This window comes from Pseudoduganella sp. SL102 (assembly GCF_027856995.1).
Taxonomy (GTDB): domain Bacteria; phylum Pseudomonadota; class Gammaproteobacteria; order Burkholderiales; family Burkholderiaceae_D; genus Rugamonas; species Rugamonas albidiflava.
Map to the genome: position 1 here is coordinate 5,798,109 of NZ_CP115554.1, position 55,658 is coordinate 5,853,766.

Sequence of the window (55,658 nt, forward strand, 5' to 3'; positions counted from 1 at the left end):
TACCCTGCTGCTGTCAGGCCTGCTGCTGTCCGCGTTCGCCCCGATGACCCGCGCCGAAACGGCCGGCGACGATCCCGCGGCCGTGATGGAGATCGACACCATCGTCAAGGCTTTCCAGGCCGCGATCATCGCCAGGGACCGCGCCGCGCTGGAAGCGATGTTCCTCCCCGCCGACAACAGCTGGCTGACCGTGGCCAGCGAGCGCATCAAGCTGAAGCCGGGCCAGCCGCGCGTCAGGCCGTCCACCTACCGCCAGTTCGCCGAATTCGTCGGCGCCAGCAAGCTGCCCATCGAGGAGCGCTTCCACAACGTGCGCATCCACAGCAATGGCAGCATCGGCACCGTCTACTTCGATTTCGAATTCGCCGAGGATGGCAAGGTCACCAACCGGGGCGCCGAATCCTGGCACATGGTGAAGACGGAAAGCGGCTGGAAAATCAGTTCGATGGTATTTTCGCTCGGCTGAAGTCCCGCCACTGCGGCTACAATCGCCCGATGTCCCTCCGTTCGTTCGACACGGCCAGCCTGGCCGATCCGCCCTTCCACCACGCGCTGCTGGCGGCGCTGCCGATCACCGTGTGCATCGCGATCATGGGGCTGCCGGACGTCGGCCATGAACGGCCGCTGATCTTCCGCACGCTGTACCTGTGCACCTACCTGGCATGGATCGCGCCCACCGCCTGGCTGCAGCGCGCGCTGTGGCGGCGCGGCCTGCCCTGGTGGGGTACCGCGCTGGCGCTGCTGGCGGCGACCTACGCGATGTCGGTGGCGAACAGCCTGCTGGGTCAGACGGTCGCCGTCCGCCTCGGGCTGCGTGCCACGCATGACTGGGCCATGCTGTTCGCTGGCCTGGATGGCTGCTGGCTGCCGCTGATCGCATTCTGCGCCAGCCATGCGGTGGTGGCCTATAACAGCGCGCTGCGTGACGAACGCACGCGTTCGGCCGAGGCCCTGCTGCTGGCGCGCGATGCCGAACTGCGCGCCCTGCGCTACCAGCTGCAGCCGCACTTCCTGTTCAATACACTCAACGGCGTGTCCGCGCTGGTGGCCACGGGCCGCGACCGGGATGCCAACCGGATGATCGCGCAGCTGGCGGACCTGCTGCGTGCCACGCTGGCCACCGAGCACGCGCACGAGCACGCGCTGGCCGACGAGCTGGCGCTGACCGAGAACTACCTGGAGATCGAGAAGGCGCGGCTGGGCGAACGGCTGCGCATCGCCATCGAGGTCGGCCCCGGCCTGCTCGATGCGCAGGTGCCCTGCCTGCTGCTGCAGCCGCTGGCCGAGAACGCCGTGCGGCATGGCATCGCTCCCGATCCCGCTGGTGGCGCACTGGGGCTGACGATCGCGGCCAACGGTGGCACGCTGCACATCCACGTGGTCAACGACGCCCGGATGGTCGGCGACAATGGCGCCTCCCTGGGCGTGGGCATGCGCAACGTGGCCGAACGGCTGCGCAAGCTGTATGGCGGCGCCTACCGCTTCACGGCCCGCCACGTGGCCGGCGGCCGCTTCGAGGTGTCGATCGAACTGCCGCTGCGGCGCGAATCCGTCGCGGGCGCATCGTGGGAGCGTGCATCATGGGTGCGTACATCAGGGGTGAGCAAGTCAGGGGTACGTGCGACAGGGGAGCGTACATCAGGGGAGCGTGCGGCATGATGCGCGCGCTCGTCGTCGATGACGAACCGCTGGCGCGCGCCGGCGTGCTGGCCCGGCTGCGGCAATGCCCGGATATCGACGTCGTCGCCGAATATGGCGACGGTCCCGCCGCGCTGGCCGGCATCCGCGATGCCCGGCCCGACCTGGTGTTCCTCGATGTCGAGATGCCCGGCTTGAACGGCCTCGGCGTGCTGGCCGCGCTGCCGGCGGCCGAGCGCCCGCTGGCCGTCCTGCTGACGGCGCACGAGCAGTTCGCCGTGCAGGCCTTCGCGCTGGACGTCGTCGACTACCTGCTGAAACCCGTGGAAGACGAGCGCTTCGCCGACGCGGTGGCGCGGGCGCGGCAGGCCTGGCGCTTCCGGTGCGGCGCCCCCGAAGCACCGGGGCCGCAAGCCGGCTACCTGTCGCGCTTCACGGTGCGCTACGGCAGCCGCCTGGTGTTCGTCGACGTGGAGGACGTGGAATGGATCGACGCGGCGGGCGATTACGCCACGCTGCACGCGGGCGGCCGCGAGTACCTGGTGCGCACGGCACTGCACCGGCTGGTGGAGTCGCTCGACCCGGCCGCGTTCGCCCGCGTGCACCGCTCCGCCATCGTGCGGCTGGACCGCGTGGCCGAACTGCGCACACTGGGCAACCGCGACGCCATGCTGCGGCTGCGCGACGGCACGCCACTGCGCGCCAGCCGTACCTATATCGACGCGCTGCTGGCGGCGCTGGAGCGGCAGCGCAGCACCATGGATCGCGGCTGACCGGAACACCGGCGGAAAGGCACCGGAAGCCATCCCAGCACATCGAAGCGGATATCAGGTCTTCCTTGTCGCTTATGCAGCTTGCATCTATATTGAACCTGACATCCGCACGGCGGTTGTCGGGCCAGGCACTTCGCGCGTACGGGCTTGAAGAGTGCCGCCTTCCATCTTCTCGGGCACGCGTCACCAATGCGTTCGACGACAGCTTAACGAAAGGATGCTCATGAATCTCCCGCCGCTCCACTCCTTCGTGTGCCGGGCCACGGTCGCAGCGGTTGTTTCACTTGCGATGTTCGCACCCTCGACTGCCGTGGCCGAGTATGTCCTCACTACCACGGCAACAGGCAATGGCAATTTCAGCCTGTGGGGACAGTTTTACGGCCCAAGCGGGCTGGACGGGCCTGAGGGATCAGGAACGTTCACAGCGAACATGACGACCCGCTTCGATATTGACAACTGGTGGTCAACGGATACCCACGTCGGCTTCGACGCCGGCAATGCCGCATTCACATTGGAGCTGACGGTAAATGGCGCAACGTACTCCACGAGTACATCCTATGCCGATGTCCGGGTGTATTTCCTGCATGGTGGCACAGCAAACGTCGATTCCTTGCTGTATGAAATCTCATATACCCCACCGACCGGCTATGGCGACTATGCCGATATCCATCAGAGAGCGTACCTGATGCCCGAACTGCTCCCTGTTACCGAGGTGACAGATGCATTACAGTTCGGGCGCAATGACTTCCATTCCACCGTATTCGTGGCCGACGTAACAGCATTCCATGATGACATGCCGCAGCCGGTCTCTGTAGGGAGTGCGATCGGCACCGTCGACGCGTTTACCTTTGCCTTGGCGGTGCCTGAGCCGCACACCTATACGCTGACGCTTCTAGGCTGTGTCGTCGCCGCCGCCGGGGCGGCTATGCGCAAACAGCGGCCTAGCAAGCGGAGACTTACAGATACTGCCCGCATATGAAAAACGGCCCGCGAGGGCCGTTTTCGTGAGGCGAAAGCCGCTTAGTTCTTCGACTTGTCGACCATCTTGTTGGCGGCGATCCACGGCATCATCGCGCGCAGTTTCGCACCCACTTCTTCGATCTGGTGCTCGGCCGTCAGGCGGCGGCGCGAGATCAGCGTCGGGGCGCCGGCCTTGTTTTCCAGGATGAAGGACTTGGCGTATTCGCCGGTCTGGATGTCCTTCAGGCACTGGCGCATGGCTTCCTTGGTCTCGGCGGTGACGACGCGCGGGCCGGTCACGTATTCGCCGTATTCGGCGTTGTTCGAGATCGAGTAGTTCATGTTGGCGATGCCGCCTTCGTAGATCAGGTCGACGATCAGCTTCAGTTCGTGCAGGCACTCGAAGTACGCCATTTCCGGCGCGTAGCCCGCTTCCACCAGCGTTTCGAAGCCGGCCTTGATCAGTTCGACGGTACCGCCGCACAGCACGGCCTGTTCGCCGAACAGGTCGGTCTCGGTCTCTTCGCGGAAGTTGGTTTCGATGATGCCGGCCTTGCCGCCACCGTTGGCCGAGGCGTACGACAGGGCGATGTCACGGGCGGTGCCGGACTTGTCCTGGTACACGGCGATCAGGTGCGGCACGCCGCCACCCTGCTTGTACGTGTTGCGCACGGTGTGGCCCGGGGCCTTCGGTGCGACCATGATCACGTCCAGGTCTTCACGCGGCACGACCTGGCCGTAGTGCACGTTGAAGCCGTGTGCGAAGGCCAGCACCGCGCCCTGCTTGATGTTCGGTGCCACGTTTTCGTTGTAGACCTGGGCGATGTTCTCGTCCGGCAGCAGGATCATGACGACGTCGGCCGCCTTCACCGCGTCGTTGACTTCGGCAACCTTGATGCCGGCCGCTTCGACCTTCTGCCACGACGCGCCACCCTTGCGCAGGCCGACGGTGACGTTCACGCCGGATTCGGTCAGGTTCTGTGCGTGCGCGTGACCCTGCGAGCCGTAGCCGATGATGGCAACGTTTTTACCCTTGATCAGGGAGAGGTCGGCGTCTTTGTCGTAGAAAACTTTCATGGTCATTCCTAAGTATTTTGTGTGAATCGTATTAATCAGTTTTAACCCGGTCGCTTTGACCCGGTCGCTTCAACCCGGTATCAGTACCGCGTGCAGCGTGTTCAGAGCTTCAGGATGCGTTCGCCGCGGCCGATGCCGGAGCCGCCCGTGCGGACGGTTTCCAGGATCGAGGTGCGGTCGATCGCATCGATGAACGCGTCGAGCTTGCTCTTGGCGCCGGTCAGTTCGATCGTGTAGGTCTTCTCGGTCACGTCGATGATGCGGCCGCGGAAGATGTCGGCGGTGCGCTTCATTTCCTCGCGCTCCTTGCCCACCGCCCGCACCTTGATCAGCATGAGCTCGCGCTCGATGTGCTGGCCTTCGGTCAGGTCGACCACCTTCACCACTTCGATCAGGCGGTTCAGGTGCTTGGTGATCTGCTCGATGATGTCATCCGAGCCGCTGGTGACGATGGTCATCCGCGACAGCGTGGAATCCTCGGTCGGCGCCACGGTCAGCGTCTCGATGTTGTAGCCGCGCGCGGAGAACAGGCCGACGACGCGGGACAGCGCGCCCGCCTCGTTTTCCAGCAAAACAGAAATGATGTGTCGCATATCAGAGGTCCTCCGAACCGAGCAGCATTTCGGACAGGCCCTTGCCCGTCTGGACCATCGGCCACACGTTTTCGCTCTGGTCGGTGATGAAGTTCATGAACACCAGGCGGTCCTTCATGCCGAACGCTTCGCGCAGCGCGCCCTCGACGTCGCCCGCCTTCTCGATGCGCATGCCCACGTGGCCATAGGCCTCGGCCAGCTTTTCAAAGTCCGGCAGCGAATCCATGTACGACTCGGAATAGCGCGAACCGTAGTCGAGCTGCTGCCACTGGCGCACCATGCCCAGGAAGCGGTTGTTCAGCATGATGATCTTCGGCGTCAGGTGATACTGCTTGCACGTGGCGAGCTCCTGGATGTTCATCTGGATCGAGCCTTCGCCGGTGATGCAGGCCACCGTGGCATCCGGATTCGCCATCTGCACGCCCATCGCGTACGGCAGGCCGACGCCCATCGTGCCCAGGCCACCGGAATTGATCCAGCGGCGCGGCTTGTCGAACTTGTAGTATTGCGCGGCCCACATCTGGTGCTGGCCGACGTCCGACGTGATGAACGCGTCGCCACGGGTGATCTCGTAGAGTTTCTCGACGACCGATTGCGGCTTGATGATGGTGTCCGAGGTCGGATACTTCAGGCACTGGCGGTTGCGCCATTCGGTGATCTGGCCCCACCATTTCGACAGCTGGGCCGGATTCGGCTTGTGGTCGGCGGCGTCGAGCTGGGCCAGGAATTCGATCAGCACGTCCTTGACGTTGCCGACGATCGGAATGTCCACCTTGACGCGCTTGGAAATCGACGACGGATCGATGTCCACGTGGATGATCTTGCGCGGGTTCGAGGCGAAGTGCTTCGGGTTGCCGATCACGCGGTCGTCGAAGCGGGCGCCGATGGCGATCAGCACGTCGCAGTTCTGCATCGCCATGTTGGCTTCATACGTGCCGTGCATGCCGGGCATGCCGACCCACTGGTCGCTCGAGGAGCGCGAGCCGCCCAGGCCCATCAGCGTGTTCGTGACGGGGAAGCCGAGGCGTTCGACGAGTTTGTTCAGTTCATTGTGCGCATTGGCCAGGATCACGCCGCCGCCCGTGTAGATCATCGGACGTTCGGCCGCCAGCAGCAGCTGCACCGCCTTGCGGATCTGGCCCGAGTGGCCCTTGTCGACCGGCCGGTACGAGCGCATCTCGATCTCCTTCGGATAGGAGAACACATGCTTGTGCATCGAGATATCCTTCGGGATGTCGACCAGCACGGGGCCGGGACGGCCGGTGCGGGCGATATAGAAGGCTTTCTTGACCGTTTCGGCCAGGTCCTTCACATCCTTGACGAGGAAGTTGTGCTTGACGACGGGGCGCGTGATGCCGACCGTGTCGCATTCCTGGAATGCATCCTGGCCGATCGCATGGCTCGGCACCTGGCCGGAAATGACGACCATCGGCACGGAATCCATGTATGCGGTCGACAGGCCGGTCACCGCATTGGTGACGCCAGGGCCGGACGTGACGAGGGCGACGCCGACTTTCTGCGAGCTGCGCGAATACGCGTCCGCCGCATGGATGGCGGCCTGCTCATGGCGAACCAGGATATGCTGGAATTTGTCCTGCTTGAAGATGGCGTCGTAGATATAGAGGACTGCTCCTCCGGGATAGCCGAAGACGTGTTCGACGCCCTCTTCGGCCAGGCAGCGCACGAGTATCTCGGCGCCAGTGATGGCTACTTCGGTGTTCATGAAACATTCCTTTCAAGGTCCATAGGAGATTGAACGGATGCTCTTGCCTGTCGAAGTTAGCCTATCGCCACAGCTCCCTCGAGCGTACTTGCATTTGCGGTCACGCCGGCTGTTCCCCCAACCGTAGTGGGGTGCGAGACGGACGCTGTAACGCAATTATTTCCGCTGGAGTTTCTGCAGCTGTTCGGCCGACCTCTCGCGCTTTTGGCACGGGCTGGAGCAAACTGCTGACATATGAAAGCGGACCGGGCACGGCGGCCTTTTGTGCAGCGGCGCGCGATCTGGGAGCCTCGTGGTGTGCGAAGCATTCCATACGTTACTGCGTTGCACCATCAATGGTCAAGGAATATTATGATTTTTTCGACCTTGTGCGCCGGTTCGGTGCATGAAAAATGGACAAGCGTGGTGAAAAGCGCCAAAAAAATGCGGAAATACGTGAATTTTGCTAGGATGCACAGTCTCGGGAACCGCTGATGTATTCATGGCGGCGATCTTAGCCCTGAGAAAACGCGCCCAGCGGCGCCACAAATGCCCCGCCATACCGGCGGCCGTACCCCCCGGTATGACGGGACATTTGCGTCTTGCTGGACACGTTTTTCAAGACTAATCTCATCCACCAGCAATAAATCAGCGCTTTCCTAGAAGACCTCAACGGCACGCCCCCCCCTCCTGATGGCAACAGATAAAGAACTTTCAGACTTTCTGGAAAACGTCGAACGACGTGCCTTCAAGCAGGCGGTCTATGCGGTACGCAAGGATGAGGCGGCACTGGACATCGTCCAGGACGCGATGATCAAGCTGGCGGAAAAATACGGCGACAAGCCGGCCGCCGAACTGCCGCTGCTGTTCCAGCGGATCCTGCAAACCACCATCCTCGATTACTTCCGCCGCGAAAAGGTGCGAAATACCTGGGTCAGCTTGTTTTCCGGACTGGGAAATTCCCAGGAGGAACATGAGGATTTTGATATACTGGAATCCTACGAGGCCGAACAGGGCACCCAGGCCGCCGAGTCGAGCGCCGACCAGGTCGAACGCATGCAGGTCCTGCAACTCATTGAAGATGAAGTGCAAAAGCTCCCGACGCGTCAACGGGAAGCATTCCTCATGCGTTACTGGCAGGATATGGATGTAGCAGAGACGGCCGCAGCGATGGGATGTTCCGAAGGGAGCGTGAAAACACATTGCTCAAGAGCAAATCACACTCTCGCCGAAGCACTCAAAGCCAAGGGAATCACACTATGAATACCGAAGAAATCAATTTCGCTTACCGCGTGCGCCATGCGCTCAACGAGAAGCTGGACGATTTGCCGGCCTCGACTACCGACCGCCTTGCCGCCGCCCGCCAGGCCGCCCTGGCCCGCAAGAAGCCGCACGTGGAGGTGCGCGTGACCCGTACCGCGACGGTGGCTGCCACCGCTGGCGGCAATGGCTTCTTCTCGGCGCCGTTCGGCTGGATCAGCCGCTTCTCCGTGGTATTGCCGTTGCTGCTCGTGATGGGCGGCATGGTCGGTGTCTACCAGTACGAGCAGCAGCAATCGATCGCCGAACTGGCGGAACTCGATGCGGCCCTGCTGTCGGACGAATTGCCGCTGTCGGCTTACCTGGATAACGGTTTCAACGCCTATCTTGAAACCCGCGGGCGCTAGGGATGGCGCGTAGGATGGCGCAAAAAAACGGGCGTGCATGGCTGTTGGGCGGTGTCGCGGCGCTGGTCGTTGCGATCGCCGCAGGCTTTGCCGTCCTGCGCCATGGCGGTCCGGCGTCGGCGCCATCGCCCACCGCGTCCGCCTCGACGCTGCTGTCCCCCTCCGTCAACGAATTGCGCTGGCAGGATCTCACGCCCGCACAGCAGGAGGCGCTCGCCCCGCTGAAATCCGGCTGGGACGACCTGGGCCCCGTGCGCAAGCAGAAGTGGCTCGAGATCGCCGGCCGCTACGCGTCGATGAAACCCACCGAGAAGAAACGCATGCTCGAACGCATGCGTGCCTGGACCGAAATGTCCCCCGAGGAACGCAAGGCCGTGCGCGAGAACTATGCGCGCGCCCAGCGCGCCGTCGGCGGCAAGAAAGCGGCCCAGTGGGAAGAGTACCTGCAGCTGTCGGACGAGGAAAAGCGCAAGCTGGCCAAGGCCGGCACCGCGAAAAAGCAGCAGGTCGCCAAGCCGCCCACGCCGGCGCAAAGCCTGGCCAAGACGCCGCAACCGGTCAAGCCGCATGTGCCGGCGGTTCCGCCGCCAGCGGTGGCCACGATGCCGCCGCCCGCTCCCGTGCCACTGCCGCCGCCACTACCCCAGCCGGCGCAGGAACTCGTGTATCCGCTGGAAGGCGCGGCCACGCCAGCCGTGATGCTGCAGCAAAATCCGCCCGCACCGGCGCCCGCACCGGCAATGCCGGCGCCACCGGCCGCCACCCCTCCGGTGCCGGCAACCGCGCCTGCACCTGCGCACACCGCTTCCCCGGCGGCCCAGAATGCCACCAGATAACGCGACAGTCTCGATGCCATCGATCCGGCGCCGCCTGGTCTCGATGGTCTACGAGCTGCTGCTCGCGTTTGCCGCATTGTTCCTGCCATTCCTCGTATTCGAGTTCGCCGTGGACGCCAGCCATGCCGCCGCCGTCGAGCATGGCCGCCAGGCCCTCGCGTTCTTCGTGCTCGGCGCGTATTTCATCCATCAATGGAGCCGCAACGGCCAGACGCTGGCGATGCAGACGTGGCGCCTGCGCGTCACGCAGGCCGACGGCACGGCGCTGCCGCCGAGGCGCGCCGCGCTGCGCTACCTGCTGGCCTGGATGTGGGTGCTGCCGGCGCTCGTTGCCAGCTGGGCATTCGGTCTCGAACACTGGCATGCGCTGGGCGCCATCGCGATCGGCATCGCCCTGTGGTCGCTGACGGCTTTCCTCGACCGCGACCGCCAGTTCCTGCACGACCGCATCGCCGGCACGCGGCTGGTGCAGCTGCCCAAGCCGGCGAAGAAGAAGGCTCCCGCGCAGGCAGCCTGACCTTGCCGGCGGCTTGACCTTGCAGGCGGCCACTGCCGCCCTCACCTGCGCCGGATGATCCCGGACGACGATTCCCCCACCGAACCGCTGTGCCCCTTGTGTCCGCTATGCGGCCGCCCGCTCGGCACGGTCAACATCGACCGGCACCACCTCGTGCCGAAGACGTTCAAGGGCCGCGCGCAATTCCCCATCCACAAGATCTGCCACCGGAAAATCCATTCGGTATTTACGGAGAAGGAATTGTTCCGCACGTATCACACGTGGGACAAGCTGCGCGAAAACGAGGACATCCGCACCTTCATCGACTGGGTCGCGCGCAAGCCGCCCGAGTTCTATACGACCACGGCGACGGCGAACAGCAAGAAGCGGAAATGAGCAGGACCGATGGGTTCGCTTGAATAAACCGGTGACAGGCTCCGATTATGAGCATAATCGGAGCCTGTCACCGGTTTTATCGGAGCCTGTCACCGGTTTTAAGGCCGCGACGGTCAGAACCGCTCGTAGCCCAGCAGGTAGCGCCATTGCCCGACGGGCAGGCTGCCCATCGAAAGGCGGCCGATGCGCAGGCGCCGGATGGCGGTGGGGGTGAGCCCGACGGCGCCGCACATCCGCTCGACCTGGCTGGGCTTCGGGCCCTTGACGGCGAAACGCAGCCGCCGTTCGTTCTGCCAGCTGACCTTGGTGGCGCCCTGGTTCAGTTGCGCCAGCCCGTTTTCCACGATGGTGCCGTCGACATCGACGATCAGTTCCTGCTCCACTGAACCCGGCTCATCCACCAGCTTGCGGATGACGCGGTAATCCTGCGTGAACACGAACAGGCCGCTGGCCGACGGGTCCAGCGGCAGCACCGGCGTCAGGTTGTGCAGGTGCCGCTTCAGGAAGCGCTCCTTTGCCGCGTGCTCGCTGCGGGCTTCCGGCACCAGGCAGCGCAGCGCATCGGCGCCGGCCGGCTTGTTCAGCAGGATCGTCACCGGCACGATGTCGAGCAGCGTCGCATCCGCCGCCAGCGCCACCGATTGCGCGGGAGCGACGCGGGTGCCCGGCTCTTCCACCACCACGCCATCGACCAGCACGAAGCCGCCTTCGATGTACAGCTCGGCCTCGCGCCGCGAGCAGCCCTTTTCGTCCATCACCCGCTTGGACAAGCGGATCGTCTCGTCACTCATTGGGAACCTCATTGGCAACCTCATGGGCGGCCTCGGCGCCGGTATAGAAACGCTGGCCCATCTCCTGCAGCCCGACGGTATCGAGCACTTCCTTCAGGCGGTCGGCGGGACGCTTGCGCGGCAGGTTCTTGTAGGTGGCGATGATCAGCTCGTTCTTCATCGAATGTTCCCAGCCCACCAGTTCCGTCACGTTGACCTGGTAGCCGTGCGCTTCCAGCTGCAGGCAGCGCAGCACGTTGGTGATCTGGCTGCCGAACTCGCGGGTATGGATCGGGTGGCGCCAGATTTCCGTCAATGCGCTCTTGCCGAGCGACTGTCCCTTGTTCTTCTTCAGCACCGAAGCGACTTCCGCCTGGCAGCACGGCACGAGCACGATGTGCCGGGCGCGTTTCTTCAGCGCGAAGTCGATCGCGTCATCCGTTGCCGTATTGCAGGCATGCAGCGCGGTGACGATGTCGACCGTCGGCGGCAGTTCGGACGAGGTCGTCGATTCGGCCACCGACAGCGGCAGGAACGACATGCCCGGGAAATCGAACTTCGCGGCCAGTTCGCGCGAGCGCTGCACCAGTTCGTCGCGCGTCTCGATGCCGTAGATACGGGAATGGCGATGCGCTTCTTCCTGCAGGCCCTTGAAGAACAGGTCGTAGAGGATGAAGCCGAGGTAGGACTTGCCGGCGCCGTGGTCGACCAGCGACACGGCGCCCTTGTCCTTCACCACGTCGTTCAGCAGCGGCTCGATGAACTGGTACAGGTGGTACACCTGTTTCAGCTTGCGCCGGCTGTCCTGGTTCAGCTTGCCGTCGCGGGTGAGGATATGCAGTTCCTGCAGCAGCGCGACGGACTGGCCCGGCTTGACCTCGGGGATATCCGTCACGACGCTCGGCAAAGGCGCGGCTGCGGCGCCCTTTGCGGCCTTATTGCGCTTCATCGATCCACGCCTGCTGGATCGCTTCCAGGATCTTCTCGCCGCCGCGCTTGTGGTCGTCGTCGAAACCTTCCAGCGTCACCACCCAGTTGTGCAGGTCGGTGAAGCGGATCTGCGTCGGGTCCAGGTGCGGATACTTGTCATACAGCGCTTCCGCGATCGCCGTGATGTCCGTCCATTTCATCTCAGTGCGAGCCTTCGCTGGCGTGGTTGATGGTGTATTTCGGGATTTCGATGACCAGGTCCTCGTCGGCCACGATCGACTGGCACGACAGGCGCGACTGCGCTTCCAGGCCCCAGGCCTTGTCGAGCAGGTCTTCTTCCGTTTCGGTGGCTTCGTTGAGCGAATCGAAACCCTCGCGCACGATCACGTGGCAGGTGGTGCAGGCGCACGATTTCTCGCAGGCGTGCTCGATGTGGATGTCGTTGTCCAGCAGGACATCGCAGACGGATTTGCCCGCTTCCGTCTCGATGACGGCACCTTCGGGGCACAGCTTGGCGTGGGGCAGGATGACGATTTGTGGCACTTGCTACCTCTGTAATGATTGTGGTGTACGCGATCTGCTTATGCGGTCGGGTTACGCGACCTGGTCGAGCGATTTGCCCGCCAGCGCGCTGCGCACGCTGCGGTCCATCCGGCGCGAAGCGAATTCCTCGGTGCCGTGCGCCAGTTCCTCGACGGCGGCTTTCACGGCCAGGTGGTCCACCGCGCCGGCCACCGACTGCGCCAGGGTCTCGCGGGTCTTTTGCATCAGCGCATCGACCACGGCATGCTCCTCGTCCGACAGCAATGCGGCGTCTTCATCGAGCGCCGACTGGGTGGCCAGCAGGATGCGCTCGGCTTCGACCTGTTCCTCGCGCAGCGCGCGCGCTTTCATGTCGCTTTCGGCGGACGTGTACGACTCCTGCAGCATGCGCGCGACATCGTCGTCGCCCAGGCCATACGACGGCTTCACCGTGATCGACGCCTCGACGTTGGAACGCAGCTCGCGCGCCGAGACCGACAGCAGGCCATCGGCATCGACCTGGTAGGTGATGCGGATGCGCGCTGCGCCGGCCGCCATCGGCGGAATGCCACGCAGCTCGAAGCGCGCCAGCGATCGGCAATCGGACACCAGTTCGCGCTCGCCCTGCAGCACGTGCACCGCCAGCGCCGTCTGGCCGTCCTTGAACGTCGTGAATTCCTGTGCGCGGGCGCTGGGAATCGTCGAGTTGCGCGGAATGATCTTCTCCACCAGGCCGCCCATCGTCTCGATGCCCAGCGACAGCGGAATCACGTCCAGCAGTAGCCAGTCGTCGCCGGCGGCGCGGTTACCGGCCAGCAGGTTGGCCTGGATCGCCGCGCCCAGCGCCACCACCTTGTCCGGATCGATGTTCGCGTGCGGGATCGTGTGGAAGAACTCGCCCACGGCGCGCTGCACGTGCGGCATGCGCGTAGCGCCGCCCACCATCACCACGCCGTCGATATCGTCGGCATCCACGTTGGCGTCGCGCAGCGCCTTCTTGACGGCGTTGATGGTCTTGGCCACCAGGTGCTTGGTGATCTCGTTGAACGTTTCGGCAGTGATGATCTGGTGCACGTTCTCACCGGACGACAGGCTGGCATCGACCAGCACCTCGTTCTTGGTCGACAGCAGTTCCTTGGCTTCGCGCGCCTTCACCATCAGCACGGCGGTGTCTTTCTCGTTCAGCGGCGCCAGCTTTTCCTGCGCGTGGATCCAGCAGAACAGGCGGTGGTCGAAATCGTCGCCGCCCAGCGCGGAATCGCCGCCGGTGGCCAGCACTTCGAACACGCCTTTCGACAGTTTCAGGATCGAGATGTCGAAGGTGCCGCCGCCCAGGTCATACACGGCGAACAGGCCTTCGGAACCATTGTCGAGGCCATACGCGATCGCCGCGGCGGTCGGCTCCGACAGCAGGCGCAGCACGTTCAGGCCGGCCAGCTGGGCCGCATCCTTGGTGGCCTGGCGCTGCGCGTCGTCGAAGTATGCCGGCACCGTGATCACGGCGCCGACCAGGTCGTCGCCCAGCGCATCCTCGGCGCGCTGGCGCAGCGTGGCCAGGATCTGTGCCGAGGTCTCGACCGGGCTTTTCACGCCGGCGACGGTTTTCAGCTGCACCATGCCGGGGGCGTCGACGAAGTCGTAGGGCAGGTTCTCGGCGTAGGCGATGTCCTTCAGGCCGCGGCCCATGAAGCGCTTGACGGAAACGACCGTGTTCTTCGGGTCGGTGGTCTGCGCGGCCAGCGCCTTGTAGCCGATGGTGGCATGGCCATTCGGCAGGTAGCGCACCGCGGACGGCAGCAGCGGGCGGCCATCCTCGTCGTTCAGCACCTCGGGAATGGACGAGCGCACGGTGGCGACCAGCGAGTTCGTCGTACCCAGGTCGATGCCGACCGCCAGGCGGTGCTGGTGCGGGGCGGTGGACATGCCGGGTTCGGAAATTTGCAGAAGAGCCATGTGAAACCTGTTGTTGTTGTGCGCTGGTTGTATGCTGCGTGCCGCCGGGGACTACGCCGCGGCGCTTGAGGAATGTCCGCTAGGCGTCCAGCGCGTCGAAGGCAAAGCCGACTTCTTCGCCGAATTTTTCCAGGAACATCAGCGCGCGCACGCCTTGCGCGGCGGCGTGGTAATCGCCCGCGTCCAGCTGCGCCTCGATGTCCTTCAACTGGTCCTTGCGGGCGGTGCGCAGCTGGCCGTCGAGCTGGTCCAGCAGCTCCGCGTTGCGCGCCGCGCGCGCCTCGGCCAGTTCCTCGCGCCATTCCATCTGCTGCATCAGGAACGCCATCGGCATCGCCGTGTTCGATTCGGTCTGCAGGTCCACGCCGTGCAGCTCGCACAGGTACTGCGCGCGGCGCTGCGGATTCTTCAGCGTTTGATAGGCTTCGTTGGCGCGGGTGGCCCACTGCATCGCGACACGCTTTTCAGCATCCGTGGCGTTCACGAACTTGTCGGGGTGGACGCGGGCCTGGACTTCGCGGTAGGCGGCGTCCAGCGCGCCGGCATCGATGGCGAACTGCCGCGGCAGGTGGAATAACTCGAAGTGGTTCTGCACGGTGATGGGTTCCGCAATACGGTCAGACGCGGAAGCTCTCGCCGCAACCGCAGGCGTCTTTTTCGTTCGGGTTGTTGAACTTGAAGCCCTCGTTGAGGCCTTCGCGCGCGAAGTCGAGTTCCGTGCCATCGATGTACGGCATGCTTTTCGGATCGACGAAGACCTTCACGCCGTGCGATTCGAACACCGAGTCTTCCGGCGCCGCTTCGTCGACGTATTCCAGCTTGTACGCCAGCCCCGAGCAGCCCGTGGTACGCACGCCGAAGCGCAGGCCGACGCCCTTGCCGCGCCGTTCGATGTAGCGGGAAATGTGCTTTGCTGCTTTTTCGGTCAGGGTGACTGCCATGCGAATTCCTCCTTCATCGGGGCCCGCCACGCGGGCCCCGTCGTACCGTATTGCTGATTAAGCGGAATGCTTTGCCTTGTAATCGCTGACGGCTGCCTTGATGGCATCCTCCGCCAGGATCGAGCAGTGGATCTTCACCGGCGGCAGCGCCAGCTCTTCGGCGATCTGCGTGTTCTTGATGGCCAGCGCTTCGTCCAGCGTCTTGCCCTTGACCCATTCGGTCACCAGCGAGCTCGAAGCGATCGCCGAGCCGCAGCCATAGGTCTTGAACTTCGCGTCTTCGATCAGGCCATTGGCGCCGACCTTGATCTGCAGTTTCATCACGTCGCCGCAGGCCGGCGCGCCGACCATGCCGGTGCCGACGGTGTCATCGCCCTTTTCAAAGGCGCCCACGTTGCGCGGGTTTTCGTAGTGATCGAGTACTTGTTCCGAGTAAGCCATTTTGATGCTCCTTATGTCCCGGCATCACGCCGGTTCGAAAATTTGTGTTCCTTCAACGTCTCGGGGCCTCGAGAAACCGTAATGAGCGACGTCCTATCTGGTTGAGGCGCGGAGTCGTACTTTATGTACGGCCGGTCCGCCGAAGCGGAGCACCGCAGACCAGCATAGGGCGTTGCGCAATAGGTTTATCGAGGTCCCATCAGTGCGCAGCCCACTGGATCGAGCTGATGTCGATACCTTCCTTGAACATGTCCCACAGCGGCGACAGTTCGCGCAGCTTGCCCACTTTCGACTTCATCAGTTCGATGGCGAAGTCGATATCCTGCTCGGTCGTGAAGCGGCCGATCGTGAAGCGGATCGAGCTGTGCGCCAGTTCGTCGCTGCGGCCCAGGGCGCGCAGCACGTAGGACGGTTCCAGGCTGGCCGACGTGCAGGCCGAACCGGACGATACGGCCAGGTCCTTGACGGCCATGATCAGCGACTCGCCTTCCACGTAGTTGAACGACACGTTCAGGTTGTGCGGCACGCGGTGATCCATGTCGCCGTTGATGTAGACCTCTTCGATCTGTTGCAGGCCAGTGGCCAGGCGGTCGCGCAGCGCCTTGATGCGGGCGATCTCGTCGTCCATCTCGACCTTGGCCAGGCGGAAGGCTTCGCCCATGCCGACGATCTGGTGCACCGGCAGCGTGCCCGAACGCAGGCCGCGCTCGTGGCCGCCGCCGTGCATCTGCGCTTCCAGGCGCACGCGCGGCTTGCGGCACACGTACAGCGCGCCGATGCCTTTCGGGCCGTAGGTCTTGTGCGCGGTGAACGTCATCAGGTCCACTTTCAGCGCCTGCACGTCGATGGCCAGCTTGCCGGTCGCCTGCGCGGCGTCGCAGTGGAAGATGATGCCCTTGCCGCGGCAGAAGGCGGCGATCTCGCCGACCGGCTGGATCACGCCGATCTCGTTGTTGACCAGCATGACGGAGACCAGGATCGTATCCGGACGCACGGCCGCGGCCAGCTGCTCGACGGTGATCAGGCCGTTGTCCTGCGGGTCCAGGTAAGTGGCTTCGAAGCCCTGGCGTTCCAGCTCGCGCACGGTATCCAGCACGGCCTTGTGCTCGGTCTTCACCGTGATGATGTGCTTGCCCTTGGTCTTGTAGAACTGCGCCGCGCCCTTGATCGCCAGGTTGTTGCTTTCAGTCGCGCCGGAAGTCCAGATGATTTCACGCGGATCGGCATTGATCAGCGCCGCCACGTGGCCGCGTGCCTCTTCCACGGCCGCTTCGGCCGTCCAGCCATACATGTGGCTGCGCGAGGCCGGATTGCCGAACTGCTCGCGCAGGTAGGGAATCATCTTGTCCGCCACCCGGGGGTCGATCGGCGTGGTGGCCGAATAGTCCATGTAGATCGGGAAGTGCGGCGCGGTCTTGAAGTCGACCGGGGCAACCTTGGGGACGTTTTTTTCAGGGGCGTTCATCTTTTCACTCCAGTGCTGTGCGGCGTATGTGGGTATTCTGGGACAACCGGATGCCTACTTTGCCAGGGCGGCGTGTTCATTGCGGTGCACGACCACCACGTTCTGTTCGGCGTTCTTCTGCTTTTGCTGGTCGACCAGGTCTTGCAGCGAGACCGAGTCGAGGTAATCGACCATTTTTTCGTTCAGCGTGGTCCACAGTTCGTGGGTCATGCAGCGGGCGCCGCTGGCGTGGTCCGCGCCATGGCAATTTTCCTTGCCGCCGCACTGGGTCGCGTCCAGCGGTTCATCGACGGCGATGATGATGTCGGCCACCGTCACCTTGTCGGCACGGCGGGCCAGGCTGTAGCCGCCGCCCGGACCGCGGATGGATTCCACGATCTCGTGCCGGCGCAGCTTGCCGAACAACTGTTCCAGGTAGGACAGCGATATGGCTTGCCGCTGGCTGATGCCAGAAAGCGTGACGGGACCCTTGCCCTGGCGCATTGCCAGGTCGATCATTGCCGTCACGGCAAAGCGGCCTTTGGTAGTCAGACGCATACGACCTCGAATAAATGCCGCCGGGAACAGCGCAACCCGGCACGTTGCCAACTCGGTGTTCAATGACTCAGCGTTAATCAAGGTGGCGAAAAAACCCGGCGCAAAACGCGGAGCCTTCTGAGCATTGAATTCTGAGTATTGAACTAAGGTAAAATCTCGTGCTTCTTCTAACAGATTCATCCGCAAACACCCTGCGGCGCCGCAAACAAAACCTGATTAGTTGAACGATTTAGTCAAGTATAACAGCTTCGCCGAATCCTTGCCCGGGGCGGCACCGTTTTCGATGCAAGCCGCCAGGCGCCCCCGGCCCTGGCCGCCCTGCCCGCCCGGGAAGTTAGCTGCGGTGCAACAAACGCATCGGTTCGAACAGCGCGTGCATGTCCCGGTTAGTGATGAACGACAGGTTGTATGGGTGCTCGGCCACCGCCTGCGGCATCGCGCGCACGGCCGGCAGCTTGTTCAACTGTTCAGCGATCTTTCCCCATAACACCAGCCTGGGTTGCTCCGCCCGTGCCGCGAGCGCATCGATCACGGTCGCAAAGAACGGCAGCCAGGCCCTGGCATCCTTGACCGGCGCCACGTGCGGACGAAATACCAGCGACGCGTTCAGCAGCAGGAAGCCATGGCCCATCAGCCGCTGCTGCAGTTCGGCCAGCGTGCCGATCGCCGCGCCGCTCCGGGCGCGCGTGGCACACGCGGCCAGTGCGGCACCAGCCGTATCCGCCTCGTGCAGCTGCCCATCCGCCACCAGCAGCATCTTCATGAAATTGCGCAGCGACGTGGCCCGGTTGACCCGCTTCGACAGGCCGCCACCGGCTTCGTCCGACCACAGGCTGCCCACGGCGCCATCCATGAAGCCGATGCCGGTCGCGCTTTCCGCACGGGGATACGGCCCCTCCCCCACCAGCACATAGCGCACCTGCTCCAGCGGCAGGGCAAAGGCGGCGAACAGGCGCAGTTCGGTGGGCAGGTAGCTATCTTCGGCGAGGGCCGGCAGGTAGGCGGGATCCGCGGCGGCGATGGCTTCCAGGCCCTTGGTCAATACCGGATGCCAGGAGGGGCCGGCCCTGTCGAGGGCGGCGAGGAAATGCGGGGGGATGGTCATGCGCGGAAGGAGGCAAAAGGCGGGATTTTACCGTACTGCCAGCCCTGGATCGTGGGAAGTATTTCCCGGAAACTGTTGCCCGGAAAATGGGGTACGTCCCCATTTTACAGGCAACATTCCTGGCAACCTTTGTACCGTGGCCGCTAGCGCCCCAGCAAGTCGTGCGCATCCAGGATGGCGAAGGCGATTTCCGGGCGGGCTTCGAGGCAGCGCCGGATGGCGGCGGGTACCGCTTGCCGGGTCTTGCGGCACAGCCCTGGCCGTGGCGCCAGTTCGATGGCGAAGCCGCGCACGGTGCGCACTTCGTTCGGCCCGGGCGCGATCGTCAACGTCACGCCCAGCTGTTCTTGCAGGCGCTGGCCAACCCGCACGAGCTCGGCGTAGCTGCCGATCGCCTCGATCCGCTCGACCAGCCGCTTTTCCTCCTCGCGGGTCAGCCGCAGCACGCGCGCATCCGCCTGCGGATCGGCTTCCAGCAGCTCGCGCCTGCAGTCACAGGCGCCGGGCGGGCACTCCTTGCGGATCGGAAATGGGAAGGTCATGGCGGGAAGGGAATGACCATAAAAGTATGGAGCGCACGATAGGGACTGTCAAATGAAGGACTGTCCAATGCGCCGCTGTCCTAGGCTAGACCTCCACACCAAACGCCAGGTTACTCGCTTGCCTTATGTTGTCATGAACAAAAACTGAACTGCCGGAAATGCCTATCGTGCGCGACTGGCATGGCGGGATGCCGTAAAGTGGACAATTATCAATATTGCAGATTCTTTTGCAAACTTCACGCGGAGAGCGGCTTGAGGGACCACGAGCAGTCGGCGCACCCCGTTGTGCCTGCCCACCTGGGCTTCCTTGCCGCCCCCGGCGCGATGGCGGGCCTGATCGCCGCCCATGACTGGTCGGCCACGCCGCTGGGCAGCCTGGAGGCATGGCCGCAGAGCCTGCGCACCACCGTGAGCCTGATGCTGAACTCGAGCCATCCGATCTGGATCGGCTGGGGTCCCGAAGCGACTTTCCTGTACAACGACGCCTACGTGGACGTGCTCAGCCGTGCCAAGCATCCGTGGGCGCTGGGCCTGCCGGCGGCGCAGGTGTGGGCGGAGATCTGGGATTTCTGCGGACCGCTGGCCGACAAGGTGTTCCGCCAGGCCGAGGCCACCTTCGTCGCCAATGTGCAGCTGTACATGAACCGCGGCGATTACCTGGAAGAGACGTGGTATTCGTTTTCGTACAGCCCGATCGTCGATGAGTCGGGCGGCGTGGGCGGCCTGTTCTGCCCTTCCACGGATGTCACCGCCAGCAACCTGAACACGCGCCGGCTGGCCACGCTGTCGGCGCTGGCCGCCGCGGCCGGCGAGGACAACGTGGCGCGCGCCTGTGCGACGGCGATGGCGACCATCGGCCGCAATCCGCTCGACATGCCGTTCGCCCTGCTCTACCTCGTGGATGAGGAAACCGGTGCCGCGCAGCTCCAGCAGGCCGCCCACCTGCCAGCGTCCGGCCACGCGGCGCCCGCCGCCATCGGTCCCGGCGATGCCGGCACGCCCTGGCCCATTGCCGAGGCGTGCGCCACCGGCAGCCCCGTGGTGGTGCCGGCCGGTGCCGTGGCGGGACTGCCGGCCGGCGTCGCCGGGCAGCCCGTCACGCAAGCGATCGTGCTGCCGCTGGCCATTCCGGGACGCACGGCGGCCGCCGGCGTGCTGATTGCCGGCGTGAACCCGGCACGGCCGCTCGATGCCGAGTACCGCACGTTCTACGGCCTGGTGGCCGGCCAGGTCGCCGCGGCGCTGCAGAATGCCACGGCGGCCGAGGAACAGCGCCGGCGTGCCGATGCGCTGGCCGAACTGGACCGCGCCAAGACCGCGTTTTTCTCCAATGTGAGCCACGAATTCCGCACGCCGCTGACGCTGATGCTGGGGCCCGTGGAAGATGCGCTGGGCGACGAGACAGCGCCCTTGCCGGCGGCGCAGCGCCACCGGCTGGAACTGGCGCGCGACAATGCGCTGCGCCTGCAGAAGCTTGTCAACACGCTGCTCGATTTCTCGCGCGTGCAGGCCGGCCGCATGCAGGCGGCGTATGCCGAGGTGGATTTGGCGGCGCTGACGTGCGACCTGGCCAGCGGCTTCCGCTCGATCGTCGAAAGCGCCGGCCTGGCACTGGACGTGCACTGCGAGCCGCTGCCGGCGCCGGCCTGGGTGGATACGCAGATGTACGAAAAGATCGTGCTGAACCTGCTGTCGAACGCCTTCAAGTTCACCTTCGAGGGCCGCATCGCGGTCGCGCTGCGGCAGGAAAGCGGCCGCGCCGTGCTGACCGTTCGGGACACCGGCGTGGGCATCGCGGCGCACCACCCGGACAAGATCTTCGAGCGCTTCCAGCGTGTCGAAGGGGCGCGTTCGCGTTCGCACGAGGGCTCCGGCATCGGCATGGCACTGGTGCGCGACCTGGTGGACCTGCATCACGGCGCGATCACCGTCGCCAGCGAGCCCGGCAGCGGCACCTGCTTCACCGTGACGCTGCCGCTGGGCCGCGCGCACCTGCCGGACGACCGCCTGGCGGGGCGCGCCGACGGCACCGCGTCTTCCGCCACGCTGGCAGCGTACTACGACGGAAGCGCGGCGCTGGCTGCCGCGCCAGGACGCGGACAACGACGAGGAGGCGGAGGAAGATCGCACGCTGCTGGCGCATGGCGCCCACGTGCTGGTGGCGGACGACAACGCCGACATGCGCGGCTACCTGGAGCGCCTGCTGCGCCAGCGCTGGCGCGTGACGGCGGTGGAGAACGGCCGCGCCGCGCTGGAGGCGGCCCGGCGCGAACGGCCCGACCTGGTCGTTTCCGACGTGATGATGCCGGAGCTCGATGGCTTCGGCCTGATCGCCGCCCTGCACGGGGACGACGCGCTGCACGACGTGCCGGTATTGCTGCTGTCGGCGCGCGCCGGCGAGGAAGCGCGCATCGAAGGCTTGAATGCCGGCGCCGACGACTACCTCGTCAAGCCATTCTCGGCGCGCGAACTGCTCACGCGCATCGAATCCCAGCTGATCCGCTACCGCATCCGCCAGGTCGAGCGCGCGCATGCCGAGCGGATGGCCGAGGTGTTCATGCAGGCGCCGGCGGCGATCGCGATCCTGCGCGGCACCACACTGGTGTACGAACTGGTGAACGAGCGCTACGCGGACCTGATCGGCCGGCGCGACGTGCAGGGCACGCCGTTCCGGCAGGCGCTGGCGGAAGTACCGGACCAGGCGCTGTTCGATGAACTGGAGCACGTGCTGGCCAGCGGCGAGCCGGCGGTGGGCCAGGCCCGCCGCGTGTGGCTGCAGCGCCAGCCCGGCGCCGAACCGGAAGAATGCTTTTTCGACTACGTGCACCAGCCGATCCGCAACACGGCCGGGCAAGTGGACCGCGTGGCCATCGTGGCGTTCGACGTGACAGCGCTGGTGCGCGCGCGCAGCGATGCCGAGGTGGCGAACCGCGCCAAGGACGAGTTCCTGGCGATGCTGGGCCATGAGTTGCGCAACCCGCTGTCGCCGATCCTGGTGGCGCTGGAACTGATGCGGCTGAAAGGCATCGGCTCGCTCGACAGGGAACACGCGGTGATCGAGCGGCAGGCGCGCCACCTCGTGCGCCTGGTGGACGACCTGCTCGACGTGGCCCGCATTGCCCAGGGCAAGTTCGAACTGCGGCGCGAGCGGGTCGAGCTGGCGGCGCTGGTGACGCAGGCGGTGGAAACGGTGAGTCCATTGCTGGAAGAGCGGCGGCACCGGCTTCGCCTCGACGTGCCGCCGGCCGGCATGGTGGTGGACGCCGACGCGATGCGCTTCGTGCAAGTGTTGTCGAACCTGCTGACGAATGCCGCCAAGTACACCAGCGATGGCGGCGACATCGCCCTGGAGGCGCGCCGCGCGGGCAACGAGGCGGTGATCCGCGTGACCGACAACGGCATCGGCATCTCGCGCGAAATGCTGCCGCAGCTGTTCGACAAGTTCGTGCAGGAGCGCCAGGCGCTGGACCGCTCGCGCGGCGGCCTGGGGCTGGGCCTGGCGATCGTGAAGAGCATCGTCATGCTGCATGGCGGCACCGTCACCGCCAGCAGTGCCGGTGCCGGCCGGGGCAGCGTGTTCGAGGTGCGCATGCCGCTGGCCGATGCCGTCATCGACCTGCCCGCGCCGCTGCCGGTGCCAGGCATGGCCGCCATCGCGGCGCCGGCGGCGGAGCAGCTGGCGGCCGGACGCAGCCGGATCATGCTGGTGGACGACAACCCCAACGTGCTGGACGGACTGCGCGCCGTGCTCGAGCTGCGCGGGCACGAAGTGTACGCGGTATCCGATCCCGCCACCGCCTTGCGGCTGGCCGACAGCCTGGCGCCCGACCTGGCCATCCTCGATATCGGCTTGCCCGGCATGGATGGCTACGAGCTGGCGGCCGAGTTGCGGAGCCGGCCGCACCTGCGCGACACGCGGCTGATCGCGCTCACGGCGTATGGCCAGCAGGCCGATCACCGGCGCGCCGTCGCGGCCGGATTTACCGCGCACCTGGCCAAGCCGGTCAGCCCGCGCGAGCTGCAGGCGCTGGTAGAGCAAGAGGCCCGGGTGTCGTAGACCGGCCGTCGCGTGTCTGCAACGGTACAGGCATAGTTTCCACATGGAACTTAAATCGGGAGCCGGCGTGTTACACTTTTCTTGAGGTAGCGGCTTGCGCCGGTGCCGATGCTAGACCGCGGCCTGCCCGCCCCCGTTCGTAGCCGCTGACTGCCATCCGATGCATTGCAAGCTGTCCTTCGGCCCGCGCCGCGCGCCGCCTCTCCAGTTGCCTTTCCCGCTCTCCCGGCTGGTGGCCGGCTGCTGGCTGGCGCTGGCATTGGCGCTGGCCCTGTTCCCCGCGCAGGCGGCCGGTGCGGAACGCCGGGTGCTGGTGCTGTACTCGCTGGGCCCGGATGCCATGTCGAACTGGCAACGGCTGCTGCACGACGGGATGGTCGACGAACTGGCCAGGCGCGGCACGGCCGCGATGCCCGTGATCCATGAAGAACGCCTGGATGCGAACCGCGTCGGTGCCGTGGCCGCCACGGCCGGCATGGCGCCGCACTTGCGCAGCAAGTACGCCAGGGTGCGCTTCGACGTGGTGGTGGCCGAGGGGCAGGTCGCCGCCCTGTTCCTGGGCGCGCATCCGGAGCTCTTCCCGGGTGCGGCGCGCTTCTATGTCAACTATGGCCATACCGGCTGGCAGCCGGCGGACGGCACGCCGGTCGCGGTGCACCCCGACTTCGACCGCGCGGTCGGCATCGTCACGCGCACGGCGCCGCAGGTACGCCGCCTGGTCGTGGTCGGCGACAGCAGCGCGCGCGTGCAGCGCTGGATCGCCGCGATCCGGGGCGCGGCGGCGCGCCATCGGGGCCGGCTGGCGTTCGAGTACTGGACCGACAAGGATTTCGACCAGGTGGCGCGCAAGCTTGCCACGCTGGACCGGGACAGCGCCCTGCTGCTGCTGGCCGCGGGGCTGAACGACAAGGGTGGAAAACTCGATCCGCACGAGCTGGCGCACCGCATTGCCGCCGCCAGCCCGGTACCGGTCTATACGCACCTGGATTCGCTGGTACTGCCCGGCATGGTGGGCGGCTATGTCGTCAGCGGCGAAGGCATCGGGCGGGTGATCGGCCGCATCCTGCTGGGCGGGCGCACCGACGACATTCCCCTGCAGCGCTACGTGTTCGATGCACCCACGGTCGAGCGCTACGGCCTGCGCGACCTGCCGCCGGACGCCAAGCTGCTGAACCGGCCGGACAGCGTGTGGGAACGGTATCGCTGGCAGATCGTTTCCGGCCTCACGCTGATCGTCTTGCAGGGCGTGCTGATTTCCGCGCTGGTGGTGGCGCTGCGCGAGCGCCGCCGCACGCTGGCCGCGCTGAACGACGAGCGCGACCACCTGGAAGAGCGCGTGCAGCGGCGCACGCTGGAACTGCGCACGGCGAACAGCATGCTGGAGCAACTGGCCACCACCGATCCGCTGACCGGCATCGCCAATCGCCGCAAGATGACGGAGCAGATCGAAGCCGAACTGGAACGGGGCCGGCGCTTCGGCCACCCGGTGTCGGTGCTGATGGTGGACATCGACTTCTTCAAGCGCATCAACGATACCTTCGGCCACGACACGGGCGACCGGGCCATCGTGGCGGTGGCGACACTGCTGGACGCGGCGCTTCGGACGATCGATACCGCGGCCCGCTTCGGCGGCGAGGAATTCGTGGTGCTGATGCCGGAGACGGAGGAAGCGGTGGCCGCCGTGGCCGCGGAACGCCTGCGGGCCGCCGTGGCCGCGCTTCGCATCGACGCCGACGATGGCGGCGAAGTGACGCTGACGATCAGCATCGGCGTCGCCTCGGCGGTCACCGGCGACACGCCGTCGACGCTGCTGATGCGCGCCGACCAGGCGCTGTACCGCGCCAAGCAGGAAGGCCGCGACCGCGTGGTGCGGTTCTAGGCATCCGCCCGGCAGAGGGGGGCTCGGCCCCGCATTGGGCCTTTCACCGCCACGAGTCCCGGGATCATTCCGCGTCGGGCTGCTGAGACGGGTGCGCTGCCTGGAAGGCGGGGATGCCGGCGCACGCCGCGTCGATCGCGGCGATCGTCGGGAACGGCGCCAGGTCGACGCCGACGCGCCTGGCGTTGAAGACCTGCGGCACCAGGCAGCAGTCGGCGATCGTCGGCATGTCGCCGTGGCAGAAGCGGCCCGTGGCGGGGCTGTTCGCCAGTTGCGCTTCCAGCACGCGCATGCCCTCGCCCAGCCAGTGGCGGTACCAGGCGTTCTTGTCGTCTTCCGACAGGCCCAGCGTGCCTTTCAGGTGGCGCAGCACGCGCAGGTTGGTCAGCGGGTGCGTATCGCTGGCAATCGTCTGCGCCAGCGCGCGCACGCGGGCACGCCCCAGCGCATCTTGCGGCAGCAGCGGCATGACCGGATGCACTTCTTCCAGGTATTCGATGATCGCCAGGGATTGCGCCAGCGTGGCGCCGTCCGTTTCCAGCGCAGGGATCAGCTCGCTGGGATTCACGGCCCGGTAGGCGGCGCCATGCTGCTCGCCGCCGTCCTTCAGCAGGTGGACCGGTACCGCATCGTAGGCGACGCCCTTCAGGTTCAGCGCGATGCGCACGCGGTAGGCGGCGGAGCTGCGGAAGTAGGTGTACAGCTTCATGGTGGGGTCTCCGTATTATTCAGCCGACATATTAGCCGCTCCCGCGGGCAACCGGCCATGGCCGGCACGCCGGGCGGACCGGCCGCCTATAATTGCCCGGTCCACGTTTCCACACTGCCTCCATGTCGCACAACACCATCGAGATCAACCGCGCGATGGACCGGTTCGACGGCCACCATAGCGTGTGGCTGTTCGGCTACGGTTCGCTGATCTGGAAAGCCGATTTTCCCTACCTCGAACGCCGCCCGGCCTGCATCGCCGGCTGGGTGCGCCGTTTCTGGCAAGGGTCGCACGACCACCGCGGCACGCTGGAAGCACCCGGCCGTGTCGTCACGCTGGTGCCACAGGAAGGCGCGCTCTGCTACGGCATGGCTTACCTGGTGACGCCGGAAGAATTCGCGCACCTCGACCACCGGGAAAAGAACGGCTACCTGCGGCTGCCGATCGATATCCGCTTCGACGGCGGCGGCAGCGAGGAAGGCCTGGTCTACATTGCCCGGCACGACAATGCCGCTTACCTGGGCGAGGCGCCGGAACTGGCGATCGCGCGGCAGATCGCCGGCGCGCGTGGGCCCAGCGGACCGAACGTGGAATACCTGGTGCACCTGGCGCACGCGCTCCGGGAGATGGGGCACGTGGACGAGCATGTGTTCGCGATCGAGCGGCACCTGGCCACGCTGGCCAAACAACAGACCAAATAACGGACCGATAACGGACCGATACGGCGCCGCGACCGCGGCAACCGGCTCAGAACAGGCTCATCTGCCCCACCGCCTCCGCCCGCTTCGCCTTCGCCCCCACCGGCGGCACCACCAGCGGGCGCCTGAATTGCGTGCAATCGAGCTGCCTGAACCGGCTGCCCCGCCCGGCCATGCCGCAGCGCTGGATGGCTTTTTCCACCCGTTGCCGGATCAGGTCCGCCCACAGGCCCTGGCCGCCCATCCGCGTGGCGAACGAGGCATCGTAATCCTTGCCGCCGTGGATTTCACGCACGCGGTTCATCACGCGCTGGGCACGGTCCGGGAAATGCGCTTCCAGCCATTGCTGGAACAGCGGGTTGACTTCCCATGGCAGCCGCAGCACCACGTAGCTGGCCTGGATGGCGCCGGCATCGAAGGCGGCCTCGATCACTTTTTCGATTTCCGGTTCCGTCACGAACGGGATGATCGGCGCCACCGACACGCCGACCGGTATGCCCGCTTCGGTCAGCGTGCGGATGGCCCGCAGCCGGCGCTCCGGCGCCGCGGCGCGCGGTTCCAGCGTGCGCGCGATCTTCGGGTCCAGCGTGGTCAGCGTGATCGACGCGGCGGCCAGGCGCTTTTCCGCCATCGGTGCGAGGATATCGATATCGCGCTCGATCAGGGCCGATTTCGTGATCAGCCCGACGGGATGGCGGCATTCCTGCAACACCTCGAGCACGCGCCGCGTGAGTTTCAGCTCGCGCTCGATGGGCTGGTACGCATCGGTATTCACGCCCAGGGCGATCGGCTCCACCGCATAGCCGGGCTTCGACAGCTCGCTGCGCAGCAGATCGGCCGCGTTGACCTTTGCATACAGCTTGCTTTCGAAATCGAGCCCGGGAGACAGGCCCAGGTAGCTGTGCGATGGGCGCGCAAAGCAATAGATACAGCCGTGCTCGCAACCGCGGTACGGGTTCAGCGAGACACCGAACGGGATGTCCGGCGACTGGTTGCGCGACAGGATCGACTTCGCCGTTTCGTCGGTGACCTGGGTGCGCCAGACGCGGGGCTCTTCTTCCTCGCGCAGCCAGCCGTCGTCGAAGGTTTCGCGCACATCCACTTCGTAGCGCCCCTGCACGTTGGCCACGGCGCCGCGGCCCTTCAGCGCGCGCAGCGAACGGGGCATCAGCATGACCTGCTCGGCTTGTGGATCGACGTTGCGGGCAAAGTCGCTGCCAGCGAAATCGTTGCCTGTGAAATCATTGCCAGCGAAATCGTTGCCTGCGTTGTTGAGGTGGTTCGTGGTGAAGTTGTCTCGGTGCATGATCGCTCCAGCGTCTCACTATGACTGTATGTATATACAGTATTCTAGGCCGTTCTTCAAGGGCATGCAACCGCCGCACGCACTTGGCAGTTCGCCAACTGGTATGATTCGCAATTGCCCGTCCGGAGCCAACCCGGACCCACCACACACGAGCAATATGACTACCAAAAATCCGTCCTTCCTGGCCAGGATCCCGCTTGCCTTCAGCGCTTTCTTCAAGACGCTGGGCGACGCCGAATTCGCCGGCCGTTACCAGAATGACCAGATCGGCCCGGTGGCTGCCCCTCCTGCACCGGCGCCTGCACCTGCGCCAGCCCCGGGACCCGCGCCAGCCCCCGCGCCGGTAGCGCCGCCGCTGCGCGAAGCGACTCCGGATGCCGCGCTGCAACTGCTGTCGCTGCTGCAGCGCGAGGCACGCCTGATCGACTTCACGCAGGAAAACCTGGCCGGCTATTCGGATGCCGATATCGGCGCGGCGGCCCGCGTGGTCCACGAAGGCTGCAGCAAGGTACTCAAGGAACACTTCACGATCGAACCGGCGCGCGCCGAAGCCGAAGGCAGCCGCGTGACGCTGGAAGAAGGCTTCGATGCCGCCGCCGTGCGCCTGACCGGCAACGTCGTCGGCAAGCCGCCCTTCAAGGGCACGCTGAGCCACCGCGGCTGGCGCGCCACGGCCGTGCGCCTGCCGAAACTGGCCGAAGCGCATGACGCGAAAATCCTGGCACCGGCGGAGGTGGAACTGTGAGCGACGAAAACATTACGCCGCCAAGCAACACGCCACCAAGCAACACGCCCCGTTATGCGATCGGTATCGACCTGGGCACCACGCACAGCGCGCTGTCGTACGTCGACCTGGCCGGCAGCGATGGCGAGAAGACCCGGCAGTCGGTGCTGGGCGTGCCCCAGCTGACGGCGCCCGGCACGGTCGAGGACCTGCCGCTGCTGCCCTCGTTCCTGTACCTGCCGCACCCCGATGAACTGCCGCCCGGCGAGCTCGCGCTTCCGTGGAGCGCCGAAGGGGAAACCTCGGTGGCCGGCGAAATGGCGCGCAGCCGCGGCGCCACCACGCCGATCCGCCTGGTGTCCAGCGCGAAGAGCTGGCTGTGCCACCCCGGCGTGGACCGCCGCGCCGCCATCCTGCCGAACGACGCGCCGGAAGAAGTGACGCGCGTCTCGCCGCTGACGGCGTCCACCCGCTACCTGGCCCACCTGCGCCAGGCGTGGAATGCCGCGCATCCCGAAGCACCGTTCGGCGAACAGGCCGTGACGGTGACGATCCCCGCCTCGTTCGACCCGGCCGCCCGCGAACTGACCGCCGAGGCGGCCCGGGCCGCCGGCTACCAGGCCGTGACCCTGCTGGAAGAACCGCAGGCCGCGCTGTACAGCTGGATCCAGGGCAGCGAAGGCCGCTGGCGCAAGGAAGTGAAGCCCGGCGACATCATCCTCGTCGTCGACGTGGGTGGCGGCACCAGCGACTTCTCGCTGATCGCCATCACCGAGCGCGACGGCGTGCTGGAACCGCACCGCGTGGCCGTGGGCGACCATATCCTGCTGGGCGGCGATAACATGGACCTGGCGCTGGCGCACCTGGTGGCCCGCAAGCTGGCGGCCAACGGCACGCAGCTCGACCCGTGGCAACTGCGCGCGCTGACCTATGGCTGCCGCGCCGCCAAGGAAAACCTGCTGGCCGACGCCAGCGCGGAGAGCTGGCCGATCGTGGTGCCGAGCCGCGGCTCGAAGCTGATCGGCGGTTCGATCCGCACCGAACTGACGCGCGACGAAGTCACCACCTTCATCACCGACGGCTTCTTCCCGAAAGTGGAAGCGGCCGCCCGCCCCGCCGTGCGCACCCGCGCCGGCCTGACGCAACTGGGCCTGCCGTATGCGCAGGATGCCGCGGTCACGCGCCACCTGGCCGCCTTCCTGGGCCGCCAGAAGGGTGCCACGGCCGACGTGCCGGGCTTTGCAGAGCGCCAGAATCCGGACCATTCCTTCCTGCACCCGAGCGCCGTGCTGTTCAACGGCGGCGTCTTCAAATCCGAACTGCTGGCCCGGCGCGTGATGGAAACCATCAACGACTGGCTGTACATGGAAGGCGCCGAACCGGCACGCATGCTGGGCGGCGCGGACCTGGACCTGGCCGTGGCGCGCGGCGCGGCGTACTACAGCTATGTGCGGCGCGGCGCCGGCGTGCGCATCCGCGGCGGCACGGCCCGGTCGTACTACGTGGCGGTGGAATCGTCGATGCCGGCCATTCCCGGCATGGAGCCGCCGATCCAGGCCCTGTGCGTGGCGCCGTTCGGCATGGAAGAAGGCAGCGAGCTGGAATTGCCTGGGCAGGAATTCGGCCTCGTGGTGGGCGAGCCCGTGCAGTTCCGGTTCTTCGGTTCTTCCACCCGCCGGCAGGACCAGATCGGCACCGTGCTGGACTTCTGGGGTCCTGACGAGCTGGTCGAGCTGAACGAGATCCAGGCCGAACTGTCGCCGGAAGGCCGCCAGCCGGGCGACGTGGTGCAGGTGCGCCTGCATGCGCACGCCACGGAAGCGGGCACGCTGGAACTGCTGGCGGTGGCCAATGACGGCCAGCGCTGGAAGGTGGAATTCGACGTGCGCGGCACCGCCGACGGGCAATGACGCCCTACCTGGTCAGCATCGACCTCGGCACCACCAACACGGTGCTGGCCTACGCGGCACCCGGCGCCGCCGAGGTACAACTGCTGGACATCGACCAGCTGACGGCGCCGGGCGAAGTGCACCGCGCGCTGCTGCTGCCGTCGAACCGCTACCACCCCGCAGAGGGCGAACTGGGGCCGAAGGAACTGCAGCTGCCTTGGCTGCAGCAGGACGTGGCCGGTGTCGAGCGGTTCGTCGTCGGGCGGCTGGCCCGTACGCTCGGTGCCCAGGTGACGGGGCGCTACGTGGCCAGCGCGAAAAGCTGGCTGTCGCATCCCGGGGTCGACCGCACGGCGCCGATCCTGCCGTGGGGTGCGCCCGAGGGCGTGCCCAAGGTCTCCCCGGTGACCGCCAGCGCCAGCTACCTGGCGCACCTGCGCGGTGCCTGGAATGCCCGTTTCCCCGACCATCCCCTGGAAGACCAGCGCATCGTGCTGACGGTGCCCGCGTCGTTCGACGAGGGCGCCCGCGCGCTGACGCTGGAAGCGGCCAGGCTGGCCGGCCTGCAGGGCGTGCGGCTGCTGGAAGAACCGCAGGCCGCCCTGTACGACTGGCTGTACCGCCACCGCGCCACGCTGGCTGCGGAACTGGCCGACACGCGGCTGGCGCTGGTGGCCGACGTGGGCGGCGGCACCACCGACTTTTCGCTGGTCCAGGTACGGATGGCGAACAACGAACCCGTGCTGGAGCGGATCGGCGTCGGCAACCACCTGATCCTGGGTGGCGACAACATGGACCTGGCCCTGGCGCACCTGGCCGAATCGCGCCTGGCCGCGCCGGACAGCCAGCAAAAGCTGTCCGCGGGGCGGCTGGCGCAGTTGACGGAGCGCTGCCGCGCCGCCAAGGAGCAGCTGCTGTCGGCGGGCGGGCCCGAACAGGCCAACGTCACGCTGCTCGGCAGCGGTTCCCGGCTGATCGGCGGCAGCCGGTCGGTGGCGCTGACCCGCGGCGACGTGGCGCAGGTCGTCGTCGAAGGCTTTTTCCCGCTGAACCAGGAGCAGGCCGATGCGCGCCGCTCGCGCGGCGGCATCGTCGAATTCGGCCTGCCCTACGCCAGCGATGCGGCCGTCACGCGCCATCTCGCCAGCTTCCTGCGCCAGCATGCCCAGGCGGCGCGGGCCGCGCTGGGCATCGCCGACGACACCACGTTCCCGGTGCCGGACACGCTGCTGCTGAACGGCGGCGTGTTCCGTGCCGGCGTGCTGGCGCAGCGGCTGGCGGACACGCTGACCGGCTGGCGCGGCCAGCAGCAGCTGGGGCCGGTCAAGGTGCTGCACAACGATAATCCGGACGTGGCCGTGGCCCGCGGCGGTGTCGCCTATTCGCTGTCGCGGCAAGGCATGGCGCCGTCGATCGCCGGCGGCTCCGCGCGGGCCTACTACCTGCTGCTCGATACCGACAAGGCGCCGGGCGTGAAGCGGCGCGCCGTCTGCATCCTGCCGCGCGGCGCGCAGCCGGGCAGCGAGGTGACGCTGGCCGACCGCACGTTCGGCCTGCGCGTGGGGCGGCCGGTGCGCTTCCACCTGGTCTCCACCGTGGCCGACCTGCGCCACGGCGCCGGCGACCTGGCCGACCTGGATCCGGCCGACTACGTGGCGCTGCCGGCCATTTCCACCGTGCTGAAGACCGACGACACGAAAGTGCCGCGGGAAGTCCCAGTGCGGCTCGCGGCCGCCCTGTCCGAGGTCGGCACGCTGGAAGTGCATTGCGTGGAAGCGGCCAGCGGCCGCCGCTGGCTGCTGGAGTTCCAGCTGCGCGGCGAGGAAGAGACAGCCGAACCGCAAGCGGAGGCGCCACCGCCCCGCTTTGCCGACGCGGTGGAGAAGATCGACCGCATCTTCGGTTCGCGCGTGCTGCACGTGGAAAGCAAGGAAGTGCGCCAGTTGCGCGGCCAGCTGGAACAGTTGCTGGGCAGCCGCGAACGCTGGCCGACAGCGCTGCTGCGGCACCTGTTCGATGCGCTGATGGCGCGCGCGAAAGGCCGCCGCCGCTCGCCCGAACATGAGCGCGTGTGGCTCAACCTGGCCGGCTGGTGCCTGCGCCCCGGCTTCGGCGCGCCGCTCGACGACTGGCGCATCGGCCAGCTGTGGGCCCTGTTCGACAGCGGCGCCCAGTACTTCAAGGATGGCCAGGTGCGCGCCGAATGGTGGACGCTGTGGCGCCGCGTGGCAGGCGGCCTGTCGACCGAGATGCAGCTGCGGCTGCTGGACGACTTCGCGTTCAACCTGCAGGCCAGCGCGGCGGAACGGGGTCGCCGCCCCGCCACGCTGGTCGACGGGGGCGAGGAAGACATGCTGCGGCTGGGCGCCTCGCTGGAGCGCATTCCGGCCGCCTACAAGGCCGAGATCGGAGACTGGATGGTGGGCACGATCGGCAAGCTGCCGGTCGCCGGCCCGAAGTTCGATGCCAAGGCGGCCGCCAGCTTTACCCGCTACCTGTGGGCGCTGGGCCGGGTCGGCGCGCGCAAGCCCTTCCATGGCAGCGCGCACGAAGTGGCGCCGGTGGCATCGGTGGAAGCATGGCTGGGCGAGATCCTGAAGCTGGACTGGAAGAAGATCGAGCCGGCCGGCTTCGCCGCCGCACACCTGGCGCGCATGACCGGCGACCGGTCGCGCGACATCGCCCCGGCCATGCGCGACGAAGTGCTGCGCCGGCTGACGGCCGTGGGCGCGCCGCCGACGTGGAGCACGATGGTGCGCGAAGTGGTGGAACTGGACCAGGCCACCGAGCAGCGCATGCTCGGCGACGCCCTGCCGCCGGGATTGAAGCTGATCAGCTGATCGGTTGATCGGTTGATCGGCCAGGCCGGTGCGCGGCGGCCAGTGCCTGCTGCTGGCCGACGAAGCCGTCGAACGCGTCGAGCAAGGGCGCAAAGCGGCTGTCATCCCCTTCGAGCCTGGCCAGCGCGTATGCCGCGGCCTCCAGTGTCGACAGCTGGCCGGGCGCATGCGCCTTGCGGATCAGGTAGTGCGAGGCCGGTACGTCGCGCAGCGCCAGCCGTGGCAGCGCCTGCAATGCCGGATTCAGGTACAGCATCTTGCGGCTCTTGCGCCACGTGGCATCGAGCACGACCAGCAGCACCTGTTCAGGCGCCGCGCCGCCGAACGGCGGCGGTGGCGCAATGCCGAGCGAGCGGTCGCCGGGCGTCTCCGGGTACAGCAGCACCGGCTGGCGCGGTCCCGCCAGCAAGCCCTCCATGTCTTCGAAGGTTTCGCCGATGGCGAGCGTGCTGCCGGGCAGGCACAGGTGCAGCAGGCGCGCGCTGTTCTTGGCATTGGCCGTTTCCATCGGATGCTGCAGGACCAGCAGCGCCGCGCGGCTCTCGATCGGGCGGATCCAATGGCAGATGCAGGCGCTGGCGGCGCGCAGGCAGGTGGGGCATTGCGCCCGTCTTGTCGTCATGCGCGCATTGTAGCCGGGCCCCCTTGCTTCAGGCGGACAGGGCGATGCGCTCCCCGTGGCCGCGATGATCCTCGCGGCGGCGCAGCGGCTCGGCCGAATCGAGCCGGAACACCGCCACCGCATCGGCCAACCGGTTCGCCTGCGCCTGCATGGTCGCTGCCGCAGCCGCCGCCTGTTCGACCAGCGCGGCGTTCTGCTGCGTCACCTGGTCCATCTGGGTGATGGCCGTGTTGACCTGCTCGATGCCATCCTGCTGCTGCGCGCTGGCATCGGCGATCTGGGTCATGATTTGCGTGACCTTGGCGATCGCGGCCTCGATGTCGCTCATGGTGTGGCCGGCGCGATCGACCAGCGCGCTGCCGGCCTGCACCTTCTGCACCGAGTCGCCGATCAGTTCCTTGATTTCCCTGGCCGCCGCGGCGGAACGTCCCGCCAGCGCGCGGACTTCGGATGCCACGACGGCGAAGCCCCTGCCCTGCTCCCCCGCCCGCGCCGCCTCGACGGCCGCGTTCAGGGCCAGGATGTTGGTCTGGAACGCGATGCCGTCGATGACGGCGATGATGTCGACGATGCGGCCCGACGAGGCATTGATGTCGTCCATCGTGCGCACGACATCGGCCACCACGCTGCCGCCCTGGCCGGCGATGGCGGCGGCGCCATCGGCCAGCGTGCGGGCTTCGCGCGCATTCTCGGCGTTCGAGCGCACGGCCGACGTGAGTTGTTCCATCGTGGCGGCGGTCTGCTGCAGCGCGCTGGCCTGCTGCTCGGTGCGCGACGACAGGTCGAGGTTGCCGGCCGCGATCTCGGCGGCGGCGGTGGCGATGGTCTCGGTGCCGTTGCGCACCTGGCTGACGATGGCCAGCAGGCTGCCATTCATTTTTTTCAGCGCGCGCATCAGCTGGCCCGTCTCGTCGGCCCGCGAGTCGTCGATGGCGCTGGTGAGATCGCCGGAAGAGACATTTTCCGCCACTTGCACGGCTTGCCGCAGCGGCGCGGTGATGGCGTGCGTGAGGCGCCAGGCCACCACCACGCCCGCCACGGTGGCGCCGAGGCCCAGCGCCAGCAGCAGGTTGCGCCCGGCGGCGTAGTTGGCCTGGATGGCGGCGGCTGTGACGTCGAGCGCGGCCTGCTGGGTTCTCAGCAGGCTGGCCAGGGCGCCCAGGTAGGCCCCGAGTGTCGTGTTCAAGTCAGTGGCATACAGGCGCTGGGCGGTGGCCATGTCGCCGGCGGCCTTGGCGGCCAGCATGGTCTTGCGCGTATCCGTGTATTGCTTGCGCGCGGCCATCACGGCCGCGTGGCCGCGGCGCGAGTCTTCATCGGCCAGCGTGCGCCCCAGCAGGTCCTGGATTTCGGTGGCCCGTTTCGACGACGCCGCCATCGTGGCCTCGATGGCCTTCTGCGTGGTCACGTCCGGCGCGAAGAAGGCGGCGATGGTGCGCGCCGCGTTGACCTCGATGACGGTGTTCCACTCGGTCATCAGCCGTTCATTGTGGACCCGCTGGGAGACCAGTTCCTCGGTCAGCCGGCTGGCGCCCTGCATGCGCAGCACGCCGGTGACCGTCATCGCGGCCAGCAGCGCCAGCACGAGCGCGAAGCCAAGCGCCAGGCGCGTGCCGATACCAAAATTCCCCATATTGCCTCCCTGCATGATCTTTGCAAGCCAGTCTGCCGATAACGCAGGGAGAATGCAAGCGGAACGCGGCGGCGGCGATCAATTCCCCGCCGCCGAAGCCGTGCCCAGCAACTCGTCCAGCTGTGCCATCTGGCCGGGATCCTTGACCACGGTGCGCAGCCATTGATGCAATGGCATCGCCGCCCAGGCCGCGGCCTTGTCGGCCAGATACATGGCGACCAGGTTCTTCTCGATCTGTTCCGGGCTGCCTTCCAGGGTCAGGTCGTCGCGGCTGGCGGTCTTCAGCACCCAGTCGGTGCTTTGCAGCTCCTTCGCCGACACATCGCGGATCGCACCGGCGACGTATTTTTCCCAGGCCTCGCGGGTAAACGTTCCGGCAATCGCATGGCTGCCCTGCACCAGCGCCGCATCGTGCTCGCCGACGATGCGGCCCACCGTCATGGCTGGAAAACGTGTCGCAGCGCGGGCGCGGATCTCGGCATACACGCGGTCGCGCGCCGGCATGCCGCGCACCACGCGCCGCAGGTTCTCGCGCGCACTGTCCACCAATGCCAGCTTCTGCTCGATCCGCGGCCACGCCGGGTCGCCCAGCTGCGCCAGGTGGAACGTCAGCAGCCGCTCGGCACTGCGGATCATCTGCTCGCGCGGCATGGCGCCACGGTTGGCTTCCAGCCAGCCGCGCCAGAACCGCGTCAGCTGGTCGTTCAGGTGGCCCGGCTCGGCGAGCGCCGGGTCGGCCAGCATCAGGTAGGTCTTCAGCGCGTTATAGCCATCTTCCACGCTGGTTGGCGAGGCATCGGCATACGCGCGCGCGGGCGCCTGCACCGGTGGCTGCGCGGGCTGTTGCAGCGTTGCCGCCGGCGCGGCCAGCTGGCCGGCATTGGCGTTCATCTCGTACAGCAGCGCCTCGAGGTTGCCGGCCACCGGTTTCACCATCACCTCGCGCACGCCGCCGAAGAACTGCTCGCGCAGCTTGAGTTCGAGCAGCTCGCCCTGGTAGAGGCCCAGCGACAGCGCCCACGGGCGCTCCCGGCGATACTGTTCGAGCTGCTCGATGCGCCGCTGCAGCACGTCCAGCGCTTCGAGGCGCGCCTGCAGGTCGAGGCGGCCATCCTGCAGGCGCACCACCTTGTCGAGATCGCCCTGCACGGTGGCCAGCAATTGCCGGTTGCCGAGGTAGGACCAGCTCCATCCCGCCAGCGACACGCCGAGCGCCACCGCCACCGCGATGAAGGCACCGTACTTGAACTGGATCTTGCTGCGGCTGGCGTACTGGGACACCAGGTTGCGGTCTTCGAAGATGACCTTGCGGAACAGGTCGAGCAGGAAGTAGCCGGTCTGGCGCATGTCGTGGACCGGGCCTGGCTGCGCCGTTGCCGCCCGGCGCGACAGGGCGAAGCGTTGCATCACGTGGCGCGACTGCGCGCATTCGGGCAGGCCTTCCTGCTGGGCGCTGGTGAAGTAGAAGCCGCGGAACACCGGCTTGAACTGGAATGCGTTTTCCTCGAACAGCGTGGCGAGGAAGGCGCGCAGCGGCACCCGCAGCGACGCGAACTCGAACGGGAATGTGAAGATGCCGGATGGCAGGCTGTCGCGCCGCTGCAGCGACATGTTGGCGATGCAGGTCTCCTTCAAGCCTTCATGCAGCTCGTCGAACGCGCCGTCGAAGAAGGCCAGGATTTCCTGCGTGCCGGCGCGGCGCTGGTAAGGCATGGTGGCGCCCCACGGCCGTTCGCGCTCGGCCCGCTCGAACGGCGCGAAGAAGTCGGCGAATCCCGCGATCAGGTCGGCCTTGGTGAATACCACGTAGACGGGTGCGAACACTTCGAGCCGCTCGATCAGGTCCTGCACGCGCTTGCGCAGGTTGCGGGCCAGCCGGATGCCGGCATCGGCGTCGGCGCCGCGCAGCTCGGCGATGCTGACGGCGACCAGGATGCCGTTGATGGGCGCCCGCGCACGGTACTTCTTCAGCAGGTCGAGAAAGCCGTGCCACTCGCCGCGGTGCTCGTCGTCGACCGAATAGCGGCCCGCGGTATCGAGCACGATGCCTTCGGTGGTGAAGAACCAGTCGCAGTTGCGGGTACCGCCCACGCCCTGCACCACCGTGTTCTCGGCGATCGGGAACTGCAGGCCGGAGTTGACGATGGCGCTGCTCTTGCCGGCCGCCGGATTGCCGATGATCATGTACCACGGCAATTCGTACAGCGCGCGGCTGCCGGTCTTGATGCCCAGCTTGGATCCGCGGATCGTGTCGATCGCCTTCAGCAAGCCGCTGCGGAGCACATCGACATCGTCCTCGACAGCGGCGGCGGGCGGTGCGGAGCTTTCCTCGATCGCCCGCTCCAGCCGGGCTGCGCTGCGCGCGGCCAGCACACGCCGCAGCCAGCGCACCAGCAGCCAGCAGAGCACCGTGGCGCAGGTGGCCGCGATCACCCAGATCAGCGCGAGCTCCAGCAGTTCGGCGCCGAGAAAATACAGGCCCGCCGTCGCGGCCAGTCCAAGGATTGCAAAGTGACGGGAGTCCGTCACGAACAGCCAGATTCGTCGCATCATGTGGCACCCGTTTGTTTCGTCGGATGATGGTGCCACTATCCACGGGGAAATTTGTTGACCAATCGCAACTTCAACGGCGGCGTGTGCGCAATTCCACGTGGCCGAAATCCATCATCTTCCAGCGCCCGCCCCATGTCAGCCCGGCCGCTTCCGCCACCTGCCCGTACAGCGCGTAACCGCGCATCGCCCACGGATCCTTTTCCGTGATCACCACCTTGCCGTTGCGCAGGAAGGCACAGTCGCCGGCCAGGCCGAACTGATGCCAGCTCTGGAACGCACGCGCGCTGGTGACGTGCCCGCCGGCGTCGGCCAGCCGGTTCTGCCGCTCGGGGCTGCGATAACCCTCCAGCAGCACCATGTCATAGCCGTACTGGTCGCGCATCACCTTGAACACCAGCAGCAGCCGCTGCGTGAAATCCGGGTCCAGCAAATCCCAATTGCGGTTCGCGCTGGCCAGTTGCGGGCGCACCAGCGTCACTTCGGCGGTGGTGAAGGCGGCCGGCGGCAATGGCGCCGGAGCGATCAGCCGTTCACCGCGCAGCAGCTCGGCCACCTGCCCGTTGACGGCGTGGTCCGGTGCCGCGACACCGGGCAGTTCCGCGCGCCCGGCCAGCAGCAGCGCGGCCAGCGGAGGCAGCAGCACGAGGGCGGCGCAACCGGAGGCCAGCAGAGGATAGCGACGCAGCAGCCGCACCCCGCGGGCAAGTGCCGCCCGCGCGCCTTCTCCGGCCGAGCACACGCCTCGCGCTCCCTGGACAGCCATCTGCCGCCATGCGCGGTCGGCATCGCGGCCGAGCCGCCCCACAACGGCGCCAGCCCCCTCCCGGCCTGCCGGGAACAGCATCAGCCAGCCGGCCACGCAGGCGCCCACGAACAGCATTAACATGAAAATAGGAAACATAGTGCGCTCCGTCAACACCCTAAAAAAGTGCCGGCGCGAAACTGTCTGTCGACCGGACGCCCATCGTATGACACGGACCGGCCAGCGCAAGACCGTCCACATCAAGCTTTGGAGAAGCAACTTGGATTCATCAAAATCCGGCAGGGGCATACTGGCCAGCCTCGAACGCAAGGCCGCGGCACCGCTGCGGCGCCCCGCCATTGCCACGCCTTCGGCAGGACGTGGCGTTGCCCTGGTCGTCGGTAGCGGTGTGGTGACCGGTGCCCTGCTGATGTGGTGGCTGTCCAGCGGCCCCTCGCCGCTGATCGTGCATGAAGCGCTGCCGCCCTTCGTGCAGGTTGCCCCGATGCTGCCTCGGCCCGTCCCGGCGGAGGCGATCGAGGCTGCCGCCATAGTCGACGAAGCACCGGCGCCGGCGTTGTCCCCACCGGCCGCCGTCCTGGCACCTGAACGCATCCCGGCGGTCGCGACGGGTCACGGCCAGGCGGTGATGGTGCCGCCGCCGTCGGCGCTGAAACCGACGGCGAAACACGCCGTGGCTGCACGCGAGAAGGCCCGCCGCACGCTGCACGCGGTCGCCGATACCGACGTGGAGTTGCTGTCGGCCCTGGTCGCCCATGCCAACGAGGTCGACGTCGTCGAAGCGCGCGTTGACGACCATACGGAAGACCTGCTGCAGCGTTGCCGGCGTGTCGGTGGCGAAGAAGGCCGCCTGTGCGGCATGCGCATCTGCGCCACCCGCGCCGGCGATACGGCCTGCCACGTCGAATAGAACTTCCCCTGGAACGTACGCGCACGCACATCCCGCCGCGAGGCGCCGTGGCATGCTTTCGCCCTCGTATTCACACAGGAGAACACGATGACGCAACAACTCAATGGCAAGAAAGTGGCGGTACTGATGACGGATGGCGTGGAACAGGTCGAATACACCGAACCTCGCAAATTCCTCGAGCAACATGGCGCGCTAGTCACGCTGGTCTCGCCGAAGGGACAGGGAGAACAGATCCAGGGCTTCGATCACCTCGACCCCGCGGAGAAATTCGAAGTGGAACGCGATGTGCGCGATGTCCGCCCCGCCGATTTCGATGCGCTGGTGCTGCCGGGCGGCGTGGCCAATCCGGACCAGCTGCGCCTGTCGACGGAAGCCATCACCTTCATCCGCGAATTCGGCCGCGAGAACAAGCCGATCGCCGCCATCTGCCACGGCCCGTGGACGCTGATCGATGCCGACCTCGTCAAGGGCAAGCGTGTGACCAGCTGGCCGACGCTGCAGCGCGACTTGCAGAACGCCGGCGCGCAGTGGACCGATGAGCAGGTGGTCGTGGACGGCAAACTGGTCACCAGCCGCAAGCCGGATGATATCCCCGCGTTCAACGAGGCGATCCTGAAGCAGCTGGCCGCCTGACGCCGCATCGCCGGAAATGCAAAAAGCCCGGCATCGCTGCTGGGCTTTTTCAATCCACCGCTCAAAGTGATGCGTCTGGCGGTATCGAATCAACAGGACTCGGCTGCAACTCTACACGTGCCGCGTGTCAAACAATCCTCCCATTCAGCTCGATATGATCGGCGACATCCAGGAGGAGACACAATGCGCGCTTACATGATTTCCCTGTCATTCTCGGTCCTTCTAGCGTCGAGCATCGATGCCGCGGCGCAGAAAAATGCTGCCGCGATCTACACAAATCTCTCCGGCAGCGCTTGTAGCAAGGCCATCGACGATGTGGCAACCGGCGCCCATACATTGGACTGCCCTGGAATTGCAGGCTATCGTCTGCAGGTCCTGCTGGACGATGAGCGCAGTTCCATCAATGTCGTGACACCGGACAAGCGAGTACTTCCGCTCGATTACTGGGAAGTGGTCACGCGAGGGTTTTCAACACTGGGCAAAAAGGCTGAGTGGCGCATCGCCAAGACGGGGGGACGGGTCGCGCCCATTGCCATCATTGTTCCCGTTGACACCTTTGAGCAAGGCAATCCGGAGCAGCCGAAACGCGTACCGATGCTGGTCATTGCCAGGATCTCCCATAACACCGCTTGCGTTACAGGAGCCATGAACGCAAATGTTCGGGACGCAAGCGTGAAGGCACGGCTAATTGCCGACGACGAGTACCTGCCATGCCTGCTTCGCGAGTCGAATCCGCACGCAGCGATCCAGCCGTAAACGCAAAAAGCCCAGCATCGCTGCTGGGCTTTTCTGTATTCTGGCTCCCCGACCTGGACTCGAACCAGGGACCTGCGGATTAACAGTCCGTCGCTCTACCGACTGAGCTATCAGGGAAAAGAGGCCGTATTATAGCGGCCGCTTTGACCGCTGGCAAGAAGAAACAATTCTTCCGCCAACGGTATCAAACAACGTCTGTTAGAACAGGCCCTTGAGCTGAACACCCCACTGGCGCGGCTCGTTGACGAAGCCGGTCAGGTTGTTGAAGTCGATCGCGCCCGTGATGCGGCGCTGGTCGGTGATGTTGCGGCCGAACGCGGCCACTTCATACTTGCCGCCCTGCCAGTTGTAGCCGACGCGCAGGCCGCCTTCCGTCAGCGGCGCGCCGGTGAACTCCTTCGCCTCGTACAGGAAGAAGTTGACCTTGCTGCGGTACGACCAGTCGGTCAGCACGAACAGGTTGCCTTCGGCCAGCGGCCAGTTGTAGCGGGCCGACAGGTTGACGATCCACTTCGGCGCCTGCGGCAGCGCGTTGCCGTCGATGACGACGCGGCCGGCGGCGTTGAGCGGGTCCAGCACCGTGCACTGGGCGCACTTGTTGACCGACAGCGAAGGATCCTGGATCTTCGTGTAGTTGTAGCTGGTCGATGCCGACACCTTGAAGTCCGGCGTGACGAAGCCTTCGATCTCCGCTTCGATACCGCGGCCCTTGGTCTTCTCGGCGTTGATCAGCGCGGTCACGTTGGAATTGCCGCCCACCACCGTCAGCTGCTGGTCCTTCACGTCGTAGTCGAAGATCGACAGCGAGGCGCGGGCGCGGCGGTTCAGCAGGTCGGCCTTGATGCCGGCTTCATACGAGGTGATGGTTTCCGCATCGGCGATCGTGGCCGGGCCGGAAGCCGACGGCGCGCCGATCGACGGAGCGCGGAAGCCCGTTGCCACGCGGGCATAGGCCGACACGTCCGGGTTGATCGCATACGTTGCCGACAGGTCCCAGTTGGTCTTGTGGCGTTCCGCGTTGATCGTGGCAGGACCCTGCAGCGTCGTGCCGGTCGCTTCAATGGTGCGGAAGTCCTTCTTGTCGTTGGTGTAGCGCAGGCCGCCGCGCACGGTCAGCGCATCGGTCACCGCGTAGTTCACGGAACCGAATGCCGCCCATGCCTTGTTGCGCTGGTTGCTGATGACGCGGCTGGTGCGCGCGCCGGCGGTGTTGAAGTTGTCGCTGCCGCCAGTGGCATCTTCGTCGAAGTAGTACACGCCGGCCTGCCAGCTCATCGGGCCTGCCTTCTTCGATTCGATACGGAATTCCTGCGTGTACTGCTTCAGGTCCGGCAGCACGGAAGCCGTCTCCACCTGGAACGGCACCACGCCCGGGCCGTAGACCGGATTGCCGCCGTCGATGTCGCCGCGGCTGTTGTACTCGGTGATCGACTCGTAGCCGGTCACGGAGTACAGCTTCACCGCGCCCAGGTCCCACGACAGGCGCACGTTGCCGCCGCGCGTCGTCAGGTTCTGGTAGTTCTGGCCGTTGGTGAAGACCGCGCCTTCATCGTAGTTGTCGACCAGCTGGTTGCTGCCCTTCTTGATGATGTTGGCCTGGAACAGGCGCGAGTTGCCCGTGGTGGTACGCTGGTGCACGTTGAACAGCGCGTTGAACGTGCCGTTCGGCTGGTACAGCACCTGCACGCGTTCGGCGTGCTCGTTGTAGCCGTCCAGCGACTCGCGGCCGTCGGTGAATTCGTTGCGGATGTAGTCGTCGCGGTGCTGGCGCAGCGTCGATACGCGCAGTGCCCACTCGTTCGACAGCGGAATGTTGGCCGCGCCTTCGACGTTGGTGGTGCCGTGCGACGCCACGGAGAAGTTGTAGTAGCCTTCCACGCCTTTCAGGCTCGGCTTGGCCGATTCGAACTTCACCACGCCGGCCGGGGTATTGCGGCCGAACAGCGTGCCCTGCGGGCCGCGCAGCACTTCGATGTTGGCCAGGTCGAACATCGGATAACCCTTCAGGATCGGGTTTTCCTGCACCACGTCGTCATAGATCAGCGACACGGGCTGCGAGGCGAAGATCGAGAAGTCGGCATTGCCGTAGCCGCGGATGTAGAAGCGCGGGAACACGCGGCCGGTCGACGATTCCACGTTCAGGCTGGGCGTCTTGCCGGCCAGCACGCGCACGTCCTGGCCGCCGGACAGGATCACGTCCAGCTTCTCGTGCTGCAGCATCGACACCGACACCGGCACTTCCTTGATGTTCTCGGCGCGGCGCTGTGCCGTCACCGTCACGGTTTCCAGCTGGCCGCTGGCGACCGGCTGCTGCGCGGCTTGCTGGGTGCTTGGTTCGGTATTTGCCTGGGTGGCGTCCTGGGCCATGGCGGCCATTGGCAGCGCGGCCGTCAGCGCGAGGAGACGCTTGTGCATCTTGGACAGTTTCATGATGTGCCTTCCTGGGTTAAGAATAATGCTGCAAGGGTGGTCAACGCTGTCTCCGGATTTTTAACGTCCTCGTGCGGATGCCCAACGGCGCGGCTCCGTCTCTGTGGTTGCACTGCCAACTACCTGTTCTTTCGTCATCGCCGCGGATAACAAAAAGCCGCGTCGAAACGCGGCTTTTGCAATTCTGGCTCCCCGACCTGGACTCGAACCAGGGACCTGCGGATTAACAGTCCGTCGCTCTACCGACTGAGCTATCAGGGAAAGGAGGCCGCATTATAGCGGCGCCCGGCAAAGTCGACAACACCATTTTTTAGCGCCCCGTCGTGACGCGAAGCAAAGACAGGCCGGGCGGTCAGCCACACGCCGCCGCATCGCGGTTTCACCGCCCGCAAAACCGGTTTCGTCGCATCCCGGTGGAGGGCTCGCCGGGTGGCCGGCAGCATGCTGCCATTACCCCACCGGAGAACCCCATGAAATTGCCTTTGTTCGCGCTGCTGCTGGCGGCCAGCCTTGCCGCAGCAGGCGCCCCTGCCCATGCTTCCTCCCCGTTCGCGCAGGCACGCGACCAGTTCCTCGCTGCCACCCGTGGCGACACGGCCGCGCGCGACGCCGCCATCGAAGCGTTCGCGAAGCTGGCCGAGAGCCAGCCCGAACATCCCGTCTATCTCGCCTACCACGGCGCCGCGCTCACGCTGAAAGGCCGGGATGCCAGCAAGCCGTGGGAAAAGATGCGGTTCGCCGAACAGGGCGCGGACCGCATCGAGAAAGCCCTTGCCCGCCTCGGCCCGCAGCACGACGCGGCGATCGCCGGCGGCAGCCCGGAAAGCATCGAAACACGCGCCGTCGCCGCCAACAGCCTGCTGGCCCTGCCCGCCATCATGCACCGCGGCGGCCCCGGCAAGCGTGCGCTGCAGGCGGCGCTCGACTCGCCGCTGCTCGATGGCGCGCACGCCGCCACGCGGGCCAGCGTCTTCGGCGCGGCCGCGCGGCTGGCCGCGAAGGAAGGCCGTGCCGCCGACGAGGCGCAATGGCAGCGCAGGATCGTCGCCCTGCCCGCCAACGCGGCAGGCATCGCGGCCATGCGCGAGCGCGCGGCGGCCCGCCTGAAGGAGCTCGGGCAATGAGGCCGGCACTGCTGTCGCTGGCGGATGTGCGCCGCACCTACCGGCTCGGGTCCAGCGCCGTACATGCGCTGCGCGGCGTCGACCTGCACTTGCAGCCCGGAGAGATCGTCGCCGTCACCGGCCCGTCCGGCAGCGGCAAGAGCACGCTGCTGAACGTGTGCGGCTTGCTGGACCGGGCCGACCAGGGCCAGGTGCTGTTCGATGGCACCGCGCTGCATGGCGGCGACGACGCCGGCCGCACGCGGCTGCGCCGCCAGGCGATCGGCTTCGTGTTCCAGAGCTTTCACCTGGTGCCGGTAATGAATGCGTACGACAACGTCGACTATCCGCTGGCGCTGCTGGGTGTGCCCGCTGCCGAACGCCGCGAGCGTGTTGGCGAAGCACTGGAACGGGTGGGCCTGGCCGGCTTCGGCCGGCACTTGCCGGACCAGCTGTCGGGTGGCCAGCGCCAGCGCGTGGCGATTGCCCGGGCGATCGTCAAGCGCCCGCGCCTGGTGATCGCCGACGAACCGACCGCCAGCCTGGACGCGACCACCGCCGGCCAGGTCACCGCGCTGCTGCGCCAGCTCGCGCACGAACAGGGCACCGCCTTCCTGGTGGCCACGCACGACGACCGCGTGCTGCCCCATTGCGACCGCGCGCTGGCGCTGGACGATGGCGTACTGGCAGGAGAACGCCATGCGCATTGATGTCACCTGGCTGGCCATGGCATTGAAGAACACGCTGCGCAACCGGCGCCGCTCGCTGGTCACGGTGGCGATCGCCGCCACCGGCACGGCGGCGGCGCTGCTGGGCGCCGGCTTCGCGCAATACACCTACCATTCGCTGGCCGAATCGGCCGCGCGCGACACGGGCCACGTGATCGTGGCCGCGCCGGGCGGCTTCGACGGCATCGACGACACGCCGCTGCAGCATGGCCTGCAGGGCGGCCCGGCGCTGGCGCGGCAACTGCTGGCGCGCAGCGGCGTGCGGCGCGTGCTGCCACGGCTGCAGTTTTCCGGACTGCTGAGCAATGGCGAGAAAAGCGAAGTATTCGTCGGCACCGGCGTCGATCCGGCGCAGGAATTCGCCGTGCGCGGACCGTTCATCAAGGTCATCGCCGGCGACTTGCTGGAACCGGATGCGGCGCGGCCCGGCATCGTGCTGGGCAAGATGCTGGCGCGCAGCCTGGGCGCCGCGCCCGGTAACGTGCTGACCCTGCTGTCGACCACCACCGGCGGCAGCCTGAACGCGGTCGACGTGACGGTGACGGGTGTCGTCAGCAGCGGCTTCGCGGAGCTGGACAAGCGGATGGCGCTGGTCGACCTGGCTACCGCGCAAGGCCTGCTGGCCACGGATCGCGTGAGCACCCTGGGCGTCTACCTCGAAGCGCTGGACGACAGCGCCGCCACGGCGGCGGCCCTGCGCGGCACGTTCGGCAAGCGGTACGAAGTGCGCGACTGGCGCGACCTGGCGCAGGTGTACGCCAGCGTGCGCGGGCTGTACGACCGCATCTTCGGCTTCCTCGGCGTGATCCTGCTCGTGATCGTGCTGGGCGCGGTGGCCAACACGCTGGCGATGGCGGTGGTCGAGCGCACCCGGGAGATCGGCGCGCTGCGCGCCATGGGCACCACGCCGCGCGAGGTGATGCGCCTGTTCACGGTGGAAGGCATGGCACTGGGCGCCACGGGCGCCGCGCTGGGCATGCTGGGCGCGGCAGGCATCGGCGTGGTCCTGCTGGCCGCGGGCATACAGATGCCGCCGCCGCCCGGCCGCACCGGCGGCTATCCGCTGGACATCGTCATCACGCCGGCGATGTACGCCGCCGCCGGCATCGCCGTTACCGTGCTGGCCGGCATCGCCGCGCTGGCCGTCAGCCGCAAGGCCGCCCATCGTTCCGTCGTGGAGGCGCTCGCCCATGTTTAAGACAATACTCCTCATGCTGTCGCTGTCCCTCGGCACTTCCGCCAAGGCCGCCGACGTGGCAGCCATCCTGAAACAGGCCGATGCCTTCCGCCTGCCGGAAGGCTCGGCCCAGCTGGACACCCTGGTGCAGACCACGAAGGATGGCCAGCCCGACCGCGAGAAGCGCTACCAGGTGCTGGTGCGCGGCGATGGCAAGGCGCTGATCCTGTTCCGCTCGCCGGGCGAGACTGGCCACAAGGTGCTGGTGTCGGGCGACGATTTCTGGATGCTGCTGCCCGGCAGTGCCCGGCCGATCCGCATCACGCCGCTGCAGAAACTGCTGGGCGACGCGGCCACCGGCGATATCGCGACGCTGACCTGGTCCGGCGACTACAGCGGCAGCGTGGCGCGCGAGGTCGACGTCGATGGCGTACCCTGCCTGGAACTGGACCTGGCGGCGCGGCGCCCCGCGCTGAGCTACCAGCGCGTGGTGCTGCGCGTGGCGAAGCACGATTCCCGCCCCGTGCATGCGGACCTGTACGCGGCATCGAACCGCAAGCTGAAGCAGGCCCGCTTCGAATTCGGCACGCGCAATGGCCGTACCGTCGTCATCCGGATGACGCTGCAGGATGAAGTGCAGACCGGCCGCACCACGGTGGTGACGACGCTGTCGTCCACGCCGCGCAAGTTCGCCGACGCGCTGTTCAATCCGATGACGCTGAGCCGCGGCGACGTGGCGCCATGAGGCGGACGGGCTCAATGCGCGTGCCCGCGGCGGTGCTGGCGGCAGCGCTGGCCCTGCCCTGCGCCGCCGAGAACGTCGTGTCCGGCCAGGCACGCGCACAGGCCGAGACCTGGCACAGCCCCTCCCCCGAACGGGATGGCACGCAGCCGCGCCAGGCCATCGACATGCGCTGGCAGGTGGCCGCACCGGTGGGCGCGCAGCTGCATGGCAGCGCAGGCCTGCGCCACGATGCAGCGGGAACCGGCGTGCGCCTGTTCGAACTGGCACTGGAGCGGCCGCTTGCCGGCGGTTACGCGACGGCCGGCAAGAAGGTGATGAGCTGGGATGTCGGCTATGCGTTTCGCCCGCTCGACGTGGTGCAGCAGGAAGACCGCCGCGCGCTGTACCCCGGCACGCTGGAAGGCGTGCCGCTGCTGGCCTGGGAAGCGTTCGACGCCGAGCGCGCCGTGACCGTGGTGTGGTCCAATCCCGGCCACGGCAAGGCCGGCCAGCCCCGCGACGATGGCGCGCTGGCCGTGCGCCTGTACCGCCAGCGCGGCGCGCGCGATGAATACGCGGTGCTGCGCGCCTCGGCACGCAACGGCATCGAGGCCGGCGCCTCGTTTTCCCAGGTCGTCAACGATGGCCTCGAGCTCCACGGCGCGCTGCTGGCCCAGCAGCGCCACGACGAATGGGACGGCATGCGCTGGCAGCCCCGCAGCGGTGGCGGCAAGGCGCTGGCCGGCTTCACGTGGACTACCGAGGGACGATTGTCGGTACTGGGCGAGGCCTGGGTCGACCGCACGGTGCCCGCGGCGCAGCGCCGCAACCTGCTGCTGCGCGCCGCGCAAAAGTTCGGTGACGTGGAATTGGTGGCCGATGGGCTGTGGCGCCGCGCCGGCCGCGTGGCGACGCTGGGCGCCAGCTGGAAACCCGATGCCTGGCTGCTGTCGGCCACCTGGCGCCGCTACGACGGCATCGGCAGCGTGGCCTTGCTGACGGCCGAGCGGGGGTTCTGATCACACGCCATGGCGCGCTTGTCACATCTGGCGGAACAGGTGCGCGTACAGCGGACTGACACGCACTTTCTCGGGCCGGTGTTTCATGTTCAGCGCGAGCTTGCCGGCTTCGTCCTTCACCGCGCTCAGCACGCACGTGGCGTTCACGATCGTCCCACGGTGCACTTGCCAGAACTGCCGGTCGTCCAGCTGCGGCAGCAGCTCCCTGAGGCTGGTGCGGATCAGGGCCTCGCCTTCCGCCGTGACCACGTTGACATATTTGTCGGTGGCCTCGAAATACACCACGTCGGCCACCGGGATCATCCTCACCTGGTTGCCAACGGCCGCGCGGATCACGGCCAGCCGCTCCACGGGCGCCTGCGCGGGCTGCGGCTGGAGCTGGGCGACCGCGCGCAGTTGCGCCAGCAAGGACTCCATGCCGCCGGCCGGCTGCGCTTCCAGGCGCTGGCGCAGCCGCTGCACGGTACGGCCGAGGCGTTCGTCGCTGACCGGCTTGAGCACGTAGTCGGCGGCGGCGTTGTCGAACGCCTGCACGGCGTATTCGTCGTAGGCGGTGACGAACACGATCTGCGGGAACGGCTTGCCGGCCGGCCATGCATCGGCCAGTTCCTCCGCCACGTCGAGCCCGGTCTTGCCGGGCATTTTGATATCGAGGAACAGCACGTCCGGCTGGCGCGCCAACGCATCGGCCAGGGCCGCCACACCGTGCGGGCACGTGGCCACGATCTCCAGGCCGGGCCACAGCCGCTTCAGGCTGGCCGCCAGCGTGGCGGCGAGGATCGGTTCGTCTTCGGCAATCAGGGCAGTCGTCATGGTCAGGTTTTCACTCGAGGGGAATGGTGATGCGGGCCACCGCGCCGCCGGTATCGGCCGGCTGCAGCGTGACGGAGGCGCGTGCGCCGAACAGGACGTCCAGGCGCGCACGCGTGTTGGACAGGCCCAGGCTCGTGCCGGCCTTGCCGGGCCCCGCCGCCAGGCCGCGGCCGTTGTCGGCGACGCTGAGGGTCAGCAGCTTGTCTTCGCATCGCGCGCAAACGTGGATATGGCCGCCGTCGATGGTCGGCTCCAGCCCATGCGCGATGGCGTTTTCCACCAGCGGCTGCAGCAGCATCGGCGGAATCTCGACGGCGCGCAACGCGTCCGGCAAGTCGAAGCCATATGAAAGCCGGGCGCCCATGCGCACCGACATCAGGCCGAGATAGGCTTCCAGCAGCGCGAACTCCTGCGCCAGCGTGGTCCGCTGTGCACGCGAAGACGATAGCGTGGCGCGCAGGTACTGGATCAGCTGGTCCAGCATCTGCTGGGCGCGTTGCGGATCGAGCGCGATCAGTCCCTGCAGGTTGGCCAGCGTGTTGAACAGCATGTGGGGCTCGATCTGCGCCTGCAGCAGTTGCAGTTGCGCCTGCAGCGCCTGGCGTTCGACGGCTTCCGCGCGCGCCCGCTCTTCCGCGGCGGCGGCCTCGGCCCGTGCCAGCCTGTCGCGGCTGGCGAAGAACAAGGTCACCGCGCCCGTGGCGAGCAGTGTGAACACCAGCATGCCGGTGGTGCGGCTCGATCCCAGCGTGTGCAACCCCGTCAGTTCGCGCCCGAGCAGCCAGCCCGCCAGGCGCGCGCCGGCGATCTGCCCGACCGGGACGCCCACGGCGATCAGCGCGGCGAACGCCAGCCAGTGGGGCCGCACCTTCTCGCCCCAGAATGCCAGGCGCACGCCGTCGATGATGGCGAAGGCGATCGTGCCGATGCAGGCCGAGACCAGCAGGTTGATGCCGAAACCTGTGCCGTCGCCGAACGACCAGGTGATGACCACGGCGCAGATCACGACCAGCACCAGCATCCAGCATGCATCGGTGGCGAAACGCCGCCATGGGAAACGCCGTCCGGGGCGGGGTGAGTCGAGGGTGGCGGTATCGGTCATGGCGGCTCGCGGTGGATGATCCACCATTCTGGACCGGCGCTGGCCAGGTTGGCAACGGCGGGGCGACGAAACCGGTGGGGCGGGGAGTGAATCGGGTGTGAGGCGGCGCCACTATTCAATCCGATGACTGGATCCGACCGGCACTCGCGCAGCGGTGACAAAAAAATGCTGGCGATGGCATGCGCCGCTGCCTATATTACAAACCAGGGCACGCGAGTGTGTCAGGAGTTTTAGCGATTGGCGCCTGGCGGCGGCAGGGCCAGTTCCCTGGGAACGTATTGAATTCGTGAATGCGAGGCTCCTTCATGGGAGACAGGTACGCAGAAGAGCGATATGACCCCTCACTGGCGATGTGCAGCAAGCTCGCACTCACATTCAATGGGAAGACGCTTGCAATGACTGGCGGAAGCAAGACATATTCTTACCCAGCCGCCTCTGGGAAGCCGGACAAGAGTGGGGCGTTCAGCTATACAAAGGAAGCGCAAATTGCCGGGTTCAGCGGGCCCATACCGGAGGGCATTTACTGGATCAACCCCGATGAGCTATGGGTCAATCGCTGGTATAAGCGCGGAAGTGAGGCCTCGTGGGGGAAATACCGCATCACAATCCATCCGTTCACCACCACTGAAACCTACCAGCGTGGAGGATTTTTCATTCATGGAGGCAAAGTTCTCGGCAGTATTGGCTGTATCGATCTGACCTCGCATATCGATGCTTTTGTCGCCGATCTTCAGGTGGAAGGCGCGATGCGCAAGTGCCAGATCCATTTGTGCGTCCAATACGCACCGGCCACGCCGTGAAAACACCAGGCTTCGCGATCCTCACGTTCATCATTGCAGGCTTGCTGGTCGCCGGAGCGGCTTTCGTGAGCTACCAGGCGCTGGTGGAGGCATATGGCCCAGGCCCGCCGTACTACTCGCGCACCACCAATATGGACAAGTGGAGCGATCCGCTGCCCGAAATCGTCATTGCCGACGTCATCGCCCTGGCGATTGCAGCGGCTCTCGTGCGGACAGGAGTCCGCAGGCTGGGGAAAACCGACTGATGACAGCGTGGCGCGCAGGTACTGGGGGGCAGTATCGGTCACGGCGGCTCGCGGTGGGTGTTCCGCACTCTGGCCCGGCGCTGGCCCGCTTGGCAACGAAGGGGCAACGAAACACTGCAGCGGGGAGTGAAACAAATAGACGACAGCATGAAACCTATGGCTTAGCGCAAGCCATATACTTGAAGATCACGAGTCGCTACTGCCAGACGATTGCAGTTGATCAGATCATCGCACAATGACACATTGCTTTCGAGTCGAACGAACTGAACGCGGCAACTATGCCACCGAACCTGAAGAAAAGCCCGCGGTCAATTGCGGGCTTCAAGATTTTCATTCACGCTGCTCTTTCGTGGCGCAAGGTATTAGCAATCTACATTGGTCTCGGTGTCACCAGTTACAAGATTGATTCCGATCCAGCACCGGTAGGGGCCGCCTTTTGCTTTCACATCGGCCGGGTCATATGCACAATAAATGCCCTTCTTGCGTCGGTCTCGGTTCCCCGCCCCTCCATCACAAGTCGGCTGCACGTCAGGCCCGATCGAATCAAAGATTTCCCGTGCAGCATTGCCATCCACATGGACCGTCAGCTTGCGATCGCGCCCTGCTGGCGGCGTACGATCAGCAACACTTCCAGAGTGGACTTTGTAGATACCCGGGAAGATCTTCCATAGCCCGGATGGGTCGCCCGACAGATCAGCAGCTTGCGAGATGGAAAACCCTACTGCCGCTACGGACACTAACCAAGTTGCGACACGCAAGCTTACCCCCTTAAATCCAAATGGAAATGGTCATCGTGCCTCTCGGCTCTAACCAGGAAAGGGATTCCCGGGTCGTTAAAAATAACCCTTTGAACCTGCGCGAAGATATGAAAGAGATTGATTAGCGCATAAGTAGCAACTTGATCGTACTCCGGGTCACTCCACTTCACAGGTTCTTCGCGTCCGTCTTTTCGCAACGGACGAATGTCCACATTCAAGCCACTCTTGTGCCCTCCGTGATCAGGCGTTTTAATTCCACCCGGCAAGCTGATATCGCCCACTCCAAATCGGCGAGTGTCCATTGCTTGCCATTCGAGCCCCACGTTCAAGATAGCAGTCATCATGAGCGGGTGCGCATATTGATACGCGCCTTTCGCCGGCCGCTGGTAAAGATTACCGTAAACGTAATAACCTGAATCCATCGGAGCTTGAGGAAGCATGAAAAAGCCGCGTGAATCGCTCGGCGGGCGAGGGCGACGTGGATCATTGTCTTGATTGAACATGGCGTACCTCGTCACACGCATTTATTGCATGCCAAGTCCCAACCACCGGACGTATTGCCACCACTACCGCCGCCAATCTTCTGTTGAGTGTACTTCCACTTAACCTTGGAAAAACGTAGCCCAATCGAATCGTGCAGAATACAACCTTCGCTGATCAATTGCTCCATATTGGCGATCATCACATTTTCCAGCTCGACCTCGTAATATCGCACTGGATTTCCTTGGCCATCCGCGCGCATGATTTCAAGTTTCGCTTTCGGGATCGTCTTGCCCATTGAACAGTGCTGCATGAGGACAGGTGACGAAAGATCAGAGAGCTTGGAGAGCGATAATGTACGATGCTCACAACGCTCTGCAGTATGTCCGCCACCTGTCGATGCAGTGGCGCTTCGAGGCTGTAACACGCCCCAGTGAGCGGATGTGATCTCGATCCAACCCTGATGCGTTGCATCCTGTGACTCGCCCTTGATGCCGTCAATTTGAAAATAGACATCGATCGCCATAGTGTCGCTCCTTCTTGAGGAATGGAACTGCCTGGCACATTAGCGACTGCGATGCGCTGGCCAGTGCAGTGGAAGATGACTCCTCCTTCGGCATTTTCAGTGGCTGAGATGCGCTTGACATTGAAACGCGTCAATATTGCTTTTCTTTACACAAAGAATATTGTTGACTGCGAATCCAGCTCAGTTGAGGATGCAGGAATCCAAGCTGCGGGCAGCAAGGTGGCGTAATGGAGCAAGATGACGACGGTGGTGAGAGCAAAAATAGAATGGCCGCGCTCGCGCGCGGCCATTTAGTCTGAAGCCCTGTTCGAACGACGTCCTACTGGCCCGTCGTAAGCCTCAAGACCTCAAAGCATAATTATTGCCCCAGGCAGATGATCTTCGTGTCGTATTCATGGGCGCCGGCCTTCTTCTCCTTCGCCCAGTCGACCGCTTCCTGCGCCTGCGCGATCGTCATCACCGTCGCCTTTTCCTTGTTCTTGATGAAGGAAACGCCTTCGAACACGCCTTCCTTGCTGCGCATGACCTTGGCGAACACGGGCGGCTTCTTGTCGCCGTCGCTGATTTTGTTTTGCTGGACCAGGTAGCGCTGATCGGTGTTGTCCATGATGGCTCGAATCGAAAAATGGATGAAAGAATCACAGCCGGGCCGTGAAATGCAAAAAGCCCAACCGATCAAGGCTGGGCTTCTCACATGAATTCTGGCTCCCCGACCTGGACTCGAACCAGGGACCTGCGGATTAACAGTCCGTCGCTCTACCGACTGAGCTATCAGGGATTAGAAGCAGTATTTTATACGTTCAAAGCAACATTTGCAAGCTTGCTTTTTGGTACCGTCTACTGCGAACTACTTTGTTTCTAGCTTTCTTCGCTGACGTGCATCAACGAAGAAGCAAGATTTTAGAGAACTTTGGCGATCGCGTCAACAACGATGTCGATATTCTTGGAGTTCAGCGCGGCCACGCAGATACGGCCGGTGTCCACCGCGTAGATCGATTGCTCGCGCAGCTTGGCGACCTGCTCTTTCGTCAGGCCCGAGTACGAGAACATGCCGACCTGCTCGCGCACGAAAGCGAAATCGTGGCCGGGAGCTTTCTCTTTCAGCTTTTGCACGAACTCGTCCCGGGTGGCCTTGATGCGCACGCGCATGGCGCCCAGCTCGTCTTCCCACAGCTGGCGCAGTTCCAGCGTGGCCAGGACGGTGGCGACCACTTTGCCGCCGTGTACCGGCGGGTTCGAGTAGTTGGTGCGCACCACGCGCTTCAGCTGCGACAGCAGGCGGGACGCTTCTTCGGCGGTGGCGGCCACGACGGACAGCGCACCCACGCGCTCGCCATACAGCGAGAACGACTTCGAGAACGAATTCGACACCAGCAGGGGCACGCCGGTGGCGGCGAAGCGGCGCACCACGGCGCCGTCTTCGGCGATGCCGGCACCGAAGCCCTGGTAAGCCATGTCCAGGAACGGAATCAGGCCGCCGGTCACGACGGCATCGATCACCTGGTCCCACTGCGGCTGGGTCAGGTCGGCACCGGTCGGGTTGTGGCAGCAGGCGTGCAGCACCACCACGGCGCCTTGCGGCATCGCCTTCAGCGCGGCCAGCATGCCTTCGAAGTTCACGCCATGGGTGGCGGCATCGTAGTAGGCGTAATTGTTGACCTTGAAGCCGGCGCTTTCAAACAGCGCGCGGTGGTTTTCCCAGCTCGGATCGCTGATGAAGACTTCCGACGATGGCGAGAAACGCTTCAGGAAATCGGCGCCCAGCTTCAGCGCGCCGGTGCCGCCCAGGGCCTGCACGGTGATCGCGCGGCGCTCTTGAACTACGGCACTGTCGGCCCCAAATACCAGTTCCTGCACCGCCTTGTCATACGCGGCCAGGCCTTCGATCGGCAGGTAGGTGCGCGGGGCTGGCTGTTCAATCAGGATGTTTTCAGCTTTCTGCACGCACGACAGCAGCGGCACCTTGCCATTGTCGTCATAATAAACACCCACGCCCAGGTTGATTTTATTGGGGTTGGTGTCGGCGTTAAAAGCTTCGGTGATACCCAGGATAGGGTCGCGCGGAGCCATCTCGATGGCACTGAAAACGGAAGGATTCGTCATGATAGGATTGGATTCGATTGGATGCGATTCGCAGCGGATGAGCACTACAACATTACTGAGCATGTTACTGAGCAAATTCAGCGGCAATTGCTCTGGACAGTGATGACGGTGCACAGCAATTCCGATGCGCGGCGTTGGCCAGGTGTGCCGGCCGCCGCGCAATGACTGCACAATGTGGTGTGCAACTCCCTATTCTAGCAAAGGTCTGACTTCATGGCTGATTTATCACTGGCCGGCGCTCCCGAGCCCACCGTGCTGACGTTCCCGGATTCACCGTTCAAGCTGCACCAGCCCTTCCCGCCCGCCGGCGACCAGCCGACCGCGATCGAGGCCC

At 65.8% G+C, this 55,658-nt stretch carries 54 protein-coding genes, 3 tRNA genes and 1 pseudogene (2 of these 58 cut by a window edge); 27 read left to right on the plus strand and 31 right to left on the minus strand.

What is annotated here, in order from left to right; genetic code table 11:
• The 4 genes from OU994_RS24440 to OU994_RS24455 form a co-directional block, all read left to right on the plus strand.
• Positions 1-466 carry the 3' portion of a nuclear transport factor 2 family protein gene (locus tag OU994_RS24440; RefSeq protein WP_281608046.1) on the plus strand. 20 nt of this gene lie to the left of the window's left edge, so 466 of the gene's 486 nt are visible here — the last part of the coding sequence; the start codon falls outside the window, past its left edge; its stop codon occupies positions 464-466.
• A 29-nt stretch (positions 467-495) separates the two neighbouring features.
• Entirely contained in the window at positions 496-1,659 is a 1,164-nt protein-coding gene (locus OU994_RS24445; protein ID WP_281608047.1) for a sensor histidine kinase, read from the plus strand.
• A complete protein-coding gene (locus OU994_RS24450) occupies positions 1,656-2,411 on the plus strand; it encodes a LytTR family DNA-binding domain-containing protein (RefSeq protein ID WP_281608048.1) in 756 nt (251 codons plus the stop codon). The genes OU994_RS24445 and OU994_RS24450 overlap by 4 nt, the downstream gene beginning before the upstream one ends.
• A gap of 223 nt (positions 2,412-2,634) precedes the next feature.
• Entirely contained in the window at positions 2,635-3,390 is a 756-nt protein-coding gene (locus OU994_RS24455; RefSeq protein ID WP_281608049.1) for a hypothetical protein, read from the plus strand.
• A 41-nt stretch (positions 3,391-3,431) separates the two neighbouring features.
• Here OU994_RS24455 and ilvC read toward each other — a convergent pair whose 3' ends face one another.
• From ilvC to OU994_RS24470, 3 genes are all read right to left on the minus strand, one after another.
• Complete coding sequence (gene ilvC, locus OU994_RS24460; protein WP_131144675.1) at positions 3,432-4,448, minus strand: ketol-acid reductoisomerase; 1,017 nt, start codon at positions 4,446-4,448, stop codon at positions 3,432-3,434.
• A 101-nt stretch (positions 4,449-4,549) separates the two neighbouring features.
• Complete coding sequence (gene ilvN / locus OU994_RS24465) at positions 4,550-5,041, minus strand: acetolactate synthase small subunit (protein WP_131144674.1); 492 nt, start codon at positions 5,039-5,041, stop codon at positions 4,550-4,552.
• Position 5,042: 1 nt separating this feature from the next.
• Positions 5,043-6,764 (minus strand): acetolactate synthase 3 catalytic subunit, encoded by a 1,722-nt coding sequence (locus tag OU994_RS24470; RefSeq protein WP_281608050.1) that lies wholly within the window; start codon positions 6,762-6,764, stop codon positions 5,043-5,045.
• Between the two features lie 672 nt (positions 6,765-7,436).
• Between OU994_RS24470 and OU994_RS24475 the strand changes: the two genes are divergently transcribed.
• The 5 genes from OU994_RS24475 to OU994_RS24495 are packed head-to-tail and all read left to right on the plus strand — an operon-like array spanning position 7,437 to position 10,138.
• On the plus strand, positions 7,437-8,006 hold the full coding sequence (locus OU994_RS24475; protein WP_131144672.1) for an RNA polymerase sigma factor: 570 nt from the start codon (positions 7,437-7,439) through the stop codon (positions 8,004-8,006).
• Positions 8,003-8,410 carry a DUF3619 family protein gene (locus tag OU994_RS24480; RefSeq protein ID WP_131144671.1) on the plus strand — a complete coding sequence of 136 codons (408 nt, stop codon included), beginning with the start codon at positions 8,003-8,005 and terminating at the stop codon, positions 8,408-8,410. Before OU994_RS24475 ends, OU994_RS24480 begins: the two co-directional genes overlap by 4 nt.
• A gap of 14 nt (positions 8,411-8,424) precedes the next feature.
• Positions 8,425-9,246: a DUF3106 domain-containing protein gene (locus OU994_RS24485; RefSeq protein WP_281608051.1), complete on the plus strand. Its 822-nt coding sequence runs from the start codon at positions 8,425-8,427 to the stop codon at positions 9,244-9,246.
• A complete protein-coding gene (locus tag OU994_RS24490) occupies positions 9,233-9,763 on the plus strand; it encodes an RDD family protein (protein ID WP_281608052.1) in 531 nt (176 codons plus the stop codon). The genes OU994_RS24485 and OU994_RS24490 overlap by 14 nt, the downstream gene beginning before the upstream one ends.
• Before the next feature lie 54 nt (positions 9,764-9,817).
• Positions 9,818-10,138: a hypothetical protein gene (locus OU994_RS24495; protein WP_281608053.1), complete on the plus strand. Its 321-nt coding sequence runs from the start codon at positions 9,818-9,820 to the stop codon at positions 10,136-10,138.
• A gap of 113 nt (positions 10,139-10,251) precedes the next feature.
• Here the strand turns inward: OU994_RS24495 and OU994_RS24500 are convergent, their stop codons facing one another.
• The 12 genes from OU994_RS24500 to OU994_RS24555 form a co-directional block, all read right to left on the minus strand.
• Positions 10,252-10,929, minus strand: a complete 678-nt coding sequence (locus OU994_RS24500) for an RNA pseudouridine synthase (protein WP_281608054.1) — start codon at positions 10,927-10,929, stop codon at positions 10,252-10,254.
• Entirely contained in the window at positions 10,922-11,857 is a 936-nt protein-coding gene (locus tag OU994_RS24505) for an SAM-dependent methyltransferase (RefSeq protein WP_281608055.1), read from the minus strand. Before OU994_RS24505 ends, OU994_RS24500 begins: the two co-directional genes overlap by 8 nt.
• The gene (iscX, locus tag OU994_RS24510) at positions 11,844-12,038 is read right to left on the minus strand and encodes a Fe-S cluster assembly protein IscX (RefSeq protein ID WP_131144665.1); all 195 of its coding nucleotides are present in this window, start codon (positions 12,036-12,038) and stop codon (positions 11,844-11,846) included. The genes OU994_RS24505 and iscX overlap by 14 nt, the downstream gene beginning before the upstream one ends.
• Position 12,039: 1 nt before the next feature.
• Complete coding sequence (gene fdx / locus OU994_RS24515; RefSeq protein ID WP_130188279.1) at positions 12,040-12,381, minus strand: ISC system 2Fe-2S type ferredoxin; 342 nt, start codon at positions 12,379-12,381, stop codon at positions 12,040-12,042.
• A gap of 51 nt (positions 12,382-12,432) precedes the next feature.
• Positions 12,433-14,313 carry a Fe-S protein assembly chaperone HscA gene (hscA, locus tag OU994_RS24520; protein WP_281608056.1) on the minus strand — a complete coding sequence of 627 codons (1,881 nt, stop codon included), beginning with the start codon at positions 14,311-14,313 and terminating at the stop codon, positions 12,433-12,435.
• A gap of 79 nt (positions 14,314-14,392) precedes the next feature.
• Positions 14,393-14,908, minus strand: coding sequence for a Fe-S protein assembly co-chaperone HscB (gene hscB, locus OU994_RS24525; RefSeq protein ID WP_281608057.1), 516 nt, complete (start codon positions 14,906-14,908; stop codon positions 14,393-14,395).
• Positions 14,909-14,930: 22 nt separating this feature from the next.
• Positions 14,931-15,254 carry an iron-sulfur cluster assembly protein IscA gene (gene iscA, locus OU994_RS24530; protein WP_130188276.1) on the minus strand — a complete coding sequence of 108 codons (324 nt, stop codon included), beginning with the start codon at positions 15,252-15,254 and terminating at the stop codon, positions 14,931-14,933.
• Between the two features lie 57 nt (positions 15,255-15,311).
• Complete coding sequence (iscU, locus tag OU994_RS24535) at positions 15,312-15,695, minus strand: Fe-S cluster assembly scaffold IscU (RefSeq protein ID WP_130188275.1); 384 nt, start codon at positions 15,693-15,695, stop codon at positions 15,312-15,314.
• 199 nt (positions 15,696-15,894) lie between these two features.
• A complete protein-coding gene (locus OU994_RS24540; protein ID WP_281608058.1) occupies positions 15,895-17,160 on the minus strand; it encodes an IscS subfamily cysteine desulfurase in 1,266 nt (421 codons plus the stop codon).
• A 54-nt stretch (positions 17,161-17,214) separates the two neighbouring features.
• On the minus strand, positions 17,215-17,697 hold the full coding sequence (gene iscR / locus OU994_RS24545) for a Fe-S cluster assembly transcriptional regulator IscR (RefSeq protein WP_131144660.1): 483 nt from the start codon (positions 17,695-17,697) through the stop codon (positions 17,215-17,217).
• Positions 17,698-18,031: 334 nt separating this feature from the next.
• Entirely contained in the window at positions 18,032-18,802 is a 771-nt protein-coding gene (locus OU994_RS24550; RefSeq protein ID WP_281608059.1) for a uracil-DNA glycosylase, read from the minus strand.
• Between the two features lie 143 nt (positions 18,803-18,945).
• Entirely contained in the window at positions 18,946-19,344 is a 399-nt protein-coding gene (locus OU994_RS24555) for a hypothetical protein (protein ID WP_281608060.1), read from the minus strand.
• Positions 19,345-20,217: 873 nt separating this feature from the next.
• On the opposite strand from OU994_RS24555, the pseudogene OU994_RS24560 reads away from it, so the two are divergent.
• From OU994_RS24560 to OU994_RS24570, 3 genes and pseudogenes are all read left to right on the plus strand, one after another.
• Positions 20,218-21,315, plus strand: a pseudogene (locus OU994_RS24560) (sensor histidine kinase); the annotation flags it as partial.
• A gap of 208 nt (positions 21,316-21,523) precedes the next feature.
• Positions 21,524-23,401, plus strand: coding sequence for a response regulator (locus OU994_RS24565; protein WP_281608061.1), 1,878 nt, complete (start codon positions 21,524-21,526; stop codon positions 23,399-23,401).
• A 160-nt stretch (positions 23,402-23,561) separates the two neighbouring features.
• Complete coding sequence (locus OU994_RS24570; RefSeq protein WP_281608062.1) at positions 23,562-25,280, plus strand: sensor domain-containing diguanylate cyclase; 1,719 nt, start codon at positions 23,562-23,564, stop codon at positions 25,278-25,280.
• A gap of 64 nt (positions 25,281-25,344) precedes the next feature.
• On the opposite strand, the gene maiA is transcribed toward OU994_RS24570, so the two are convergent.
• Entirely contained in the window at positions 25,345-25,989 is a 645-nt protein-coding gene (gene maiA, locus OU994_RS24575; RefSeq protein ID WP_281608063.1) for a maleylacetoacetate isomerase, read from the minus strand.
• Between the two features lie 122 nt (positions 25,990-26,111).
• On the opposite strand from maiA, the gene OU994_RS24580 reads away from it, so the two are divergent.
• Positions 26,112-26,690: a gamma-glutamylcyclotransferase gene (locus OU994_RS24580; protein ID WP_281608064.1), complete on the plus strand. Its 579-nt coding sequence runs from the start codon at positions 26,112-26,114 to the stop codon at positions 26,688-26,690.
• A 46-nt stretch (positions 26,691-26,736) separates the two neighbouring features.
• Here the strand turns inward: OU994_RS24580 and OU994_RS24585 are convergent, their stop codons facing one another.
• Positions 26,737-27,861, minus strand: coding sequence for a PA0069 family radical SAM protein (locus tag OU994_RS24585; protein WP_281611711.1), 1,125 nt, complete (start codon positions 27,859-27,861; stop codon positions 26,737-26,739).
• A 289-nt stretch (positions 27,862-28,150) separates the two neighbouring features.
• Between OU994_RS24585 and OU994_RS24590 the strand changes: the two genes are divergently transcribed.
• The 3 genes from OU994_RS24590 to OU994_RS24600 are packed head-to-tail and all read left to right on the plus strand — an operon-like array spanning position 28,151 to position 33,446.
• Positions 28,151-28,738, plus strand: a complete 588-nt coding sequence (locus OU994_RS24590; RefSeq protein ID WP_281608065.1) for a DUF2760 domain-containing protein — start codon at positions 28,151-28,153, stop codon at positions 28,736-28,738.
• Complete coding sequence (locus OU994_RS24595; RefSeq protein WP_281608066.1) at positions 28,735-30,627, plus strand: Hsp70 family protein; 1,893 nt, start codon at positions 28,735-28,737, stop codon at positions 30,625-30,627. Before OU994_RS24590 ends, OU994_RS24595 begins: the two co-directional genes overlap by 4 nt.
• Positions 30,624-33,446 carry an Hsp70 family protein gene (locus OU994_RS24600; RefSeq protein ID WP_281608067.1) on the plus strand — a complete coding sequence of 941 codons (2,823 nt, stop codon included), beginning with the start codon at positions 30,624-30,626 and terminating at the stop codon, positions 33,444-33,446. The genes OU994_RS24595 and OU994_RS24600 overlap by 4 nt, the downstream gene beginning before the upstream one ends.
• On the opposite strand, the gene OU994_RS24605 is transcribed toward OU994_RS24600, so the two are convergent.
• From OU994_RS24605 to OU994_RS24620, 4 genes are all read right to left on the minus strand, one after another.
• Positions 33,439-34,068, minus strand: a complete 630-nt coding sequence (locus OU994_RS24605) for a tRNA-uridine aminocarboxypropyltransferase (protein ID WP_281608068.1) — start codon at positions 34,066-34,068, stop codon at positions 33,439-33,441. The two genes, OU994_RS24600 and OU994_RS24605, sit on opposite strands and share 8 nt — an antisense overlap.
• A gap of 28 nt (positions 34,069-34,096) precedes the next feature.
• Complete coding sequence (locus tag OU994_RS24610; protein WP_281608069.1) at positions 34,097-35,701, minus strand: methyl-accepting chemotaxis protein; 1,605 nt, start codon at positions 35,699-35,701, stop codon at positions 34,097-34,099.
• 78 nt (positions 35,702-35,779) lie between these two features.
• A complete protein-coding gene (gene tssM, locus OU994_RS24615) occupies positions 35,780-38,251 on the minus strand; it encodes a type VI secretion system membrane subunit TssM (protein ID WP_307731943.1) in 2,472 nt (823 codons plus the stop codon).
• Between the two features lie 73 nt (positions 38,252-38,324).
• Positions 38,325-39,155: a M15 family metallopeptidase gene (locus OU994_RS24620; protein ID WP_281608070.1), complete on the minus strand. Its 831-nt coding sequence runs from the start codon at positions 39,153-39,155 to the stop codon at positions 38,325-38,327.
• 121 nt (positions 39,156-39,276) lie between these two features.
• Here OU994_RS24620 and OU994_RS24625 point away from each other — a divergent pair, with 121 nt between their 5' ends.
• The 3 genes from OU994_RS24625 to OU994_RS24635 all read left to right on the plus strand — a co-directional run bounded on the left by OU994_RS24625 (position 39,277) and on the right by OU994_RS24635 (position 41,316).
• Positions 39,277-39,927: a hypothetical protein gene (locus tag OU994_RS24625; protein WP_281608071.1), complete on the plus strand. Its 651-nt coding sequence runs from the start codon at positions 39,277-39,279 to the stop codon at positions 39,925-39,927.
• 87 nt (positions 39,928-40,014) lie between these two features.
• On the plus strand, positions 40,015-40,560 hold the full coding sequence (locus OU994_RS24630; RefSeq protein ID WP_281608072.1) for a type 1 glutamine amidotransferase domain-containing protein: 546 nt from the start codon (positions 40,015-40,017) through the stop codon (positions 40,558-40,560).
• Between the two features lie 183 nt (positions 40,561-40,743).
• A complete protein-coding gene (locus OU994_RS24635; protein ID WP_281608073.1) occupies positions 40,744-41,316 on the plus strand; it encodes a hypothetical protein in 573 nt (190 codons plus the stop codon).
• Positions 41,317-41,357: 41 nt separating this feature from the next.
• On the opposite strand, the gene OU994_RS24640 is transcribed toward OU994_RS24635, so the two are convergent.
• From OU994_RS24640 to OU994_RS24650, 3 genes are all read right to left on the minus strand, one after another.
• Positions 41,358-41,433, minus strand: a tRNA-Asn gene (locus OU994_RS24640).
• Between the two features lie 81 nt (positions 41,434-41,514).
• Entirely contained in the window at positions 41,515-43,749 is a 2,235-nt protein-coding gene (locus tag OU994_RS24645) for a TonB-dependent receptor (protein WP_281611712.1), read from the minus strand.
• Positions 43,750-43,931: 182 nt separating this feature from the next.
• Positions 43,932-44,007, minus strand: a tRNA-Asn gene (locus OU994_RS24650).
• A 209-nt stretch (positions 44,008-44,216) separates the two neighbouring features.
• Here OU994_RS24650 and OU994_RS24655 point away from each other — a divergent pair.
• The 5 genes from OU994_RS24655 to OU994_RS24675 are packed head-to-tail and all read left to right on the plus strand — an operon-like array spanning position 44,217 to position 48,497.
• Positions 44,217-44,870, plus strand: a complete 654-nt coding sequence (locus OU994_RS24655; protein WP_281608074.1) for a hypothetical protein — start codon at positions 44,217-44,219, stop codon at positions 44,868-44,870.
• The gene (locus tag OU994_RS24660) at positions 44,867-45,559 is read left to right on the plus strand and encodes an ABC transporter ATP-binding protein (RefSeq protein WP_281608075.1); all 693 of its coding nucleotides are present in this window, start codon (positions 44,867-44,869) and stop codon (positions 45,557-45,559) included. The genes OU994_RS24655 and OU994_RS24660 overlap by 4 nt, the downstream gene beginning before the upstream one ends.
• A complete protein-coding gene (locus OU994_RS24665) occupies positions 45,549-46,775 on the plus strand; it encodes an ABC transporter permease (protein ID WP_281608076.1) in 1,227 nt (408 codons plus the stop codon). Before OU994_RS24660 ends, OU994_RS24665 begins: the two co-directional genes overlap by 11 nt.
• A complete protein-coding gene (locus tag OU994_RS24670) occupies positions 46,768-47,499 on the plus strand; it encodes an outer membrane lipoprotein-sorting protein (protein WP_281608077.1) in 732 nt (243 codons plus the stop codon). Before OU994_RS24665 ends, OU994_RS24670 begins: the two co-directional genes overlap by 8 nt.
• Before the next feature lie 14 nt (positions 47,500-47,513).
• Complete coding sequence (locus OU994_RS24675; protein ID WP_281608078.1) at positions 47,514-48,497, plus strand: hypothetical protein; 984 nt, start codon at positions 47,514-47,516, stop codon at positions 48,495-48,497.
• A 21-nt stretch (positions 48,498-48,518) separates the two neighbouring features.
• Here the strand turns inward: OU994_RS24675 and OU994_RS24680 are convergent, their stop codons facing one another.
• Both OU994_RS24680 and OU994_RS24685 read right to left on the minus strand, forming a co-directional pair.
• Positions 48,519-49,310 (minus strand): LytTR family DNA-binding domain-containing protein, encoded by a 792-nt coding sequence (locus OU994_RS24680; protein WP_281608079.1) that lies wholly within the window; start codon positions 49,308-49,310, stop codon positions 48,519-48,521.
• A 10-nt stretch (positions 49,311-49,320) separates the two neighbouring features.
• The gene (locus OU994_RS24685; protein WP_281608080.1) at positions 49,321-50,412 is read right to left on the minus strand and encodes a sensor histidine kinase; all 1,092 of its coding nucleotides are present in this window, start codon (positions 50,410-50,412) and stop codon (positions 49,321-49,323) included.
• Positions 50,413-50,717: 305 nt separating this feature from the next.
• On the opposite strand from OU994_RS24685, the gene OU994_RS24690 reads away from it, so the two are divergent.
• Both OU994_RS24690 and OU994_RS24695 read left to right on the plus strand, forming a co-directional pair.
• Positions 50,718-51,212: a tlde1 domain-containing protein gene (locus OU994_RS24690; protein ID WP_281608081.1), complete on the plus strand. Its 495-nt coding sequence runs from the start codon at positions 50,718-50,720 to the stop codon at positions 51,210-51,212.
• Between the two features lie 29 nt (positions 51,213-51,241).
• Positions 51,242-51,457 carry a hypothetical protein gene (locus OU994_RS24695; protein ID WP_131148922.1) on the plus strand — a complete coding sequence of 72 codons (216 nt, stop codon included), beginning with the start codon at positions 51,242-51,244 and terminating at the stop codon, positions 51,455-51,457.
• A gap of 760 nt (positions 51,458-52,217) precedes the next feature.
• Here OU994_RS24695 and OU994_RS24700 read toward each other — a convergent pair.
• From OU994_RS24700 to OU994_RS24720, 5 genes are all read right to left on the minus strand, one after another.
• Entirely contained in the window at positions 52,218-52,718 is a 501-nt protein-coding gene (locus tag OU994_RS24700; RefSeq protein WP_281608082.1) for a penicillin-insensitive murein endopeptidase, read from the minus strand.
• A gap of 11 nt (positions 52,719-52,729) precedes the next feature.
• Positions 52,730-53,221 carry a type VI secretion system tube protein Hcp gene (locus tag OU994_RS24705; protein WP_281608083.1) on the minus strand — a complete coding sequence of 164 codons (492 nt, stop codon included), beginning with the start codon at positions 53,219-53,221 and terminating at the stop codon, positions 52,730-52,732.
• Positions 53,222-53,579: 358 nt separating this feature from the next.
• Complete coding sequence (locus tag OU994_RS24710) at positions 53,580-53,828, minus strand: hypothetical protein (RefSeq protein WP_281608084.1); 249 nt, start codon at positions 53,826-53,828, stop codon at positions 53,580-53,582.
• Positions 53,829-53,923: 95 nt separating this feature from the next.
• Positions 53,924-53,999, minus strand: a tRNA-Asn gene (locus tag OU994_RS24715).
• Positions 54,000-54,121: 122 nt separating this feature from the next.
• The gene (locus OU994_RS24720; RefSeq protein WP_281608085.1) at positions 54,122-55,324 is read right to left on the minus strand and encodes an amino acid aminotransferase; all 1,203 of its coding nucleotides are present in this window, start codon (positions 55,322-55,324) and stop codon (positions 54,122-54,124) included.
• A gap of 213 nt (positions 55,325-55,537) precedes the next feature.
• On the opposite strand from OU994_RS24720, the gene uvrB reads away from it, so the two are divergent.
• Positions 55,538-55,658: the 5' portion of an excinuclease ABC subunit UvrB gene (uvrB, locus tag OU994_RS24725; RefSeq protein ID WP_281608086.1), read on the plus strand. The gene runs 1,964 nt beyond the window's last position; only the first 121 of its 2,085 coding nucleotides appear in the window; it begins with the start codon at positions 55,538-55,540; its stop codon lies off the right edge, out of view.

What these genes read in the sequence shown, in the direction of transcription:
- OU994_RS24445 (WP_281608047.1), top strand. Translation starts at nt 496, where the DNA reads ATGTCCCTCCGTTCGTTCGACACGGCCAGCCTGGCCGATCCGCCCTTC.
- OU994_RS24450 (WP_281608048.1), top strand. Translation starts at nt 1,656, where the DNA reads ATGATGCGCGCGCTCGTCGTCGATGACGAACCGCTGGCGCGCGCCGGC.
- OU994_RS24455 (WP_281608049.1), top strand. Translation starts at nt 2,635, where the DNA reads ATGAATCTCCCGCCGCTCCACTCCTTCGTGTGCCGGGCCACGGTCGCA.
- ilvC (WP_131144675.1), bottom strand. Translation starts at nt 4,448, where the DNA reads ATGAAAGTTTTCTACGACAAAGACGCCGACCTCTCCCTGATCAAGGGT.
- ilvN (WP_131144674.1), bottom strand. Translation starts at nt 5,041, where the DNA reads ATGCGACACATCATTTCTGTTTTGCTGGAAAACGAGGCGGGCGCGCTG.
- OU994_RS24470 (WP_281608050.1), bottom strand. Translation starts at nt 6,764, where the DNA reads ATGAACACCGAAGTAGCCATCACTGGCGCCGAGATACTCGTGCGCTGC.
- OU994_RS24475 (WP_131144672.1), top strand. Translation starts at nt 7,437, where the DNA reads ATGGCAACAGATAAAGAACTTTCAGACTTTCTGGAAAACGTCGAACGA.
- OU994_RS24480 (WP_131144671.1), top strand. Translation starts at nt 8,003, where the DNA reads ATGAATACCGAAGAAATCAATTTCGCTTACCGCGTGCGCCATGCGCTC.
- OU994_RS24485 (WP_281608051.1), top strand. Translation starts at nt 8,425, where the DNA reads ATGGCGCAAAAAAACGGGCGTGCATGGCTGTTGGGCGGTGTCGCGGCG.
- OU994_RS24490 (WP_281608052.1), top strand. Translation starts at nt 9,233, where the DNA reads ATGCCACCAGATAACGCGACAGTCTCGATGCCATCGATCCGGCGCCGC.
- OU994_RS24495 (WP_281608053.1), top strand. Translation starts at nt 9,818, where the DNA reads ATGATCCCGGACGACGATTCCCCCACCGAACCGCTGTGCCCCTTGTGT.
- OU994_RS24500 (WP_281608054.1), bottom strand. Translation starts at nt 10,929, where the DNA reads ATGAGTGACGAGACGATCCGCTTGTCCAAGCGGGTGATGGACGAAAAG.
- OU994_RS24505 (WP_281608055.1), bottom strand. Translation starts at nt 11,857, where the DNA reads ATGAAGCGCAATAAGGCCGCAAAGGGCGCCGCAGCCGCGCCTTTGCCG.
- iscX (WP_131144665.1), bottom strand. Translation starts at nt 12,038, where the DNA reads ATGAAATGGACGGACATCACGGCGATCGCGGAAGCGCTGTATGACAAG.
- hscA (WP_281608056.1), bottom strand. Translation starts at nt 14,313, where the DNA reads ATGGCTCTTCTGCAAATTTCCGAACCCGGCATGTCCACCGCCCCGCAC.
- iscA (WP_130188276.1), bottom strand. Translation starts at nt 15,254, where the DNA reads ATGGCAGTCACCCTGACCGAAAAAGCAGCAAAGCACATTTCCCGCTAC.
- iscU (WP_130188275.1), bottom strand. Translation starts at nt 15,695, where the DNA reads ATGGCTTACTCGGAACAAGTACTCGATCACTACGAAAACCCGCGCAAC.
- OU994_RS24540 (WP_281608058.1), bottom strand. Translation starts at nt 17,160, where the DNA reads ATGAACGCCCCTGAAAAAAACGTCCCCAAGGTTGCCCCGGTCGACTTC.
- iscR (WP_131144660.1), bottom strand. Translation starts at nt 17,697, where the DNA reads ATGCGTCTGACTACCAAAGGCCGCTTTGCCGTGACGGCAATGATCGAC.
- OU994_RS24550 (WP_281608059.1), bottom strand. Translation starts at nt 18,802, where the DNA reads ATGACCATCCCCCCGCATTTCCTCGCCGCCCTCGACAGGGCCGGCCCC.
- OU994_RS24555 (WP_281608060.1), bottom strand. Translation starts at nt 19,344, where the DNA reads ATGACCTTCCCATTTCCGATCCGCAAGGAGTGCCCGCCCGGCGCCTGT.
- OU994_RS24565 (WP_281608061.1), top strand. Translation starts at nt 21,524, where the DNA reads ATGCGCGGCTACCTGGAGCGCCTGCTGCGCCAGCGCTGGCGCGTGACG.
- OU994_RS24570 (WP_281608062.1), top strand. Translation starts at nt 23,562, where the DNA reads ATGCATTGCAAGCTGTCCTTCGGCCCGCGCCGCGCGCCGCCTCTCCAG.
- maiA (WP_281608063.1), bottom strand. Translation starts at nt 25,989, where the DNA reads ATGAAGCTGTACACCTACTTCCGCAGCTCCGCCGCCTACCGCGTGCGC.
- OU994_RS24580 (WP_281608064.1), top strand. Translation starts at nt 26,112, where the DNA reads ATGTCGCACAACACCATCGAGATCAACCGCGCGATGGACCGGTTCGAC.
- OU994_RS24585 (WP_281611711.1), bottom strand. Translation starts at nt 27,861, where the DNA reads ATGCTGATGCCCCGTTCGCTGCGCGCGCTGAAGGGCCGCGGCGCCGTG.
- OU994_RS24590 (WP_281608065.1), top strand. Translation starts at nt 28,151, where the DNA reads ATGACTACCAAAAATCCGTCCTTCCTGGCCAGGATCCCGCTTGCCTTC.
- OU994_RS24600 (WP_281608067.1), top strand. Translation starts at nt 30,624, where the DNA reads ATGACGCCCTACCTGGTCAGCATCGACCTCGGCACCACCAACACGGTG.
- OU994_RS24605 (WP_281608068.1), bottom strand. Translation starts at nt 34,068, where the DNA reads ATGACGACAAGACGGGCGCAATGCCCCACCTGCCTGCGCGCCGCCAGC.
- OU994_RS24610 (WP_281608069.1), bottom strand. Translation starts at nt 35,701, where the DNA reads ATGGGGAATTTTGGTATCGGCACGCGCCTGGCGCTTGGCTTCGCGCTC.
- tssM (WP_307731943.1), bottom strand. Translation starts at nt 38,251, where the DNA reads ATGCGACGAATCTGGCTGTTCGTGACGGACTCCCGTCACTTTGCAATC.
- OU994_RS24620 (WP_281608070.1), bottom strand. Translation starts at nt 39,155, where the DNA reads ATGTTTCCTATTTTCATGTTAATGCTGTTCGTGGGCGCCTGCGTGGCC.
- OU994_RS24630 (WP_281608072.1), top strand. Translation starts at nt 40,015, where the DNA reads ATGACGCAACAACTCAATGGCAAGAAAGTGGCGGTACTGATGACGGAT.
- OU994_RS24635 (WP_281608073.1), top strand. Translation starts at nt 40,744, where the DNA reads ATGCGCGCTTACATGATTTCCCTGTCATTCTCGGTCCTTCTAGCGTCG.
- OU994_RS24655 (WP_281608074.1), top strand. Translation starts at nt 44,217, where the DNA reads ATGAAATTGCCTTTGTTCGCGCTGCTGCTGGCGGCCAGCCTTGCCGCA.
- OU994_RS24660 (WP_281608075.1), top strand. Translation starts at nt 44,867, where the DNA reads ATGAGGCCGGCACTGCTGTCGCTGGCGGATGTGCGCCGCACCTACCGG.
- OU994_RS24665 (WP_281608076.1), top strand. Translation starts at nt 45,549, where the DNA reads ATGCGCATTGATGTCACCTGGCTGGCCATGGCATTGAAGAACACGCTG.
- OU994_RS24670 (WP_281608077.1), top strand. Translation starts at nt 46,768, where the DNA reads ATGTTTAAGACAATACTCCTCATGCTGTCGCTGTCCCTCGGCACTTCC.
- OU994_RS24675 (WP_281608078.1), top strand. Translation starts at nt 47,514, where the DNA reads ATGCGCGTGCCCGCGGCGGTGCTGGCGGCAGCGCTGGCCCTGCCCTGC.
- OU994_RS24680 (WP_281608079.1), bottom strand. Translation starts at nt 49,310, where the DNA reads ATGACGACTGCCCTGATTGCCGAAGACGAACCGATCCTCGCCGCCACG.
- OU994_RS24685 (WP_281608080.1), bottom strand. Translation starts at nt 50,412, where the DNA reads ATGACCGATACCGCCACCCTCGACTCACCCCGCCCCGGACGGCGTTTC.
- OU994_RS24690 (WP_281608081.1), top strand. Translation starts at nt 50,718, where the DNA reads ATGGGAGACAGGTACGCAGAAGAGCGATATGACCCCTCACTGGCGATG.
- OU994_RS24700 (WP_281608082.1), bottom strand. Translation starts at nt 52,718, where the DNA reads ATGTTCAATCAAGACAATGATCCACGTCGCCCTCGCCCGCCGAGCGAT.
- OU994_RS24705 (WP_281608083.1), bottom strand. Translation starts at nt 53,221, where the DNA reads ATGGCGATCGATGTCTATTTTCAAATTGACGGCATCAAGGGCGAGTCA.
- OU994_RS24710 (WP_281608084.1), bottom strand. Translation starts at nt 53,828, where the DNA reads ATGGACAACACCGATCAGCGCTACCTGGTCCAGCAAAACAAAATCAGC.
- OU994_RS24720 (WP_281608085.1), bottom strand. Translation starts at nt 55,324, where the DNA reads ATGACGAATCCTTCCGTTTTCAGTGCCATCGAGATGGCTCCGCGCGAC.